The sequence below is a fragment of the Dorea acetigenes genome (assembly GCF_025567385.1).
In the GTDB taxonomy this organism is placed as follows: domain Bacteria; phylum Bacillota; class Clostridia; order Lachnospirales; family Lachnospiraceae; genus Claveliimonas; species Claveliimonas acetigenes.
In genome coordinates, this window is record NZ_JAOQJU010000004.1 from 1 (window position 1) to 56,757 (window position 56,757).

Annotated in this window: 63 protein-coding genes and 3 pseudogenes; 38 read left to right on the forward strand and 28 right to left on the reverse strand. The window is 38.2% G+C overall.

The window, feature by feature from the left end; translation table 11 throughout:
* Positions 1-138: 138 nt before the first annotated feature.
* Positions 139-513: a TnpV protein gene (locus OCV99_RS05520; RefSeq protein ID WP_015535394.1), complete on the reverse strand. Its 375-nt coding sequence runs from the start codon at positions 511-513 to the stop codon at positions 139-141.
* 323 nt (positions 514-836) lie between these two features.
* Here OCV99_RS05520 and OCV99_RS05525 point away from each other — a divergent pair, with 323 nt between their 5' ends.
* Complete coding sequence (locus tag OCV99_RS05525; RefSeq protein ID WP_033126098.1) at positions 837-1,265, forward strand: hypothetical protein; 429 nt, start codon at positions 837-839, stop codon at positions 1,263-1,265.
* Between the two features lie 251 nt (positions 1,266-1,516).
* Here the strand turns inward: OCV99_RS05525 and OCV99_RS05530 are convergent, their stop codons facing one another.
* From OCV99_RS05530 to OCV99_RS05555, 6 genes are read right to left on the reverse strand one after another with little or no spacing between them, the layout of a single operon-like run.
* Positions 1,517-1,666 carry a helix-turn-helix domain-containing protein gene (locus OCV99_RS05530; RefSeq protein ID WP_242856472.1) on the reverse strand — a complete coding sequence of 50 codons (150 nt, stop codon included), beginning with the start codon at positions 1,664-1,666 and terminating at the stop codon, positions 1,517-1,519.
* 4 nt (positions 1,667-1,670) lie between these two features.
* The gene (locus tag OCV99_RS05535; protein ID WP_055057065.1) at positions 1,671-2,084 is read right to left on the reverse strand and encodes a dUTP diphosphatase; all 414 of its coding nucleotides are present in this window, start codon (positions 2,082-2,084) and stop codon (positions 1,671-1,673) included.
* Positions 2,074-2,853, reverse strand: a complete 780-nt coding sequence (locus OCV99_RS05540; protein ID WP_033126099.1) for an FAD-dependent thymidylate synthase — start codon at positions 2,851-2,853, stop codon at positions 2,074-2,076. The genes OCV99_RS05535 and OCV99_RS05540 overlap by 11 nt, the downstream gene beginning before the upstream one ends.
* Positions 2,840-3,166 (reverse strand): hypothetical protein, encoded by a 327-nt coding sequence (locus OCV99_RS05545; protein ID WP_003864545.1) that lies wholly within the window; start codon positions 3,164-3,166, stop codon positions 2,840-2,842. Before OCV99_RS05545 ends, OCV99_RS05540 begins: the two co-directional genes overlap by 14 nt.
* 29 nt (positions 3,167-3,195) lie before the next feature.
* Positions 3,196-4,749, reverse strand: a complete 1,554-nt coding sequence (locus OCV99_RS05550; RefSeq protein ID WP_055221938.1) for a relaxase/mobilization nuclease domain-containing protein — start codon at positions 4,747-4,749, stop codon at positions 3,196-3,198.
* Entirely contained in the window at positions 4,727-5,113 is a 387-nt protein-coding gene (locus OCV99_RS05555) for a plasmid mobilization protein (RefSeq protein WP_055057067.1), read from the reverse strand. The genes OCV99_RS05550 and OCV99_RS05555 overlap by 23 nt, the downstream gene beginning before the upstream one ends.
* 351 nt (positions 5,114-5,464) lie before the next feature.
* On the opposite strand from OCV99_RS05555, the gene OCV99_RS05560 reads away from it, so the two are divergent.
* The 8 genes from OCV99_RS05560 to OCV99_RS05595 all read left to right on the forward strand — a co-directional run bounded on the left by OCV99_RS05560 (position 5,465) and on the right by OCV99_RS05595 (position 11,298).
* Entirely contained in the window at positions 5,465-5,647 is a 183-nt protein-coding gene (locus OCV99_RS05560; RefSeq protein ID WP_052302926.1) for a DUF6061 family protein, read from the forward strand.
* 880 nt (positions 5,648-6,527) lie between these two features.
* Positions 6,528-7,283: a hypothetical protein gene (locus OCV99_RS05565; protein WP_040015611.1), complete on the forward strand. Its 756-nt coding sequence runs from the start codon at positions 6,528-6,530 to the stop codon at positions 7,281-7,283.
* A gap of 642 nt (positions 7,284-7,925) precedes the next feature.
* Positions 7,926-8,339: a hypothetical protein gene (locus tag OCV99_RS05570; RefSeq protein WP_005334777.1), complete on the forward strand. Its 414-nt coding sequence runs from the start codon at positions 7,926-7,928 to the stop codon at positions 8,337-8,339.
* A 205-nt stretch (positions 8,340-8,544) separates the two neighbouring features.
* On the forward strand, positions 8,545-8,703 hold the full coding sequence (locus OCV99_RS05575) for a hypothetical protein (RefSeq protein ID WP_226901469.1): 159 nt from the start codon (positions 8,545-8,547) through the stop codon (positions 8,701-8,703).
* Between the two features lie 31 nt (positions 8,704-8,734).
* Positions 8,735-9,937, forward strand: a complete 1,203-nt coding sequence (locus OCV99_RS05580) for a hypothetical protein (RefSeq protein WP_005334774.1) — start codon at positions 8,735-8,737, stop codon at positions 9,935-9,937.
* 33 nt (positions 9,938-9,970) lie between these two features.
* Positions 9,971-10,168, forward strand: coding sequence for a hypothetical protein (locus OCV99_RS05585; RefSeq protein ID WP_005334773.1), 198 nt, complete (start codon positions 9,971-9,973; stop codon positions 10,166-10,168).
* A gap of 19 nt (positions 10,169-10,187) precedes the next feature.
* Entirely contained in the window at positions 10,188-10,469 is a 282-nt protein-coding gene (locus OCV99_RS05590; protein ID WP_055057068.1) for a hypothetical protein, read from the forward strand.
* Between the two features lie 97 nt (positions 10,470-10,566).
* On the forward strand, positions 10,567-11,298 hold the full coding sequence (locus OCV99_RS05595; protein ID WP_005334769.1) for a hypothetical protein: 732 nt from the start codon (positions 10,567-10,569) through the stop codon (positions 11,296-11,298).
* A gap of 219 nt (positions 11,299-11,517) precedes the next feature.
* On the opposite strand, the gene OCV99_RS05605 is transcribed toward OCV99_RS05595, so the two are convergent.
* The 4 genes and pseudogenes from OCV99_RS05605 to OCV99_RS05620 form a co-directional block, all read right to left on the reverse strand.
* Positions 11,518-12,228 carry a DUF6040 family protein gene (locus OCV99_RS05605; protein WP_008369915.1) on the reverse strand — a complete coding sequence of 237 codons (711 nt, stop codon included), beginning with the start codon at positions 12,226-12,228 and terminating at the stop codon, positions 11,518-11,520.
* A pseudogene (locus OCV99_RS05610) lies at positions 12,206-12,532 on the reverse strand (MobA/MobL family protein); the annotation flags it as partial. The gene OCV99_RS05605 and the pseudogene OCV99_RS05610, both read right to left, overlap by 23 nt.
* Before the next feature lie 135 nt (positions 12,533-12,667).
* Positions 12,668-12,997: a type II toxin-antitoxin system RelE/ParE family toxin gene (locus tag OCV99_RS05615; protein ID WP_005334765.1), complete on the reverse strand. Its 330-nt coding sequence runs from the start codon at positions 12,995-12,997 to the stop codon at positions 12,668-12,670.
* Positions 12,994-13,302 carry a type II toxin-antitoxin system RelB/DinJ family antitoxin gene (locus tag OCV99_RS05620; RefSeq protein ID WP_028087852.1) on the reverse strand — a complete coding sequence of 103 codons (309 nt, stop codon included), beginning with the start codon at positions 13,300-13,302 and terminating at the stop codon, positions 12,994-12,996. The genes OCV99_RS05615 and OCV99_RS05620 overlap by 4 nt, the downstream gene beginning before the upstream one ends.
* A gap of 390 nt (positions 13,303-13,692) precedes the next feature.
* On the opposite strand from OCV99_RS05620, the gene OCV99_RS05625 reads away from it, so the two are divergent.
* From OCV99_RS05625 to OCV99_RS18365, 17 genes and pseudogenes are all read left to right on the forward strand, one after another.
* Positions 13,693-14,247 carry an RNA polymerase sigma factor gene (locus OCV99_RS05625; RefSeq protein WP_005334762.1) on the forward strand — a complete coding sequence of 185 codons (555 nt, stop codon included), beginning with the start codon at positions 13,693-13,695 and terminating at the stop codon, positions 14,245-14,247.
* Positions 14,237-14,992: a hypothetical protein gene (locus tag OCV99_RS05630; protein WP_055057091.1), complete on the forward strand. Its 756-nt coding sequence runs from the start codon at positions 14,237-14,239 to the stop codon at positions 14,990-14,992. Before OCV99_RS05625 ends, OCV99_RS05630 begins: the two co-directional genes overlap by 11 nt.
* On the forward strand, positions 14,983-15,849 hold the full coding sequence (locus tag OCV99_RS05635; protein ID WP_055057092.1) for an ABC transporter ATP-binding protein: 867 nt from the start codon (positions 14,983-14,985) through the stop codon (positions 15,847-15,849). Before OCV99_RS05630 ends, OCV99_RS05635 begins: the two co-directional genes overlap by 10 nt.
* 4 nt (positions 15,850-15,853) lie before the next feature.
* On the forward strand, positions 15,854-17,020 hold the full coding sequence (locus OCV99_RS05640; protein WP_055057093.1) for an ABC transporter permease subunit: 1,167 nt from the start codon (positions 15,854-15,856) through the stop codon (positions 17,018-17,020).
* Between the two features lie 83 nt (positions 17,021-17,103).
* Positions 17,104-17,724, forward strand: a complete 621-nt coding sequence (locus OCV99_RS05645; protein WP_005334860.1) for an NUDIX hydrolase N-terminal domain-containing protein — start codon at positions 17,104-17,106, stop codon at positions 17,722-17,724.
* A 278-nt stretch (positions 17,725-18,002) separates the two neighbouring features.
* Positions 18,003-18,179 carry a helix-turn-helix domain-containing protein gene (locus tag OCV99_RS05650; protein ID WP_003864535.1) on the forward strand — a complete coding sequence of 59 codons (177 nt, stop codon included), beginning with the start codon at positions 18,003-18,005 and terminating at the stop codon, positions 18,177-18,179.
* Positions 18,180-18,299: 120 nt separating this feature from the next.
* Complete coding sequence (locus OCV99_RS05655; RefSeq protein WP_044954635.1) at positions 18,300-19,289, forward strand: helix-turn-helix domain-containing protein; 990 nt, start codon at positions 18,300-18,302, stop codon at positions 19,287-19,289.
* Between the two features lies 1 nt (position 19,290).
* Positions 19,291-20,682 carry a tyrosine-type recombinase/integrase gene (locus OCV99_RS05660; protein ID WP_172675683.1) on the forward strand — a complete coding sequence of 464 codons (1,392 nt, stop codon included), beginning with the start codon at positions 19,291-19,293 and terminating at the stop codon, positions 20,680-20,682.
* A gap of 870 nt (positions 20,683-21,552) precedes the next feature.
* A complete protein-coding gene (locus OCV99_RS18360; RefSeq protein ID WP_262574989.1) occupies positions 21,553-21,678 on the forward strand; it encodes a hypothetical protein in 126 nt (41 codons plus the stop codon).
* 231 nt (positions 21,679-21,909) lie between these two features.
* Positions 21,910-22,134: a helix-turn-helix domain-containing protein gene (locus OCV99_RS05670; protein ID WP_158369009.1), complete on the forward strand. Its 225-nt coding sequence runs from the start codon at positions 21,910-21,912 to the stop codon at positions 22,132-22,134.
* A gap of 39 nt (positions 22,135-22,173) precedes the next feature.
* Positions 22,174-23,457 (forward strand): AAA family ATPase, encoded by a 1,284-nt coding sequence (locus OCV99_RS05675; RefSeq protein ID WP_158369011.1) that lies wholly within the window; start codon positions 22,174-22,176, stop codon positions 23,455-23,457.
* 10 nt (positions 23,458-23,467) lie between these two features.
* Positions 23,468-24,133: an HNH endonuclease family protein gene (locus tag OCV99_RS05680; protein ID WP_158369013.1), complete on the forward strand. Its 666-nt coding sequence runs from the start codon at positions 23,468-23,470 to the stop codon at positions 24,131-24,133.
* A 427-nt stretch (positions 24,134-24,560) separates the two neighbouring features.
* Positions 24,561-24,917, forward strand: coding sequence for an MmcQ/YjbR family DNA-binding protein (locus OCV99_RS05685; protein WP_158369261.1), 357 nt, complete (start codon positions 24,561-24,563; stop codon positions 24,915-24,917).
* Positions 24,914-25,336, forward strand: coding sequence for an N-acetyltransferase (locus OCV99_RS05690; RefSeq protein ID WP_158369015.1), 423 nt, complete (start codon positions 24,914-24,916; stop codon positions 25,334-25,336). Before OCV99_RS05685 ends, OCV99_RS05690 begins: the two co-directional genes overlap by 4 nt.
* 549 nt (positions 25,337-25,885) lie before the next feature.
* Positions 25,886-27,094 carry an RtcB family protein gene (locus OCV99_RS05695; protein WP_158369017.1) on the forward strand — a complete coding sequence of 403 codons (1,209 nt, stop codon included), beginning with the start codon at positions 25,886-25,888 and terminating at the stop codon, positions 27,092-27,094.
* Between the two features lie 87 nt (positions 27,095-27,181).
* A complete protein-coding gene (locus OCV99_RS05700) occupies positions 27,182-27,436 on the forward strand; it encodes a helix-turn-helix domain-containing protein (RefSeq protein ID WP_158369263.1) in 255 nt (84 codons plus the stop codon).
* Positions 27,437-27,774: 338 nt separating this feature from the next.
* A pseudogene (locus OCV99_RS18365) lies at positions 27,775-28,284 on the forward strand (IS3 family transposase); the annotation flags it as partial.
* 181 nt (positions 28,285-28,465) lie between these two features.
* Here OCV99_RS18365 and OCV99_RS18370 read toward each other — a convergent pair.
* The 4 genes and pseudogenes from OCV99_RS18370 to OCV99_RS05710 form a co-directional block, all read right to left on the reverse strand.
* Positions 28,466-28,798, reverse strand: a complete 333-nt coding sequence (locus OCV99_RS18370; RefSeq protein ID WP_416810589.1) for a recombinase family protein — start codon at positions 28,796-28,798, stop codon at positions 28,466-28,468.
* Positions 28,796-29,170 (reverse strand): annotated as a pseudogene (locus OCV99_RS18375) (recombinase family protein); the annotation flags it as partial. The pseudogene OCV99_RS18375 and the gene OCV99_RS18370, both read right to left, overlap by 3 nt.
* Before the next feature lie 205 nt (positions 29,171-29,375).
* Positions 29,376-31,160, reverse strand: a complete 1,785-nt coding sequence (locus OCV99_RS05705; RefSeq protein WP_158369021.1) for an LCP family protein — start codon at positions 31,158-31,160, stop codon at positions 29,376-29,378.
* 111 nt (positions 31,161-31,271) lie between these two features.
* Complete coding sequence (locus OCV99_RS05710; RefSeq protein WP_158369023.1) at positions 31,272-32,441, reverse strand: nucleotide sugar dehydrogenase; 1,170 nt, start codon at positions 32,439-32,441, stop codon at positions 31,272-31,274.
* A 72-nt stretch (positions 32,442-32,513) separates the two neighbouring features.
* Between OCV99_RS05710 and OCV99_RS05715 the strand changes: the two genes are divergently transcribed.
* Genes OCV99_RS05715 through OCV99_RS05730 form a run of 4 tightly spaced genes read left to right on the forward strand, consistent with a single transcriptional unit; the run spans position 32,514 to position 37,482 of the window.
* Entirely contained in the window at positions 32,514-33,302 is a 789-nt protein-coding gene (locus OCV99_RS05715; RefSeq protein ID WP_158369025.1) for a glycosyltransferase family 2 protein, read from the forward strand.
* The gene (locus OCV99_RS05720; RefSeq protein ID WP_158369027.1) at positions 33,299-34,081 is read left to right on the forward strand and encodes a glycosyltransferase family 2 protein; all 783 of its coding nucleotides are present in this window, start codon (positions 33,299-33,301) and stop codon (positions 34,079-34,081) included. The genes OCV99_RS05715 and OCV99_RS05720 overlap by 4 nt, the downstream gene beginning before the upstream one ends.
* Positions 34,068-36,242 (forward strand): glycosyltransferase, encoded by a 2,175-nt coding sequence (locus OCV99_RS05725; protein WP_158369029.1) that lies wholly within the window; start codon positions 34,068-34,070, stop codon positions 36,240-36,242. Before OCV99_RS05720 ends, OCV99_RS05725 begins: the two co-directional genes overlap by 14 nt.
* Positions 36,211-37,482, forward strand: a complete 1,272-nt coding sequence (locus OCV99_RS05730; protein ID WP_158369031.1) for a flippase — start codon at positions 36,211-36,213, stop codon at positions 37,480-37,482. The genes OCV99_RS05725 and OCV99_RS05730 overlap by 32 nt, the downstream gene beginning before the upstream one ends.
* 62 nt (positions 37,483-37,544) lie before the next feature.
* Here the strand turns inward: OCV99_RS05730 and OCV99_RS05735 are convergent, their stop codons facing one another.
* Positions 37,545-37,874 (reverse strand): recombinase family protein, encoded by a 330-nt coding sequence (locus tag OCV99_RS05735; RefSeq protein ID WP_158369033.1) that lies wholly within the window; start codon positions 37,872-37,874, stop codon positions 37,545-37,547.
* 106 nt (positions 37,875-37,980) lie between these two features.
* Here OCV99_RS05735 and glf point away from each other — a divergent pair, with 106 nt between their 5' ends.
* A complete protein-coding gene (glf, locus tag OCV99_RS05740) occupies positions 37,981-39,111 on the forward strand; it encodes a UDP-galactopyranose mutase (protein ID WP_158369035.1) in 1,131 nt (376 codons plus the stop codon).
* Between the two features lie 123 nt (positions 39,112-39,234).
* Here glf and OCV99_RS05745 read toward each other — a convergent pair whose 3' ends face one another.
* From OCV99_RS05745 to OCV99_RS05765, 5 genes are all read right to left on the reverse strand, one after another.
* Positions 39,235-39,636: a hypothetical protein gene (locus tag OCV99_RS05745; protein WP_158369037.1), complete on the reverse strand. Its 402-nt coding sequence runs from the start codon at positions 39,634-39,636 to the stop codon at positions 39,235-39,237.
* Between the two features lie 206 nt (positions 39,637-39,842).
* A complete protein-coding gene (locus OCV99_RS05750) occupies positions 39,843-40,763 on the reverse strand; it encodes a hypothetical protein (protein ID WP_158369039.1) in 921 nt (306 codons plus the stop codon).
* A 12-nt stretch (positions 40,764-40,775) separates the two neighbouring features.
* Positions 40,776-41,399, reverse strand: coding sequence for a response regulator transcription factor (locus tag OCV99_RS05755; RefSeq protein WP_158369041.1), 624 nt, complete (start codon positions 41,397-41,399; stop codon positions 40,776-40,778).
* Positions 41,396-42,427 carry a sensor histidine kinase gene (locus OCV99_RS05760; protein WP_158369043.1) on the reverse strand — a complete coding sequence of 344 codons (1,032 nt, stop codon included), beginning with the start codon at positions 42,425-42,427 and terminating at the stop codon, positions 41,396-41,398. The genes OCV99_RS05755 and OCV99_RS05760 overlap by 4 nt, the downstream gene beginning before the upstream one ends.
* Positions 42,424-44,064: a hypothetical protein gene (locus tag OCV99_RS05765; RefSeq protein ID WP_158369045.1), complete on the reverse strand. Its 1,641-nt coding sequence runs from the start codon at positions 44,062-44,064 to the stop codon at positions 42,424-42,426. The genes OCV99_RS05760 and OCV99_RS05765 overlap by 4 nt, the downstream gene beginning before the upstream one ends.
* 91 nt (positions 44,065-44,155) lie before the next feature.
* Here OCV99_RS05765 and OCV99_RS05770 point away from each other — a divergent pair, with 91 nt between their 5' ends.
* The gene (locus OCV99_RS05770) at positions 44,156-44,557 is read left to right on the forward strand and encodes a hypothetical protein (RefSeq protein WP_158369047.1); all 402 of its coding nucleotides are present in this window, start codon (positions 44,156-44,158) and stop codon (positions 44,555-44,557) included.
* A gap of 46 nt (positions 44,558-44,603) precedes the next feature.
* Here the strand turns inward: OCV99_RS05770 and OCV99_RS05775 are convergent, their stop codons facing one another.
* Both OCV99_RS05775 and OCV99_RS05780 read right to left on the reverse strand, forming a co-directional pair.
* Positions 44,604-45,296 (reverse strand): hypothetical protein, encoded by a 693-nt coding sequence (locus tag OCV99_RS05775; protein WP_158369049.1) that lies wholly within the window; start codon positions 45,294-45,296, stop codon positions 44,604-44,606.
* Between the two features lie 544 nt (positions 45,297-45,840).
* Entirely contained in the window at positions 45,841-46,554 is a 714-nt protein-coding gene (locus OCV99_RS05780) for a hypothetical protein (protein ID WP_158369053.1), read from the reverse strand.
* 141 nt (positions 46,555-46,695) lie between these two features.
* Here OCV99_RS05780 and OCV99_RS05785 point away from each other — a divergent pair, with 141 nt between their 5' ends.
* Positions 46,696-47,067 (forward strand): hypothetical protein, encoded by a 372-nt coding sequence (locus tag OCV99_RS05785; RefSeq protein WP_158369055.1) that lies wholly within the window; start codon positions 46,696-46,698, stop codon positions 47,065-47,067.
* 33 nt (positions 47,068-47,100) lie between these two features.
* Here the strand turns inward: OCV99_RS05785 and OCV99_RS05790 are convergent, their stop codons facing one another.
* Positions 47,101-47,859, reverse strand: coding sequence for a hypothetical protein (locus tag OCV99_RS05790; RefSeq protein WP_158369057.1), 759 nt, complete (start codon positions 47,857-47,859; stop codon positions 47,101-47,103).
* Between the two features lie 196 nt (positions 47,860-48,055).
* Between OCV99_RS05790 and OCV99_RS05795 the strand changes: the two genes are divergently transcribed.
* Complete coding sequence (locus tag OCV99_RS05795) at positions 48,056-49,102, forward strand: hypothetical protein (protein ID WP_158369059.1); 1,047 nt, start codon at positions 48,056-48,058, stop codon at positions 49,100-49,102.
* On the opposite strand, the gene OCV99_RS05800 is transcribed toward OCV99_RS05795, so the two are convergent.
* The 3 genes from OCV99_RS05800 to OCV99_RS05810 form a co-directional block, all read right to left on the reverse strand.
* Positions 49,046-49,297 carry a hypothetical protein gene (locus OCV99_RS05800; RefSeq protein WP_158369061.1) on the reverse strand — a complete coding sequence of 84 codons (252 nt, stop codon included), beginning with the start codon at positions 49,295-49,297 and terminating at the stop codon, positions 49,046-49,048. The two genes, OCV99_RS05795 and OCV99_RS05800, sit on opposite strands and share 57 nt — an antisense overlap.
* Before the next feature lie 80 nt (positions 49,298-49,377).
* Positions 49,378-49,587, reverse strand: a complete 210-nt coding sequence (locus OCV99_RS05805) for a helix-turn-helix domain-containing protein (RefSeq protein WP_158369063.1) — start codon at positions 49,585-49,587, stop codon at positions 49,378-49,380.
* A 187-nt stretch (positions 49,588-49,774) separates the two neighbouring features.
* On the reverse strand, positions 49,775-50,830 hold the full coding sequence (locus tag OCV99_RS05810; RefSeq protein ID WP_158369065.1) for a DNA adenine methylase: 1,056 nt from the start codon (positions 50,828-50,830) through the stop codon (positions 49,775-49,777).
* A gap of 118 nt (positions 50,831-50,948) precedes the next feature.
* On the opposite strand from OCV99_RS05810, the gene OCV99_RS05815 reads away from it, so the two are divergent.
* On the forward strand, positions 50,949-51,680 hold the full coding sequence (locus OCV99_RS05815) for a hypothetical protein (protein WP_158369067.1): 732 nt from the start codon (positions 50,949-50,951) through the stop codon (positions 51,678-51,680).
* A 314-nt stretch (positions 51,681-51,994) separates the two neighbouring features.
* On the opposite strand, the gene OCV99_RS05820 is transcribed toward OCV99_RS05815, so the two are convergent.
* Entirely contained in the window at positions 51,995-53,044 is a 1,050-nt protein-coding gene (locus OCV99_RS05820; RefSeq protein ID WP_158369069.1) for a hypothetical protein, read from the reverse strand.
* 365 nt (positions 53,045-53,409) lie between these two features.
* Between OCV99_RS05820 and OCV99_RS05825 the strand changes: the two genes are divergently transcribed.
* The 3 genes from OCV99_RS05825 to OCV99_RS05835 are packed head-to-tail and all read left to right on the forward strand — an operon-like array spanning position 53,410 to position 56,711.
* Positions 53,410-53,781, forward strand: a complete 372-nt coding sequence (locus OCV99_RS05825; RefSeq protein WP_158369071.1) for a hypothetical protein — start codon at positions 53,410-53,412, stop codon at positions 53,779-53,781.
* Positions 53,782-53,784: 3 nt separating this feature from the next.
* Entirely contained in the window at positions 53,785-55,281 is a 1,497-nt protein-coding gene (locus OCV99_RS05830; RefSeq protein ID WP_158369073.1) for a ThiF family adenylyltransferase, read from the forward strand.
* Positions 55,269-56,711: an AAA family ATPase gene (locus tag OCV99_RS05835; RefSeq protein WP_158369075.1), complete on the forward strand. Its 1,443-nt coding sequence runs from the start codon at positions 55,269-55,271 to the stop codon at positions 56,709-56,711. The genes OCV99_RS05830 and OCV99_RS05835 overlap by 13 nt, the downstream gene beginning before the upstream one ends.
* Positions 56,712-56,757 lie beyond the last annotated feature (46 nt).

The following is a 56,757-nucleotide window of genomic DNA, read 5'->3' on the forward strand; positions in this document are numbered from 1 at the left end:
TTAAGAATACCTTGCCGCATATTTATTAACTCCTTGTATAATACTGAATCTAATTATATTCCTTAACCCTTTATTTGTCAAGCTGACAAACTAAAGCAGAAAAAGCGGCAGGATTTCCCCCTGCCACTAATCATCTGTTTATGCAAAAATAATTTCCTTTTCCACAATCTCCCTCGCACAAGCCCTTATGTTATTCGTTCTTCCAGTCCATTCTAAGGCGTTTTCTTCCTTTAGGCATTCCGTTATGCCCTGTGCTTGCTTCATGCCCTCTATGAGCCGTTCAAAGTGTTCCTGTGCCTGTCTGTCAATGTCGGCAAGGTAAGCATTGAGCCTGCCGCTTGTGAGAAGATTGGTGTATGTAATTTTGCGGTACTCCCGCAGATAGTCCAAGTGCCGCCGTCCGAATAAGTCTATCGACTGTTCCTTTTCGGGTGGTATGGTAAGGCAGGGTAAAATGTATTCGCCTTGCCGTTCGTATCTGCCGCCCATTTCCTCAAAGATTGATTGTACCATTTGTTTTTCCTCCAAATAAGATATTCACTCCATACTCATGTCTGCTATCATTAACACAATTTACGTTTTCTCCTTATCTGGTTTCATACATTATTTAAAATTAAATAAAAAAGTTAATTGGGTAAAATCATGTTTTGCTACATGTGATAAAGATGAATTGTTTTTAGGAAAAAATGTATTAAATGCGAGAATTACACAAGAACAGTTTGTTGAAGAAATGAAAAAAATTAAATAGTATTAAGATAATAAAACGCCCACTTTGTAGGCGTTTTATTTGAAATACAGATTTAATTCAACTATATAATTCTAAGGAACTTAATAAAATGAAGAAAAATAATATAACACTTGTATTTGTTGCTATCGTTTTTTCGATTATTGTTGGAATGATAATTGGAAAAAGCTTATTAAAGTATAAAGAAGGTGAGCCAGATGTAGTTGGCAGTTTTTCTATGAATAGAGATGAAAATTTTACAGTAGTTGCTAACAGAAAAAATATTTCTGATAAAGAAGCATTTGCAAGACTGCTTTTAAAAATGTACAAAGAGAATTCATTTCATTCAATAAAATTTTCTACAGATCATGGATATGCAACCAGCCTTGATATGACCGTATATTCTTGGAAAGAAGATATCGAAAATGGCGAATCCATTATGCAAATAGAATTTAGACCGATTGAATATGGAAAAGATTATGATCTTGTTCATAATCCGGATAAATATGTGCTTCTTATCGATGGAACAGAAATAAAGTGAAATATATAGATATGTAGATAAAGCGCAGAAAAAGAGGATTGCTCAATACAGGTTATTTTCAATTATTACCCCTAAAATGATAAAAGAGAGGCAGCGGATAATCCGTTGCCTCATTACAGTATACGACACTTAATCTAGTTCCGCCCCTAACTCATACCTCCAATACTCCGCCGCCTCATACTCCCTGGGTTCTGAGAGTACCGGTACGGTAAAGAGTTCAACCGGAACACCGAGTGTTGATGCGAAGAGCTTCATAAGATCCTCTTTCGGACATCACTCTCATACTGAGCAATCCGGACATCAGCACAGCTGTCGGGAAATCCAACAGCCATGCCAAGTTCTTTTTGGGTGAGATGATTTTTTTGTCTTAAGTGTTTTAATTTTCTTCCAAATGTAATCATAGTATTATTCTCCTGTGCTTCCGAATGCCCCAGTTCCTCGTTCTTCACCAAGGTCCAGGACAAAATCTGCGATCACGACCGGTGTAATCACCAGCTGACCGACGCGTGTGTCTTTATGAATGGTCTGAGAAGATGTGCTCACGTTGCTTATAATGGCATGGATTTCACCACGATAACCGGAGTCAATCGGTGGAAGTTCACATACCAGTCCTTTTGCTGCCATGCTGCTTCGTGGAAAGACATATCCGGCAAATCCATCTGGGATGATGAGACCGAATCCAAGCGGAATTCTTGCAACCTCGCCTGGTTTTAATACGCAATCATAAGGCATGAATACATCAGCACCGGCATCATTTTCATGTGGCCGGAATGGATGATGATCTGCTTTCAGACCAAAGTCAATCAGTTTAATCTTTATGGCTGCTCATCTCCTTCCGGATCAGCAATGGATAATCTGTTTTTAAGATATCTGCAGGCATCCAAAGTTTTGAAATGGGATTCTGACAGGACATCTGTTTTTCCATGCAGCTTCCTCTCTGACAGAATGGACCGGTCAGATCTGGTGCAAAAAGAATCGGGCTTAATTTGTACAATCTTTGCCAGATATAGAGCATCACAATCCTGGTTTCATCCGTATTCCTTCTGCAGGTTCTCTGACCAATCATATGCTTCCACTGGTAAGGTGTCGCGCTGATGATCAGTACGTTTCGAAGTCCCTGAGGTGTGGCATATCCGGCTGAATCATGATCAATGCCTAAGGCACAAAGCTCTGCATAATGATCCAGATCTGACTGACAGCTTTTCTTGTAAATATCCTGGATTTCTTTATCTGCTTTCATGATTCCATATGGAATAGCAAATGCAGCATGACCGGAATAATTGCTGTACTGCAGAGATGCACTCATGTACTTTACTTCATTCTGATGTCTTGTGATCTGTGCCAGGAAGCGTCTGCTTGCACCAACAACAGCTACGGTAATGACCATGAATTTCTGCACGGTTGGATGCGGAAGCCCTGCAATGTTTTCTACAGTCTTCTGACTGTAGGATTGACGGTAAAGATCCATCAGATCTGCCATGTTCTGGATCGTATGACCGTGTTGTGTGAGTCTGGCAGCAAAGACCATATTCTGTTCTGCTTCCCGGATTCCATAGCAGTTTAAGATAGCTGTTTCAATGTGATCCATAGGCCTGTTCCTCCTTTACCAGAGCTTTTAAAAGGATCAGATAATTGATGCAGTCTGTGATTTTTTCATCCCACTGTTCCATGTCAAAATGTAACAGAGTGGAATAACACATATCGTAAAGGGATACGACATGTTTCGACATCATACCGGCCAGTGCTGCTTTTGGATCGCAGTTTTGTAAGGCGGCAGCAATCTTGAATGCACTGAGGCGGTCAATATTGTCACCGGTATATTCTTTCTTTTTATGTGCCAGAATATCGGCACACTTTCTCATCTGAAGTTCAAATACAATATTAAATTCTTCTTGTGTCATGTGATAGTTCCTCCTTTGTTTTGTGATAGTTATCGTTCGAGATCTTTGTTTTTTGATCTTACTGGTTCTGGTATCTGCATCTGAAGAATGGCATCAACATTCTGATCGGCAGTGTCCAGATCTTTTAATTTTTCTTTCAAGCTGCTTATTGCTTCTTCTTCGGAAGCTATCTGCTGTTGCAGTTTTTCTTTTTGTAAAGTCAGGGTTTTTAGGCTTGTCATCTTTCCATCCTGATAAAAGGATCTCAGCCAATCTCTGGCTTCTTCATATTTCTGAATTTCCTTCGCATGTTCTTTCCGGTACTTTCCTTTGTACTTTGCATTTGAAAATTGGGAATAAACTTCCTTGTTTGCATAGTACTGTCCGGTGTAGCGGATCTGATCATTGAGAGTCCTTAGATTGGACCGATGCTGAGCAAACTGTGTCTGCATTTCTTTCAATTCCTGCTTTGATGCAAGCAGTGTTTTTTTCAAATCTGACTGCGTATCAAATCCATGTTCCTGCACATAGATAATGGTATTTGCCATTTGCTGCAGATTAGAAAGTTTTACCCGATGAGCATAAGCCGGGCTCTGCATTGCTTTCACATTTGTCTGGAGATTTACAACCAGGCACAGGTGAGATCTGACGTAGAGAATGGCCAATGGATCCTTGCGTAAGAAGGTCTGTTCCAGGTGTTCTTTTCCATATCGTGTTCCCAGTGCACGTTCAGAAATCCGCTTCTGTCGATCAGGATGAAGATAGCTGTATCTGCCACGATGCTCAATCACAGAGATCTGAAATAGTTCCAGAAGTTTAGATTGGAATTCATCAAAACTATTGGATGTGGCAGCGCATTCATCAATCGCATTTCGCAAATATTCTTTCTGTGTAAGGAACACGGTGGATGTTGGTTTGAGACCATCTTCGATGATTTTTTGATTGATCTCATCCAGTTTTTGCTGGCCATGTTTCTGTGCCATATATTCTTTCTGAGTGATTTTTCTTTCAGCCGGAGCAAGAAGATCTATCTGGTGAAGTCCTTCCTGTTGGCACCGATCCATGACTGTTTTCTTAAAAGTGTTCATGAATTTATCAGTGGAACGATGCTTGTAACCGGCGGCTTCCTCATGTGGTTTATCCATATAAGGCTGCCTTTCTACTGCAGTCTTCCGCACACTGTTGATGACGATGTGGGTATGGATATTTCCGGACTCATTGTGCCCATCGGTATGAGTAACCACCAGTGCCTGATATCCGGGAAACATCTGCTTTGCAAGTTCCAAACTGATTGCGTGTGCTCTTGGTCCGGTAAGTCCGTTTTCTGTAACATCGCTCGGATCGTAGCTGATAATGTAGTGGTGACTTTTGATATCTTCACGTTTTTTATTTTTGTGAAAATGAGCATTTGTCAGTTCACATTCCTTGTCAAAAGACATCGGATCACAGTTCAGCCCATCCATATAAAACTCTTTTCGCAAGATGCTTCGTCCGGATTCATCTACAATCTTTTTCCCGGTTTTTTCATCATGTTCAAACAGAAGATAATTGATAGCAGCTGAGTAATTTGCATTTCTGCTTTTAATGTGTTTTACGATTGCCATTCATACCACCTGCCAGTTTCAGTACCTCTTTTCTCAATAGGAATAAGTCCGTGATACACTGATGGATTTCGTTTTCTATAGCACGTGACTGACTGCCACCACTGTTAAAATGCTTGGCGATCTGATTGAGATTCGATCCAATCTTTCCATATTCACTGACCAGTTTTCTGAGGTCATTCATGTCTGCAACAACTTCAATCTGATGATTGATTTGATTCTCAAGCAGAAGTTTTCTCAGATATTCTGATCGGCTAATAGATAAACAAGCAGCGCCTTGGTCTAATAAATCCAGTTCGACATCTGTAAGACGTAATCCTATAAAATGTCTGTGATTCAGTTCTTTATCTTTGTTTTTTGTTCTCATACTCCTCCTTCCGCTGAGACTATTCCTCCCGCCGGGAGTCCACGTATTTCAATATCGGCTGTCCCTTCCGATATTAGAAATAGTGCCGTGAACACCTTCAGGTGGAACCAACAGACAAGTGAAACGTCTGTTATTAAGAGGGTATGGGGAGATCCCCATCAAGATAAATCCCATAGGAGAACAGGATGCCAAACGGCAATACTGTTAAACATGGGTGGATCTTGCTCTGTATGTGTACCCCTCTATATAACGAAACGCTGAGAGCCTGTTTTACAGTGGGGGAAAAGAAAAAATATCAAAAAAATGATGATTAATGGTGAGCTTGTGATAGAATGAAAAAAAGAGAAAAGCATAAGTGTTGGATATATGCTTCGCATTGATTGCTGGGGAGCTGAAAAAGATTTAAAAACCACATATGGATCAGAATGTGCGCTTACTTCATTGGCTGTGGATGAGCCTTTAGAATATGCAAGATTATATCTCGATGGCAATTTACAGATGTGGATAGATTCAGAAGATTCACTTGAATTATAGAACAAGAATAACGGGTAGAAAACTTCTGATGCCCATTTTACAAGGGGTTCGAGTTTTTTATGTCTGCTGGCGCTATTTCTCTGCTGGAGTACTATTTTCGGGATAATGGCGAAAGGCTTTAGCGGTATAGTTAGAAGCACCGTTTCCATATTTTGTATTGGTTATGGTTTTTATATAATCGCTGGAATAATAGTCAATTGTAGAGCAAATGAAATAGACACAGGGGATTAAGGAAGAGTTGAAGGCAGATAAACAGATGGAATGGGTAGCAAATAAATACTATACAAGAGTGTGAAAAGGGAATTTTGAATAAGGAGATGATTTGGCAATAAGGTGCAGTAATCTGGTGGAAAGCAAGTCTGAAAATGGCTTGCTTTTTGCTTTACAATGTGGTTAGTTGATGTATATAATTATGATAAAGAGATAAAATTGATTTTTATATTTTGGTTCGATATTGTGATGCAGTTTTTATCCCAAAAAGAGTAAAAATCGAATTATCCGCATAAACACAGGGATTTTAAGCAATATGAAACAAAAAATAAAAGAATTTTACCACTAATTTACTACGAATGAAAGAACCTTGATACGACAGAGAAAACAGCATAAATAAAGGCAAAATTGGCATTTCATACAGAATATGAGATGTCTTTTTTGTTGCTGTAATACAGTATAACTATTCTTTTTCTGCTTGATTATTAATCATTTTTTAGGACATGAATTGTCAAGAGCTTGTTGCGTAGCAATGTTTACACTCTTGATAATTTATGGAATAAAAAATATTCTGACAGATACTAGAAAAGTGATGACTACTCAATTTTCTAATGATATAATATGATAAATAATAATAGATAAACTTGAAGTGATTAAGGAAGTGTATGCCATGAAAAAATTTTTGAAAATAATGTTAATCATAATTGGAGCGATTTCTTTGATTTTTGTAGCTCTGATAGGGATTGGGTTATTTGTTGATGTTGAATATGATGACCATATTGAAAATGGTCGTTATACTTATGTTCCGGAAGAAGAAAATAAAGATAATGAATACGTGGAATTTACGATAAATGATTATGATAAAAATAATGCCAAGCTTGTATATTATGACACGATTGAAGAAGCTATTCAACTTTCCACTTTGAATGCTGAAAATGAGGAACTTTCGGTTCCTGCTGATTTTCTTAATCATGTTGATGAAACCTTGCATATATGGCAAGGCAAAAAATATGATACGATTTTCTATCGGGCTGGAAATGATAACGATGATATTCAAGGCTTAGTAATGGCTCGTTGTAAAAAGCAGATACAGAATGGGCATACACAATACGCATTTATAAATGCTACACCGGTTACAACGAAACGAGATAGAATTTTGTTAGATGATATTACAGAGCTTATTCACTCTTCTTTGAAATTAAGTGATTTCCAACAAGACTTAAACCCCGATTATCCAAGCAAGCGTTTTGTTTACGGCTATGCACATGATAAAGAAATCTATTCATTGGAAGTAGAAGGACAAAAACCGGACGGTGTAATTGAAATCAATGTATATGACAGAGTCATGTATCTATGGTATTACAATGACTTACAAAGTAACAAAAGAGGTGACTGTTTAAGCTATTCGGTAGATGTACCTAAATAAAATGACATTTTTACATAATACTATATTATTAGTTAGGCAGACGGAGTGATCCAGACACGGTGGCAGGAAAATCTTTCAGATTTTTCTGCCATGTCTTGCAAGTGGCTGGTTTACTTCGTCTGTGAGCGAGCCTGTGGCGAGCGAAGATTAAGCCCCCGTTATCTAACAAGGGGGGCACAAAAAACAAAAGACACTATACACTAACAGGCGGAAAACGCTGTATTTACAAGGCAAAACCGCATTTTATAAGATGTGATATAAAAAGTATCTATTTCACAAAAGAAAAACAATAAATTTAAACATTATAATATTTTAATTTTTGTGGTAATGATATGCAAACTTTTTAGGAGGGAAGATATGGATTGTAAAATGACTGATATTATTGCTATTATTTCAAGTATCATTGCTATTGGTTATTCAATTTATTCCATAATTACTAAAAGTTATATTCGTCAATACAACCTTGAAAAATTTGAACATTTTTCTTTAAATCAGAAGAAAGTTTGTATTGTTTTCAATTTTATTATGACACTTATAATTGGGATAAGTGGGGTGTATATATTGCTATTATACTTATTCTAATGGGATTGAAAGCATTTATGTAGCAAATAGCAAAATTTTATAAGTGAAACGAGGTACTCTATGGAAAAAAAGGAACTTATCAAACTATATTTACAAAATGTGGATAAAATGTTTGGATATGCCAACATGAACGCATATATTGATGAGCGATTAAAGAAGTATACGAAATACTGTCAAAGTAAAAAGCCAGAAGAACAGATTATTATATGGCTGAAATTATTGCATGAAAATTTCGGAAAAAAGATTGTTTATTTAGGAAGTTACTTAGCATTACAAGAAAAGGATATGAGCTATTTAAATAATGCGTTCAATTCGGCAGTAACATGGGGACAACTCACAATAACAAACAGCGGTTGCGACCATTCCATTCACGCTTGGAATATTTTACCACATATATTCTGTGCAAACCGCTTTCGTGACATTGAAAAAATATTTCCAAAAGAAAACGGACTTAGTAAGAATGCAGATTTATGAGTGGTTATAAGAAGTATCTGCCAAAAAGAAAACACCGATAAAGCCTGTAAAATAGGGATATATCGGTGTTATAAGAACTTATGAAAAGATAATTAGAAATTTATTTTATGTTTTAATGGACAAAACAATTGTCAAGGATGGATGGCTATATAGAAATGGATTTTTAAGGAAGAACTGTAAAATAAGATTAACGGATATTACCCAGATGAAAAGAAAAAAGAATTTATTTGGAGAAGCTCTTATTTTATATAAAAATCAGAAAAAAATCGCTAAAATTTCTGCCCGAAATAGAAATGTGGACTGGCTGCAAGTAAAGATTGCAGAAATAAAAAAGGATAAGAAGAAATTAGAACGTAAAAAATGAAAAATGTGAATCATATAGGGAGATTGAGTTTATGGATAATGTCATTAGATTAAGTAAATTTGTAAAAAATTTAGGAATAGTAACAACAGTTCTTTTTTTAATAATCGTACTGGTAACATTTGTTACAGGAAATATGGGGGTTGCGATATGTTTTATGCCTTTTGTATTTTTAGGTATTGCTTTAATTTTGGCATACAAGAAACAAATAATTGTAGTAAATGAAGATGAAATTGTATTTAGCTATCTGGTTAAGAAAACTCAGCATATAAAATATAATGATATTCGTTGTATTTTAATGATTCCATTAAATGGTAGAACAGATGTCATATTAATTGATAAGATGTACAATAGACTTGTTACTCTGGAGCAAGTGTATGTAAATTATGATATTTTATATGATACACTTATAAAACATGAAATAGATCTTGTGGATTTTGGTGAGTTAGTTGAACAGAACAAAGATGTATCAAAGTATGTACCTGCTTTAAACTGGATAGAAAAGAATTTCTATAAATCTATATGTAATGAGAATACAACTATCAAAAATATGTCAAAAACAATAGAAAAAGAAAAGCGTAAAAAAACAAAGCAATTTTTAAAAGCTTTAGGTTGGATTCTAATAATTGCTGATGCGGTAGCATTTTTTATTGGTGGCAAAACAATGTTAGTTATATTTATAATGGTTTTGATGATTACATATGCAGTGTATATAAAATATTATCCATATATATTTATAGAAGTCACCACAAAAAAAGGACAAGAACTGGCGTATCAATTACCATTTATGGGTGCAGCAATAGCAATGCTTTTATCCCTGAATACGAGTAAACTCTTTAATTATGAATTTGGAAACTATATGAAGATTACGGCAATTATTACTGCTTTACTTGCACTGCCATTTATTATTAAATCTTTAAAAACAGATGTACCACAGAAATTTGGACGTAAACTTTCAGTTGTATTTGCTGCTTTTATAATCGCATTTACAATTAGCTTCCCAATAAATTTTTTATTTACATTTGATGGGGCAACTCATGAAATTGCAATTGTAACAGACAAAAAGATTAGCAGTGGTAAAACTAGAGATAGAGAGTTATATGTAAGTTGTAATGGTAAAAGAGAAATATATACTGTTTCAAACAGTGAATATGAAAATACATCAATAGGCGATAGTAAAAGAATTTGTAGAAGAAAAAGTGCATTAGGATTGGAATATAGTACGATACATGATTAATATTTATTTAAAGATAAGGAGGGAATATATAAGATGAAAATATTGTTAGCAGTAGTTGGAGGATTATTATTACTGATATTCCCTTTTATAGTTATGAAAAAAGCAAAAGTAACAAAAGAAGAAAATACTGATGAAGCAAGGAAAAAATTTAATGTGTTTCTCATTTGTATGATACCTGTTCCTCTAATAGGCTTCATATTTCTTTTAATAGGGCTTAGAAGTTTTTTATAAAATTAAATAAAGGAGAAAAATGTTAAAAAACAATGATATATCAATACCAGAAGCCTGCTATGCAGATTTATGTAAGGTGGGTTTTTTTGAAAGAAAACAGGTTAAATTAACAATTATATGGAATGAAAAAATAAGCAGAAATAAACAAATACTTACACTTAAGAAGTTATATCCTGAATTAAATAAAGTGTCTACAGTTGAAAGCTATAAAATTACAAAAAAACGAAGAAATGGCAATTTGCAGAGATGGGATGGGGATTTGCTGTTGACTTTTCGCATAAAGCAGAAAAAGCGGGGATAAAAATATTGTTAGAAGAATAACTAAAAATCTTGCTAATGTATAAGTTAAGTAAAAAATAGAATGAAAAATAATCATATAGCAGAGGAGATTGGGTAATATGAAGGAACAAAAGAAATCTTCTTGGGGAGCGGTTCTGGTGTCATTTTTAAAGGAATTTCTATTAAACTCATTCGAAGCCCCAGGTCATCTTTATTATGATGAAAATTTAACTAATGAAGGAAAAAGAAAGAAAAATTATATTTGGAGGGTGCTTCTACTGGTGACTGCGGTAGGAGTAGCTTTGCTTCCTGTTATAGCTTGGAACATGTTTGTTCCAGATGTGCTATGGGCAAAAATAGTTACCGTTGTAGTGTGTGAAGGCTATGTTGTTTTTATAGTAAGTATGGAGATTATCCAAATAAAGGATGAGCTAAAGGAAGATATGTTAAAAATAGGGGGATATAAAATTACTCCCAAAGGAAGTATTTCCCTATTTAAAGAAATTGATTTTAAGATTGCTCAAACAGAGTATTCTTATACAATATTGATTTCTAAGAAACCTTTAAAATGGCTTTATAAGAAGTTTTATGTTACAATCTATGGAAGACATGGAAAAGTAAAAAAGATTGAATTGGTTCGAGCAGACAAAAAGTATTCTACGAAATATGAGACAATGAATGGTACAGTCTTAGAAAAGTTGCAAGAAGAAAATAATAGGTTTTTAAGGAAATGCTTAGGTACTCCCAGTAAAAAGAGTATGACAGGCGTCGAATATTATTATGAGTGGGGACAAATACAATCCTTCTATGATGATCGTTCTTGTCAAACAGGAATTGTAATTATGTTTTAAAATAAGGAATATTGTATCTCTTGCTTCCGTATGCAGAAAGATTACATCGGTACAGAGAAATGTGGTAGTGATACACCAAAGAACACAGGCGAAACCTTATATCTCGGTTCCACAAGTAGCGAATCTTTCAAAAGAGAGAGATGGGTAAAACTTCGCTGTTTATATAATAGTAGGGGACGATGTTTTATCCCCTGCTATTATACGTTTTTTAGCATGTTTTCACCAATATTGCTTGGTACCTAACCGATTTTTCAAATAACATCTGATTCCAAGATATACTCCCTGAGAAAGTACGAAAAGCAATAGAAGATTTACGGAAAGTGCTTTTTTAATTGCTTCTCCAAAATAAATGATGACAGCAGTACTTGTCAGTATCATCAGTAGAGTAATAACATCCCAACAGTTTTTCTTATATAATTCTATAACCTTTATTTCTATCAGTATCGCCAGTATCCCTGTCCCTGCCACACATATTCCGACAACCAATATCAGAAATAACCAATATACCATTCCGGCTATAAAAGGATTTGGAATTTTTGTGCTAATCTGTGCCACAGATTGCCCGGCATCAATTGTCCAACCGATAAAAGTTTGTAGGAATGACGCTGCATCATGGAAGAATGATTTACAATCGGAAAGGAACACATCGGACTGTACTGCCTGAAAAAGAGTGGTTGTCAGCGAATACCATGCAAGAAGGAACAAGGTTGTTTGGAACATTACCGTTTTTGCTTTATACTGTCCGGCAAGTCGCTCTTTTTGTGTTCCGTATTTCGCTTTTTCATTCTGATAGGCTGTCCGGTCACAGGATTCACATTTTTCATAGAGTACCGGCTTTTCTACCGGTATCTCTACGATTTTCTGATGTGTCCGGGCATAATCCCGTTGTTGTGTTAAACAGCGTATTTTATTTTGATATTCCCCGATCATGACGTTTGCGCTTCGCAGCTTCTCTTTCTCGTTCCGCAATGCTCTGTCTGCCAGCTTCAAGTCGTTCTTTAATGCTTGAATATTCCCGGCTCTGTTCTCTTTGTTTAATTTCTCGTTCAAGATCAGAGATTCGTTGAGCTGCGTCTTCAGTTCCACGATAAGCTGGTCTTTCTGTTCCAGTTCTTCTTGTATCTCCTCGGTCAGGAGCAGAAGCTCTTCCAACTGTTCGGCGTTCTTTAATTCTCTGGATTCGTTCATCTATATCACGTCCTTTCTCTATCTGCTGTTCCAGTTCAGCAATTCGTTGTTATCCTCTGCTGATTTGGTCGTTTCAATCAATACGCTACATTCTTCCATCGTAATTCAGCCCTTTCTTTTTAATTTTGAATATGAAAAAAGCAGTCGATCATAAATGAAAGACTGCTTTAAATCATATCCTTTATTGCTTTGTGTGGAGATTTAACTGATTGTCTATGTCCCGTCCGGCATACATTACTCTAAGTATTGTTACAACTTTTTTATCGCTGTCTGGAATATAAAGTACCACATAATTGTCTACTGGTAATACACGAAGTCCACGACTTTTCCACGGTTCTTTTTCATATTTTCGATAACGCTCCGGCATCGTATCCAGACTTAATATCTGTTCTTCCAGACGGTCAAGCTGTCCGCTTGCATTTTCCGGCGATTGTAATTCAAAAGAAATATATTCAAAAATCCCTCTCAAATCACTGTCAGCCTGTTCGGATAATTCTACTTCATATATCATAAGCCATAATCCTTGCGAATGTCAGCAAATGCTTTCTTCGCATTTTTTGTCCGTCCAGCCTGCATATCCGCATATCCTTTCTCCAATTCTTCATTGAACTCTGCTTCTGATAATGTGCTGATATCAACCGGTCTGGCAGATGGTATTTTTACTTCAAACGGAAGTCCTCTCTGTAAGATAATCTGTTTATAAAACATATTGATAGCACTGGAAGCAGGGATACCAAGTGTAGACAGGATACTTTCTGCTTTTTCTTTGACATCTGGTTCAATCCTTGCATATAAATTTGCTGATTTTGTAGCCATATAAAACATCTCCTTTCGTGAGTAGTATTTCCATCTATCTTTATTATATGCAAATGTCCGCACAATAGCAATACTATTTTTATGCTCCAATAATCTTATTGAATAACTGTAACAATACATCTTTTACGCCGGACGCATTGAATACAAGACCAACGGCTACTAAGGCAACTACCAAGAATCCGATAAGTTTGGAAAACTCACGCTTACAGGATAATCGAACTACTGCATACTAACCGCCACAGGGAACTCCTAATCCCTTGCCCATGAGGGGAAGAATAGTTTATCATATTGTAAATAAATATAAAAATAATATAAAAAGTTTTTGTGTTTTTAAATGATTTGTTAAGGTTAGTTGTTTATATATAGAGAAGAATAATTAAGAGAAAAGTGATGGATATGATACAAGACTGGATGATAATAAACAAAATTAAGATGGGAGATCCTGATGCATGGGATATTTTAGTACATAAATATTATGATAGTGTGTATTTTTATTGTGTTCGCAGATGTTATGGAGACTGCGATATAGCTTCTGATTTAACACAGGATATTTTTTTAAAATTGGTAGAAAGTTTACCTAGATACCGATTCATAGGAAAATTTCAAAATTATCTATACACTATGGCTGTCAATACTTGCAATAATTATTTGAAAAAAAGACATATTGAGCAAATAGAACTCACAGATAATTTTACAACTGATTTAGACACTTCATTGATTGATGAAATATTACATGATGAGAGAAAAGAAACGGTTCAAAAAGCACTTGATTTACTTCCTGAAATACAACGAGAGGTTGTGATACTACGGTATTATCACGATTTAAAGGTAAAAGATATTGCGACAATTACTGGCGTGGGGGTATCTACTGTACAGTCACGTATTTATCAAGGCCTTAGAAAATTAGAAAAAGTTTTAGAAAGAGAGGAATTTTATGATGGATAAAAAAGATATTATATCGAAATTGGCTGGTTATAAATTAGAAGGTGATATAGAAGGACGTGAAAAAATCATCGAATTAGGATATGAAATAATGATTAGACTTAGAATGAGTCGACATTCTTACTTTGAGCTATTCCTGTCAACTTTTCGCTTCATACATGTTCATACTTGGATAATTCAATTATTCATTTTTCTATCAGGGATAACTATGGCATTAAATTTTAAAAATTTACAGCCGATAAGTGAAATAATGTTATGCATCACAGGTGTAATATTCATTTCGGCTTTATTTTTTATAGATGAATTATTCAAAAGTTTTACTACAGGAATGTGGGAATTGGAACAGACATTCAAATATGATTTGCGACAACATATTATGATGAAATTATTGATTTTTGGCATTATTGATATGGTAATTGTTATTTTGCTTTCTCTTATGACTAAATCTATAGTATCTTTGCCTTTGTATCAGATATTAGTCTATGTACTTGTTCCATACAATATTGTTTGCATTATTTTATTTTCGCTTATAACTATATGGAGAAAGCAATTACATAATTATTTCCTATGGTGTATATCGGGAAGTATTTGTGTCGCAGTTATTTTAATTGCAAATATCTTTAAAATATATGAAATTCGAATGCTTTATTGGGGAATAGCATATTTCATTACAACGACAATATTAGGGATTATCTTATATTCTCAAACTAAAATAATCAAATGGGAGGTAGCTTCAGTATGGAATTAACTATTAATAATATAACAAAACAATATGGGAATGTAACTGTGCTTGATGATGTGTCGTATCGATTTACTCCTGGAATTTACGGAATATTAGGTGCTAATGGGGCGGGTAAAACAACTTTATTTCGTATTATTTGTGGACTGATGAGAGCAAATTGTGGAAATATACAATATGACCATAAAGATATTGCTCTGCAAGCAGAATATTATCGCTCGATTCTTGGATTCTTACCACAAGATTTTCGATACTATCCTGATTTTACAGGATTAAATTTTATGATGTATATCGCTTCATTGAAAGGCTTAAATGGGAAAATAGCAAAAAAGAGATGTTTAGATTTATTGATTCAGGTTGGCTTAGATGATGTGAAAAATAAAAAAATCAGAAAGTATTCTGGCGGAATGAAACAGAGACTAGGTATCGCTCAAGCAATGATCAATAATCCGGAAATTTTAATATTAGATGAACCTACGGTAGGGCTTGATCCCAAAGAGCGAGTTAAATTTAGAAAACTGATAAGTTCGTTTGCATCAGAAAAAATAGTATTATTGTCTACACATATTGTATCAGATATAGAATATATAGCAGATGAAATCATTATTCTAAAAAAAGGTAGAATTGAAAATACAGGCACAATAACATATTTGTTGAAAGATATTAACAAGTGTGTATGGGAATGCCTGGTTCCAGAAAAAGAAGTAAATCGAATTGAGCAAGTATATACAGTAAGTAATCGTAAATATGGAGAAGACGGAGTTGTTCTTCGACTTATTTCAAGGGAAAAACCTTTTGCAAATGCGAAACAAGTTGATCCGGTTTTAGAAGATTTGTATTTGTTTTATTTTAGAGAGGGGGAATGAGAGTATGACATCGCTAATTAAGTTTGAACTTGGGAAAATATTGAGAAACCGAACTGTATTTGGTGGGATTGTTGTAGGATGCTTAGTCCTTCTGGGGATTTTTTTTGTTGGGTATCACTATTCACAGCTATCAATGAGTGAAGCGAGTAATAAGAAAAAGGGGTTTGAAAAGAGCCTCGATGTAATAATAGATGAAAAATATTCTGGAGAGTTTACAGATGAAAAAGTTAAAATGATTCTGTCTGATTCTATGAATAATTTCCAAGAGAATGAAGAGCAAAAAGTTGTTAATAAGCCTTTTTATCCATTTTATTGGGAAATGGGAGATACTTTTTTTTCAAAAGATGCCGAAAATGTTTATTCAGAAATGATTGAACAGGTTAATAAAGGCCAAAGATTAACAATAGAAGACGTGGATTTATATTCATTGGACGAGGCTGGATTTAAAAAATTTGATACTCCTTTGACATTAGGAAATTATGTTCCATGGACAGATTTATATCGAGTACTTGGATATATATATGCTCTTTTGTCCATAATTACAATATTGGTATCTTCCATAGTGTTTTCAGATGATAATTCTAAAAATATCAATCAGATTCTGTTAGTTACAAAATATGGAAGAAACAAAATGATATTTGCTAAATTGATTGCGACAAGTATTATTACAGTGAGTTTATTTATTATTTTTCAATTGGTCAACATAGGTGTTTTCTCTACAATGTATGATATGAGCGGATGGAATTCAGACATACAAACAAATTTGTCGTTGGGGTTATTTGACTTCCCTTTGCAATATAACCATATTCAAATATACTTTTTAATTCTTGTCATGCAATTAGTTGGTATTGGATTTGTTGAGAGTGTAACATTGTTAATATCAGCTCTTATGCATTCATCTATGTCAGTATTAGCTGTTTCATTAGGGGTATATATATTACCATTATTGCTGGTGCAAATGATAAAAACAGGGGTAGGTAACAAAATTTTGTATTTGTTTCCAATAAATAATTTGAATGTACAAAATATATTAGGTATTCTATATTCAAAAGATGCTTTTTTCTTCCATTCCTTCTTCATTAATATAGGATTTATATTTATTTTTCAGCTCTTAATACGAGTAGGGATGCAACTATATTGCTTTATTTATATTAAACATTGGAAGTTTTAATGATTTTTTCAATGAAAATGCAATTGAAGAAAAAATATGATATCATGTGAGTAACAAATCGGAATTTAAAGGAGCGATAATCTATGAATAAAAACGAACAATGGCTAAAATGGGCAGTAGAATTACAAGCTATTGCTCAGGGTGGTTTGTTTTATGGAAAGGACAAATTTGATATAGAACGATATGAAAGAATCCGAGAAATTTCTGCTGAAATGATAAGCTATAAAACTGAAATATCTACAGAAAAAGTTCAAAATTTATTTTGCAGTGATGTAGGATATCAGACTCCTAAAATAGATACAAGGGCTGCGATTTTTAAAGACGGGAAAATATTATTGGTTCATGAAGCAAATGGTACTTGGTCATTACCGGGAGGTTGGTGTGATGTCGATATTTCCGTAGAGGAGAATACAATAAAGGAGGTCAAAGAGGAATCAGGACTTGATGTTACTGTAAAACGTGTGATTGCTGTTCAAGATAGGGAGAAACATAATCTTCCAATATATGCGTATAAAGTATGTAAGATTTTTATGCAATGTGAAGTGACGGGCGGTCAATTTAAAACGAATATTGAAACAACAGGTTTTGATTATTTTGGAATTGATGAGCTTCCAGAACTTGCAGAAGAAAAGAATAATAAAGAACAAATTGCGATGTGTTTTAATGCAATGCAATCAGAAAAATGGGAAGCTTTATTTGATTGACTTCCGGTTTTCTAAACTGACAACTTCTAGTTTGTTGAATTAAAAATGAAATAAAGTTCCAGTAATCATAGAGTGTATGGATTCAATTCCATATGCTCTTTTTCTTTACTTAATTTCATGAAAAATGTAAAAATCTAATGTTACGAGTTGCATTAAAGAAAACTCGTAAGAAAAAAGTAAAAAAATTTGCTTTTGACCACTGTAAAACATGCTCTGAGCGTTTCGTTATATGAAGGGATAATTTTTCTTTCATATTTCAAAGAAAAGAGGATAAAGAAATGTCAGAAAAAAGATGTTATACAGTTCAAGAGTTACAGGAAATCTTAGGAGTCAGCAGACCTACTATTTATAACCTTTTAAAGAAAAAGGAATTCCGGTGGATCCAGTTGGATGGCGGAAAGTATCGCATCTCTAAGAAGAGTTTCGATGACTGGCTCGATAACTTGGAACAATAAAAAACAGGGTGTTGATCAGGCAGATTTTGTCTGCAATCGACATCCTAAATTTTTATCTGGATTTGAGATATGATATAAGAAAAAAAACTAACACTAAAAAAGACAGGAAGTGAAGAATAAATGGCAACAGCAATTATGAAACAAAAAGAAGTTCCGGAAATGGACGATGTTGAAGAGATCATTTCAAAGATATCAGAAGACAGTCCTTACAAACGGCGTCCGACACAAAAGAGAACCTGGATGACCGTGCCGGAAATGGGAAAGCTGCTGGGATTAAAAAAGACAGATCGATACTGGCTGGTGCATAAAAATGTTTTTGAATCTAAAGAGATTGCTGGAAAGATACGAATCAATATTGCCAGCTTTGAAAAATGGTACGCCAATCAGATTAAATACCATAAAGTTACCGGAGAAGAACCAGGGAAAGAATTGAAATCCTGGTCCTATTCCGTTAAGGAAGTTGCGGATCTGTTGGGTGTTGATGAGTATCTTGTTTATGATTTACTCAAGAAAAATCAAATGGAAGCTGTTATTGTCGATTACTGGAAACGAATACCAAAAGAATCTTTTCAGAACTGGTATAAAAGCCAGTCCCGGTATCGAACAAAGGAAGACAGAAAAAAAGACGCTCTTCTGGAAGATGCAACAATTACGATGCCTGAGATGGCACAGCTGCTTGGAACAACCAGAAGCGCAGTATATACAATTCTTGATAATCCAAAGTATAGTCATTTTTTTGAATTCATTGTGATTGCAGAAAAGAAAAGGATCACAAAAGAGAGTTTTCGAAAATTCCTGGAAGGTCAGGATCGGTATAAGCTGGATCCATCGAATGATTATGAAGAACTTGCACAGGAACAAAATATTGCCCTGGCTAATTTCCGGCGGAAGAAATTATCACAGACCGGAATACGAGGAAGCAATGGAAATATAAAGTATCTTACTTTTGATGAAGCTTCCTATCTGGCAAAGGTCAGCAGAAGCATGATTAACAAGTGGGCGGATAAAGGAAAGTTCACAGTAATAAAAGTTGGCAGTCGAGTTAGGATCCGTCGGGATGAATTTGAGGACTGGATGGAGCAAAGAGATTTGGAAAGGAGTATGCAATAATATGGCATCTATAAGAGAACGAAACGGAAAATTTAATGTAATCTATTCTTATACGAATGAAAAAGGTGAGAGGAAACAGAAGTGGGAAACCTATGAAACGAAAGCCGAAGCAAAGAGAAGAAAAAAAGAAATTGAATATAAAAAAGAGATGGGATCATTTGTCGTCCGTAAATGCAAAACACTGGACGAGCTTATTACAGAATATGTTGCACTTTATGGCAAAGAAAACTGGGCGCTTTCTACATATGAAGGAAATGTCTCTCTTATCAATAACTATATTCTTCCGATCATTGGTGATACGAAACTCTCAGAGATCAATACCCGTTTCATCGAAAGATATTATCAGAGTCTTTTGAAGAGACGTGCAGTTATCAATCCATTGAATAAAACCAGTCGAAATGAATTTGTATCTTCCAGTACGGTCAGGGATATTAATAAGCTGCTTAGAAACTGTTTTGAACAGGCAGTGAAATGGGAGTTGATGGAGAAGAATCCTTGCACCCATGCGACTGTACCAAAACATAAATCACAAAAAAGAGACATCTGGACAGCGGATACATTGATGTATGCGCTCAGTGTCTGTGAAGATGAACGATTAAAGCTCGCAATTAATCTATCTTTCTCATGTTCCCTGCGACTTGGTGAGCTGCTTGGTCTTACCTGGGATTGTGTAGATATTTCTCCTGAGGCAATTGAAGAAAACCGTGCATATGTCTTCATCAACAAAGAATCACAGCGTATAAGAAAAGAATCTTTAAATGCATTGGATGGAAAAGATGTGTTGTTGGTATTTCCGACAAATCATAAGAAGAATTCTACGGTCCGTATTCTGAAAACACCGAAGACAGAAAGTAGTGTACGTAAGATATTCTTACCAAAGAGTGTCGCTAATATGTTGGTAGACTGGAAAGTTGAGCAAGATGAAATGAAAGAAATTCTTGGTGATGAATATATGGACTATAACCTGGTTATGGCAAGTACCTTTGGTCTTCCTCTCGGAGATGGAGCAATCCGTGGTCCTTTAAAGAAACTGATCGAGGACTATAATCTCCCACCGGTTGTATTTCACAGTTTCCGTCATAGCAGCGTTACTTATAAGCTGAAATTGAATGGTGGAGACATCAAGGCGGTACAGGGTGATTCCGGCCATGCTCAAGTCAATATGGTTACGGATGTGTACTCTCATATCCTGGATGATGACCGAAGGAAAAATGCAGAGCTTTTTGAAGAAGCATTTTATGAGAAAAAGAATCTGGATCCACAGATGCATGTACAGCTGGAAAATAATAATGCACCTGTTGCTGATGAAGTCGATCCGGAACTTCTGGCAAAAGTATTGGCAAATCCGGAGATGCGGGCGTTGCTCAATTCACTGGCGAAGACGATGAAGTAATTAGTCTATCTCCATCATATCTATTGGAATCTCCATCATTTGATGATGGAATGATGGAGATTCAGTTACAAAAAAGGTTACAGATATTTTTACTGAATAAAATTTGCCAGTCAAAAACGCATGGACAAACCGTCTCGTATGCGTTATATTATTTATAGACAAGAAAATATCTTGTGCTTTCGATAGGAAGTTTAATTGAATACTGTTTACCATGATCGAACGTACGAAGCATGGTGGTCATATAACAGATGTCGATGGTAATATCAAGGCATTCCCCAATTATTAGCTGGAGCAAACAATCAGCTAACTTTCAGAGCTTTACAGAGCTTGACAGAGGGGGTATTCAGAATAACTCAAATTGAATCGGAAACAGTTTTTAATAGTGTCCCATATGGGTTTACCTTACCTCAGATTGACAGAGAGTGACAATAGGTTGGAGCTCTCCTAAGCGCTAGCTGTGGGTTCGATTCCCGCAGGGGACGGTTGCAAACAAAGCGGTAATGATTAGCAGAAAATGCTATGTCATGAACCGCTTTTTTGTTTTCAATGAGATGAAAAAAAGCAGGACGAGAATGAATTTCCAGCTAATTTGAAGTGATTTTCGTTAGCTGAAACAATAGAATATTTCATTAGCTATAGCTAAGTCAAAGAAACCTCCACTGGAGCTTCCTTTATCTCATAAAGATACAAAAGAAATCCTGGGGGATGAATATCTGGATTATAACCTGGTCATGGCAAGTACTTTTGGACTTCCTTAGGGTGATGGTGCCATCAGAAAGCCATTGAATCAATTGAACAAGGAGCATAATCTCCCACCGGTGGTCTTCCACAGTCTGAGATATAGTAGTGTTACGTATAAGCTGAAACTGAATGACGGAGATATCAAGGCAGTACAGGGCGGTTCCGGATGGCGTGGATGCAGAACTGCTTGCAAAGGTTCTTAATAATCCTGAGATGGTGGCGCTACTCACGTCACTGGCGAAGACGATGAAATAATTATAGTGAAATGTCCATCATTTGATAGCAAAATGAAGGAGATTTTGATAAGAAGTTTATTACGAAGCATTTCAGGAAAGTTCCAGTGGATAAGAGGAGAATGGAAATTGTATAACAGAATTAAAATATTTGCAATCACCAATATTTTCATGGTAATCGAGAAGAGATTGTGTTATACTAATTCAATTAGAGGTAATTGTAATAGATCATTATAATACGGGAGAAAATAACATGGATGTATGCTATAACAAGCTGTTCAAATTATTAATTGACAAAGGAATGAAAAAGACGGAGTTTGCTAAAGAGGTTGGGATTAGTGCTAATACACTTGCAAAATTATCCCATAATGAAAATGTTTCAATGGAAATTATTGTTCGAATTTGTAGGAAAATGAATTGTACAGTTGATGAAATCATGGATATACTTCCAGAGACTATGAATGATTCATTATATTAACAAGGGATTATATATTGATTCCAGGAAAGGAGTTTTCATATGTTTTTAAATTCAATCGTACTTCATAATTTCAGAAGATTTGAAAAATTGAAAGTTTATTTTAGAAATCGTTTATCAGTAATTGTTGGTGGAAATGGGGCAGGAAAATCAACAATTTTGGAAGCAGCAACAATTGCAGCCGGGACGCTGACATCTGCTATGGATGGATTGACAAACTATGGCATTAAGAAAGATGATGCCTACTATAAATATTTTGATATTGGAAGTGTTGTGGATGTTCAACCGCAGTTTCCAGTAGAAATATTTGCAGAAGGTACAGTAAACGAAAAAAATATAAAGTGGGCAAGAACGCTGAATTCTGCAAAAGGACGAGGAAGTCTGGCTAATGCGAAAGAAATCACTGCTATTGCGGCAGAATATCAGGATCGAATGCGAAATGGCGATATTAGTTTAAAACTTCCGATTATTTCTTATTATGGAACAGGGCGTTTATGGGATCAGCATAGAGAAAAAAAGAATGATACATTTGAAAAGAATACCAGAAGCAATGGCTATATTGATAGTCTTGATGGGGCAGCAAATGATAAATTAATGATGAAGTGGTTTCAGAAAATGACAATTCAACAGTACCAGAGAAACCAGTCAATTCCGGAATTTACTGCTGTTTGTCAGGCAATGGAACAATGTTTCCAATCTATTACCGGGTACTCAGATGTAAAAGTGCAATATAATTTGGATACAAAAGAAATTGACGTAATATATAAGGATCTAAATAGTCACTATGCACGTATACCAATGACACAATTAAGTGATGGTTATCGGTGTACGATCAGTTTGATCGCAGATATTGCATACCGTATGGCGATTTTGAATCCTCAGTTACTGAATCATGTTTTAGAAGAAACCGAAGGAATTGTTTTAATTGATGAAGTGGATCTTCATTTGCATCCATCCTGGCAGCAAAGAATTTTAAAAGATCTTCTTTCGATATTCCCTAAAGTTCAATTCATTGTGAGTACGCATGCACCTGCGGTAATAAATTCTGTAGATAGTGACAGTCTGATTATATTAAAAGATGATGAAATTATTACGGCACCGGATGAAACCTATGGAAAAGATGTTAATACCATTCTCAGAGAAGTCATGGAGGTATCTGAAAGACCTCATGATGTCAAACAGTTATTTGGTGAGTTCTATGAATTGCTGGATGCAGATGATTATGCAGGAGCAGAGAAAAAATTGAACCGATTAGAAGAATTATTGGGAAATAATGATGGCGAAGTAAATGCCTGCCGGGTACGATTGGAATTAGAGCAATTATGAGGTGACAACCATGATAGAAATTAAGAAAGGCAGAGAACCAAAAGAATTAGTGGAATATCGCCAATTACCGGATGCTTCATATGAAAATATGGATAGTCATTTGAAAAATATTGTATTAGATCATCTATTACACGAGCAAGGGCATCTTTGTGCGTATTGTATGAGACGTATTCCGGAAAAAAGAAAGTTACCAATTGGTGTTCAAGGTGCAACCATAGAACATTGGTTTCCGAGAAATCCAGATAGTGGCGAAGATTATGGACAGGGATTAGATTATCGAAATATGCTGGCCGTTTGTTCGGGAAATCGTGGTTGTGGTGATGAAAGAAATCTGACATGTGATGCTAAAAGAGGAAACGATAAGTTAACCGTAAATCCCTGTAATTCAAAAACATTACACAGCATTACATATTCACATAATGGAAAGATTAAGTCTACGGATACACGAATTGATGAGGATTTAAATGAGAGATTAAATCTGAATTCAGAAGTTGTTTCATTACCAGAAAATCGTAAACAGGTACTTGATGCTTTGATTATGAATATCAAAGAAAAACATCCGGCCGGTGATATAAAACCATATTGCAGAAGAAAACTGGAACAGATTAAATCAATGGATGATGATAAAATTCCGTTTGTCGGCATATTGATCTGGTGGTTGGAGAAGCATTCTTAATATGGATAGCGTTGCTATATCAGAAAGAAGGAGATATATTTCTGTAGTCGAAACCCCATAGACAAATCGACAATAACATTGTATAGTAATAATAGAAATCTGGTCAATTGAATATTGTTTATCATTCCCGCTTGCGAGGGGATGGTAGCAAATAAAGCGGTAATGATTAGCAGAAAATGCTATATCATGAACCGCTTTTTTTGTTGTTCCTGTGTATGAAAAAATGATCTTGAAGACACTGAGTGATAATCGTGACGGAAGTAATAATGCAGGTATCTAAGGTTTGGAATTATATTTGATTGGAATTAAGTATTTCTAATGAGAAGAATAGTTGGTATAATGGGCAAGGTGATTATAAGTGAATTGAAAAGTGATTTCTACAGAGTGTGGCGAAGTGGCAAAAGAGATTGTAGAAAGAGAGGAAACTATGCAGACAAGGCAGGAGGCAATACAATATTGCCATTCATTTCAAGATGTATATGAAGACTATCCTTTTCATGATGATAATTGGTGTGTTATGCGTCATAAGAAAAATAAGAAGACCTTTGCTCTTATTTATGATAAAGACGGATATGTATGGATAAATGTAAAATGTGACCCGGAATGGAGAGAATTCTGGAGAAATGCTTTTGAATCTGTTGTCCCGGCTTATCACATGAACAAGACACACTGGAATTCTATTATTCTGGATGGATCTATTACGGATAAAGATATCCGGCGAATGATCGGGGAAAGTTATGATTTGACGAAAGGAAAGATTTGTAATTATGGTACAAGAAAATGATTCGAAGATTTGAAACAAGAGATATCGATGAAGTAATGTCCTTATGGCTTCATGCAAATATAGAGAGCCATTCTTTTATAGAAGCAGATTATTGGAAAAAGAATTATGATATGGTCGGAAAACTGATTCCTGAAGCAGAAGTATTTGTGGCAGAAGAAAATGAGGAGCTTCAGGGTTTTATCGGTTTGACAGATACTTATATAGCCGGGATCTTTGTAAAGGCAACGGAACAATCAAAAGGGATCGGAACAGAACTGCTTCGCACCGTTATGAAGCGAAAGGATCATTTGAAACTGAATGTGTATAAGAAAAATATAAGAGCGGTAGTGTTCTATCAGCATCGCGGATTCAAAATTGTGAATCAGGAAATAGATGAAAATACAGCAGAAGAAGAATATACAATGGAATGGCATCGTTAGGTGGGAGCGCAACATATAAATTGGTAGGTGGAATTGCAGAAGGTTATCCGGATGTTCCGGAACTGTTATGAAAAAGAACAGTCGCATATACCAGTAGCTGATTCCGACATTGGAAAGACATTGGAAACAAATCTTATACCACAAGTATAATTTACAATCGTGGAAAAAAGTGTTATCCTATGTTATAGAAAGATTAAAAGCGGTTTCGAAGAAAGAACCGGAAAGGAAAAAGATATGTTCACAATAATCAGTAAGTTTTATCTTAATAGCGAACTTAAATATGAAGCACTGCATGCATATATGCAAGGCTATGATGCTGTGCGCTTGGATCAGATGAAGCATTATTGGGATTTGTGTAGAAAACGCAGGGAGTAATGGAAGAGTTATAAAAGAAGACTCCGTGTAAAATAGATACATAGATTTTCAGGATCGCTTATCTGGTGAAGGTAGGCGATTTTTTTTATTCCGTTAGTTCAGTTGATACCCCGCAGGCGCTCCTTGCGGAATATTGAGTCCAATGTAAATGAAACGAAAGAAGGAAATAATCAAATGTTAGAAATAAAAGGAAAGGTAAACACAGCAATCTGCTATGCGAAAGTTATAGAAGATGAAGCAATCGATCAGATTCGCAGAATGTGTGATTACGATATGACTGCCGGTTCAAGGATACGTATTATGCCAGATGTTCATGCTGGTAAAGGATGTACGATTGGAACGACCATGACAATCGTGGATAAAGCAGTGCCAAATGTGGTTGGTGTAGATATTGGCTGCGGTATGTATACGGTTAATCTTGGAAAAGTTGAGATTGATTTTGAAAAGCTTGATGAAGCATGTCATTTCATTCCATCTGGAATGAATGTTTGGGAGGGACGTCAGGAAAGATTTAATCTGACAGAACTTAGATGCTACAGAAACCTCAAAGATACAAGAAGACTGGAAAGATCCCTGGGTACTTTAGGTGGTGGCAATCATTTTATCGAAGTTGATGAGGCTGAAGACGGTACCAAGTATCTGATCATTCATTCAGGCAGCAGAAACCTGGGTAAGCAGGTAGCTGAGCTTTATCAGAAAATGGCAGTGAATCTTGATCGCGGCTATGGTGAATATTTTGAAAAGAGAGAAGAAATCATCAGAACTTACAAAGAACAGGGAAGAAGGAAAGATATTCAGGAGGCCTTGAAAGAACTTCATTTCCAGGTTTATGAAAGTCAGCCTTCTATGCCGGATGACCTTTGCTATTTGTCAGGAAAGTATCTTGAGGATTATCTTCATGATGTTGTGATTTGTCAGAGTTTTGCTTGTAGAAGCAGAGAGAAGATGTCAGAAATCATTCTTGAAAGAACTGGAATGACAGGAGCAGATGGATTTCACACGATTCATAACTATATTGATACGGATGAAATGATTCTGAGAAAAGGCGCAATTGCAGCACATAAAGGTGAAAAAATTCTGATTCCAATCAATATGAGAGATGGAAGTATTCTTGCGGTAGGAAAAGGAAATCCTGAATGGAATTATTCTGCACCTCATGGAGCAGGAAGAATTATGTCCAGAACCAAAGCAAAAAATGAGCTTAGTCTGGATCAGTACAAAGAAGAAATGATAGGAGTGTACACAACTTCTGTTAATGAAAATACATTAGATGAAGCACCAATGGCATATAAATCACTGGAGGATATTATTGATGTAATCCGTGAATCTGTTGATGTCATTGATGTTATGAAACCTATATATAATTTTAAGGCCTCTGAGTAGTGCAAAGCCTGGAAGAAGCGCAGCGAATCGAGTTTGGGCATTGCAAAGATACCGTTCTTCTCGGAAGGCCGGAAAGAGGTGGACGTTATGTTTATGATGCCAACTATTGATATGGTTGCGACTGGAAAGAATATTGAGAGATTGAGAAAGGCAGCAGGTTTGTCGGTGAGAGATTTACAGGATGTCTTTGGTTTTGCAACTCCGCAGGCAATTTACAAGTGGCAGCGCGGAACTGCAATGCCAACGATTGATAATCTGGTAGTTTTGGCTGCGCTCTTACAAGTAAAGATTGATGATATTCTGGTGGTTGATGCAGCCATTCAGGTACAGATTAGTGCATGAAGAAAAAATAAAGCGGATTCACTGCGGTGAGTTCGCATCTGATCCCCTGTCTTATGACGTCACCCTTGATACAAGAAAAACTTTCGCACGGCTTGCTTTTTCGCTTAACTCTTTTGCGTGATATACGAAAAACGTATGCACCAATTATGTCAGACGTGCCTGTAAGGTATATCTATATGCACCAGTTTTTTCAGCCTATATTTAAAGTGAAACTTTGCACCAATTTTAGACAAAAATCTCACAGCCCTGCCTTGCGGTTGTATGTAGAGTAGAAGCCGTGAGAAAATAAGAAATTGCGCTAATTTTATCATTAATCTAGGAGCGCGGTACTTCTTAGAAATTACGAAGTTATGAAACCAAATCAAGTTTGGCTAACAGACTCGACTCTCGTATATATAAATAAGAGACCCTATTGGGTATGTATATGTATGGACTTATTCTCAAGAAAAGTGCTTTCCATACGCATTAGTCCTAACAATAGTACAAGGCTATCTAAAAGTACACTCGTAGCAGCTATACAAAATAGAGATATAAAGCCTGGCCTTATCCTACACTCTGACCGTGGCTCTAACTTTATTTCCTACACATATAACAAATATCTAAAAGACCATCATATAATTCACTCGTACTCTAGGCCATCCACACCAACAGACAATGCGCCACTCGAATCATTCAACAGGACTCTAAAAGATGCAATTTTATTAAATGAAGCTGGCAAATCATATAGTACGGTTAGAAAACATATTTCCAAGTTTATGGACTATTACAACAACAAAAGACCTCACAGTTCGCTTAACTATTTATCGCCTAACGAATACGAAGACAGATATCAGGCCGGAGCTATATAGATATCTGGAATATAGATTTTTCTAAGATTATAAGAGAGAAAATAGCAACTTGAGTGGTTCAAATATGGTATGTTTTAAGTTTTTACATCCGAAATTTTTAAATAACACAAATAAGCATAAATAAAAAAGCAATCTGCAAAAGTTGGAATTTTCCAAGCATTTAGTGCAGATTGCATGGGGACTAACACCGAATAGCTCTATTGTTTACCATAGATTTATGGGTCAAGAAATTTGGTGTATAAGTCTTCTGAAGCAGGGCATCGCCCATATATTTCTCGTTTGTGAGAATACTATAAACCGTACTCCCATGCCACCTACATCCACCTCCAGGAGCAGTAGCTTTCTTCTTGGTGAGGATAGTAGCAATGCGGTTAATGGTCACACTGTTTAGATATAACCAATAAATTCGTTGCGCCACTCGAGCTTCCTTTGGGATAATTTCAGGCCGTCCATCCCGGCCTTTTCTGTAGCCTAAGAATCTAGCATAGGGCAGGGCGAAATCTCCCTTCTCCATCTTTCGAAGGATACCCCACTTAATATTCTCGGAAAGGTTATGGCTTTCCTCTTGGGCTAGCGAGGCGAGAATAGACAAAAGTATCTCGCACTTTGGGTCGAAAGAGGATAGCAATTCATTCTCGAAAAATACTTCGACGCCAATTCGTTTCAGCTCTCGCACTACGATGAGTAAGTCTACGGTATTCCTAGAAAGTCGGGATATGGATTTTACGAGAACTAAATCAATAAGTCCTGCATACGCATCTGCGAGAAGCTCTCTTAGAACTGGGCGACCTTCGACGTTCGTAGCGGAACGCCCGGACTCTATGTATATACCAACGAAAGACCAATTTGGATTCTTGTGAATCAGATTCTTATAATATGAAGTTTGAGCCTTTAAGTTATCTTAGTCTTCGAAATCTATTCCTGTTTTGATGCCCGTCGTATTCATTGGTGGGATTATGAGGGATAAAAATAAGGGGAGGTAACTCTCCTCTTATTTTTATACATGGTGCATATATACTTAGATATTTCTTAAGCTCTCTGGCCAAACAACCAACATGCTTTTATTTTAAAAGTAGCTTTCATTATTTTTATTATTTTCCTTCAAGTATTATATTAATTTTCTCCTTAGCGGTGTCGACCGTAGTCTGATCCGGAATCATGACAGAGAGCGGCTGGCTACCCATGCTATAGGTTGGGAGCATGGCGCCTTTACCATCCACGCTAATACTTTCGATTTTCAAACCCTTCATAGTATTAAGTTGGAGTTTGGCGAAGCTAGTAATTTCGTCGTAGCTGAGAGATGTGATAAAGGAACCCTCGAGTGAGGCGAGAATGTCAGTGTAACGGATTAGGTATTGCGGCTGAGTTGCCTTTTTAATAATAGCACTAAGAACCTCTTGTTGGTTTTTGACGCGGTGGCGGTCGCCAGTGGCGTATGCGTAGCGTTCGCGAGCATAAGCTAATGCACACTGCCCATTTACGTGTTGGGCGCCCTTATAGATACGACAATTTCTGTTGGCTCTAGCGATAAAATTAGTGTCGCTATTTATATCAATACCACCGAGAGCATCGACGACTTTTTCTACACCCGTAAAGCCAACCTTGGCTGTATAGTTAATAGTGACACCGAAGAGGTCTTGGAGAGTATATTTACTCATATCAATGCCATAAATGCCGGCGTGGGTAAGCTTGTCTTTATTCCCCGTCGTGCCATGGAGCTGAACGTAATAGTCGCGCGGAACGGAGACGAGAAGGATTTTGTTAGTGCTTGGGTTGACAACGGCGAGCATATTAACATCGCTACGGTCAGCATTAGAAAGTTTATTGCGAGAGTCACTACCGCTAATATATACGATGAACGGCTCCTCAGTAACCTTGGCTTTATTAGTATCGGCAGTTTTCTTGTATTTGATTTCGTAAGTATAGATGACTTTAGTAGAGCGGTAGAATTCTTTTTGGTTTTCTTTGAGAGTTTCTAGATAGGTGCTAGCCAGAACGATGCCAGAGACTTTGTTATCCACGAGGTCGACCATGAGATTGGCAAGATCGGATTCTTCCTTGGACTCGTGGGATATTTTCTCTGCTAGAGCACTCTTGGCGAGTTCGAGATTAGGGTTGTTTTGCTGGAAGCCAATAGTCTTGTCCTTAAGGTCTTCGATCTTCCCAAAACCGCTTTCTTTGAGGGCGAGGACGGAGTATTCCTGGGTCTCGTATTCTAGAGCCGTGGTAATATTTTGCAAGAAACCGATAGTCTTGCCAAAATAGTTGGCTCCCAAGATATAGATGGCGGTCAGCATGATAGCGAGGATGCCGAATAGAATGCGTGGGGCTTTGTGAGTTTTCTTGCGAATGAGTTTGAAAGATGTGAGCGCAAGGAGGCCGGCAAGCACTATACCGAGTGCAATATTTTGCCAATCCATAAGTACGTTGGTGTGGACGACAAAGTAGGCGAGAACGCTAGCAGAGATGGCTTCGACTAAAATGATGATAGCGCGAAGAATCTTTGAGAGGAGCTTGTTGCTCTTCTTTTTAGTGGGCTTAACTTTTGGCTTATATTGCTTTTGTTTTTCTTGCTTAACTTTCTGCTCAAGCTCGGCGCTTTCAGCAAGGATATCTCCGTGATATTCTTGCTCTTTGACTTCTAGAGCTTCAAGGCGATCGATCTCTTTGAGAATATTAGTTTCGCCATGAATTTGAACTTTTTTAGCAGGAATGACCGGGGGGTTGGTTGTAGGTTTTTTGTTGGATTTTGCTGCGGCAATCGTAGCTGTAGCGGTTTTCGTGCTAGCTACTTTTTTCTTTGGCGCGGAAAGACCATCGATAGCTTTGGCTTTGCGTGGTGAAGCTTTATGGTTAGTTTTCCTTCTTGTCGCCATTCGTACTCCTTTCTCTATGAGGCATATTTATTATTGATGTTTTATAATTATTTCCGCGATACGAAAATTTGCGAAGCAACTATCATAACCAACAATGAATGTATGTTGATATTAATTTAGGCCAAACAAATCGCGCGTATATACTTTATTGCGTACAGACATCAGCTCATTAGTCATGCGATTTGCGATGATCAGATCACATTCGTCTAAAAATATATTTAGATCATTTTGTACCTTCGCCTCATGGAATACATTATCTCTATATTCTGGTTCGTATATTAGACATTCTAGGTTATTTTTTTCAAGATAATCAAGAATATCTATTATGGCACTTGAACGGAAATTATCCGACTCGGACTTCATTGTCAATCTGTATATGCCCACTTTATGTGGATTTCGCTGAATTATCATATTTACAATATGTTTTTTTCTTGAGCTATTTGCCTCCACGGTGGCTGAAATCATCTTTTGAGATATATTATTAAAATTTGCCAATAGCTGTTTTGTGTCTTTAGGAAGACAATAACCGCCATATCCAAAGGAAGGATTATTGTAGTAATTGCCTATACGCGGATCTAGACATACACTTTCTATTATTTCTTTAGAGTTCAGATTATTTAGTTCCGCATAAGTATCAAGTTCATTAAAATAAGAAATTCGCATCGCAAGGTATGTATTTGAAAAGAGTTTTACTGCTTCTGCTTCGGTGCTTCCGATGAACATGACATCTATTGGCGTTTTCTCGGCAGCGTCCGTCAATAATTTAGCAAAGAGATGAGCAGATTCGCTTTTTGCTCCAATTACGATTCTGGATGGATAAAGGTTATCGTAGAGCGCTTTTCCTTCTCTGAGGAATTCAGGAGAAAAGAATATATTGTCTATACCATATCTGACGCGAATTTTTTCAGTATATCCGATTGGGATGGTAGACTTAATAACAATTGTGGCGTTATTGTCAGGGATAGAAAGAACTTTGTCGATGATATCTTCTACGGCGCTTGTATCGAAGTAGTTATCGTCTTCTATATAATTTGTCGGAGTCGCGATTATGACGTAGTCTGCTTCTCTAAAAGCGTCCCTCCAATCTAAAGTCGCTTTTAACTTTAAGGGTTTATTTTTTAAATAATCCTCAATATATGCATCTTTAATAGGAGATTTCTTTTGATTTATTTTCTCAATTTTATCCGGATCTATATCTACTACGTACGTTTCCGAATCTTGTGATAGCAATACGGCTAGACTGAGTCCAACGTATCCTGCTCCTGCGACTGCAATTTTCATTATTTATCCTGCATTATTTTAAATTATGTTAAAAATATTCTAGCACAATTATCTTTGATATATAATATAGGCATGAATACTACGATTGACGAGCCTCTAGTTAGCGTCATTGTTCCTGCTCACTTTAGTAGCGAAACTATCACAGAAACCCTAGATTCGATAATTGCCCAAGAGTATGATAATTATGAAATCATTGTCGTGAGCGATCACGTTGATATTTCTACGCAAAAAATTTTGGAGAAATATAAAAATAATTGCAACAAATTAAAAATTGTAACTCTTGGTTCTAAATGTGGGGCAGGATATGCGCGGTATATCGGAATTAAAAAGTCTAAAGGTGAATATATAGCCTTTTTAGATTCGGATGATCTCTGGAAAAAAGATAAATTATATAGACAAGTAAAGTTTATGCGAGATAACAATGTTTCGTTTTCCTATTCTGATTATGAGTTAATTAATGAAGACGGAAGCGAAACGGGCAAGATAAGGGTTGCGCCTAGAAAAGTCAGTTATATGCGAATGTTGCGTGGCGACTCTATTGGATGCTTAACGGTAATGGTCGAAAGTAGATTCCTAAAGAGAATACCAGTTGTTTTGCTGCAAAAAAGAAATGACTACGCATTATGGTGTTCGGCGTTAAAAGAGATAAGATTAGCAAAAAAGGTTCCTGGGATACTTGCATCTTACAGAAAAAGTAACCATGGCCTCTCATCTGGAAGCAAATTTTCTTTAATTAAGTACCATTATAAATTGCACCGTAGGCATAATGGTTTTTCGCCAGTTGTGTCCTTTCTTCTGGTAGTTTCTAATGTGTTCGTATATTTGGGAAATATAACAATAAGAACAAGGAAAAGTGCATGAGGTTAGAATTATTAATATCTACTATGAATGCCGACCCGCGTTCATTAGTAAACAAAATGAATGTAAGTTCTGACGCGATAATTATTAACCAAACAGACCACACTAGTTTTGAATCTTTTAGTTTTAAGGGGCACAATATAAGGGTATGGAGTTTTGCGGAAAAAGGCATTGGCATTAGTCGCAACAACGCGCTGATGCGTTCAAATGCAGATGTAGTTCTATTCGCTGATGATGACGCGATATTAGTAGATGATTATGAGCAAAAAATTATTGAAGAGTTCGATAGAAAACCCGAGAGTGACTTTATAATTGTGAACTATGATGTAAAATATACGAATGGCCGCAAAGGCGCAATTAACGCAACGAAACGGAAAAGAGTCCATTGGTGGAATAGTCAAAGGTATGGAACTTGCCGCTTTGCTATTAGAAGAGATAAGGTAATTAAAAAAAATATATTCTTTTCATTATTGTATGGAGCAAGTAAGTATTCTCATGGTGAGGATAGTATCTTTATTATGGATTGCTTAAAAAACCAGCTAAAGGTATATACATCTAATATCAACGTGGGTGTTCTGGATTGCAGCAACTCAAGTTGGTTTAACTCATATGATGAGAAATATTTTTTCGATACAGGAGCCCTCATGTATGCCATAAACCCATTCTTCTATAAACTATTTATTCTAGTTACTTTTTTTAGGCATCGCAAGGTTTATTGCGATAATATTTCGTTTTGGGATTCCGTCTTAATAGCATTCAAAGGAGCTAATGATGCGAAATAGTTTTTTTGCTAAATTTAATATCGCGCATGCTTTAATAATTTTAATTTTTGTTGCTTTTTTGAGTTGCATTTCTACTAATAGTTTTTTCTCATCTACTTTATGGAAAGTTATACATGCTGGGACTTATTTAGTTATTCTAATCACGCTCGCATGTACTTTTGCTCGTAATGAAAAACAATTTATATTGAGTAATATTAAGAAGATACTATTGATTGCTTGCGCACTCATTGTGTTTTTTGCCTTTCTGTCTACGAGATTAGATCTTTTCTCTTCCGTCTTTATTAAAAATGCAATTATTCCACTTTTATTCATCGTTATTTTTATGGGTCTTGGGAAGCATGAAGCTTTGTCTCCTAAAAATGTTCGTTTGGTACTAAAAGTCATTGTATTGCTTGGCATTATATCGTGTATATACAACATAGTTATCAATTGGTCTGAGATGTTGAAGATATTTACCATTACGAATTCTTATCAGGTAAGATTCCAATCATTTTTTGATAATAGAAATAAATTTGGTTCTTTCATGTTTACCTCCATTTTTGCACAGATCATGCTTTTTTATTTAGATAAAGAAAAGAATAAGAGAAAACTCTTTAGATTCTTGGCCTGTCTTATTCTGTTTATACTAAATCTTTTATTGACTTTATCGCGAGGAGCAATCTTAGTGAGTGCACTATTTGCATTCCTGACTTTTTTTGTGCTTTCTTATAGTAGTAAACGGATACGAAAGAAATTTGCAGTCGTATTAGTTCTTCTTTTAGTATTCGCAGCAAGTATATTTATTATTCCGTGGTCAAGAGATTATATACTAGGAAATATTCTGAGGTTAGATAGTTTTAGTACTCATAGAGACGACATTTATGGATACGGTTTAAAATATTTCATAAATAATAATTGGATCATTGGAAGTGGACCCGAAAAGGCTCTAGAGGATTATGAAAATACATATAGTTATTCGGGATTTCATAATTCGTATTTAAGCGTTTTAATAATGTTTGGAATTGTGGGAATAGTCAGTTACGCTATTTTTCTTATTTACTCTTTTGTTAATATTAGGAAATTATCAGTATACGACAATATAATTAGCTCAATATTTCTAGCCTATCTGTCATCTTTAGTGGTCTATGGATTATTTGAGACCAAATTACCGTTTAGCTATTACTACTCGATGAGCTATTCTGTTTGTGCGTTCATTTTGCCTTTATATGTCTTGAATTGGTATAAGGATTTTATCCCAGTAAAAAAACTTCCTTTGGTTTCTGTTATTATTCCAACATACAATAGGCCACATACAATAGAGCGCGCTATTAGGAGTGTATATTCACAGAGCTACGGTAATATAGAAATAATCGTAGTCGATGATAATGCGAAGAATCTCAATGCCCGAAAGAAGACATCAGAGATTATGAAAAAATATCCAAGAGTGAAGTATATCAAAAATCAAAAAAATGTTGGTGGTGCGGAAAGCAGAAATATTGGAATACGTACAGCAAAAGGTAAGTATGTTGCTTTTCTTGATGACGATGATGAGTTTTTGCCTTCTAAGATAAGTAGGCAGGTCGCTCTTATGGAACAAATGAGAAAAAATAAAAACATAGCTTTAGTTTATTGCTATCTTCGACCTATATCAGTCAGCAATAGAAAGAGATTTGTTAAAAAAACTAGAAATAGAAAAAACACATTATATGGCCATATTATGCATTTTACTGCACCAACATCTACCTGGCTGTGCGACAGAAAGATGCTATTAAGAATTGGACTATTTGACGATATTAAAAGTCAGCAAGATTTAATGCTCATGCTGAAAGTACTAGGAAATGGTTATTCTATAGTTGCCGTTCCCGAAGCATTAACGAGATTTTACCTGCATTTGCCCGGAAATGGTATAACGAAAAACGACGATCGTTTTATTGAGCAAATTAAAAGTTATCAGGATGAGTGTAGAAAATATTATAAAAGCTTTTCTAAAAATCAGATTAAACGAATAGAACACAATTTCCTGAATAGAGAATGTAACTGTTATATTAGTAGAGGAGACATGAAAAAAGCTAAGACTATATTAGGCAAGATGTTCAGAATGCGTCTATTTGGCGTCGCAAATTATAAAAACACTATAAAAATAATTTTATATGCTGCAAAAAGTTCGTTCTCTTGTTCATAAGAAAAGTTTTCGCAATAGCTTATGGATTATTAGCGAAAGGATTTTTCAAGCCTTAGTAAGCTTTATTCTAACGATCCTTACCTCAAGGTATCTAGGACCGGCTAATTTTGGAATGCTTGATTATGGCGCAACTATAGTAAGTTTTTTTGCAGTTATTACGAAACTTGGTATTGATAATATACTTGTAAATGAGTTGCTAAAACATCGCAATATCGAAGGGGCGATTTTAGGAACCTCCGCTATTTTGCGTTTGGCTTCTTCGTTTTTATCGATACTCCTTATAATTATTTTAGTTTTAGTATTAGAGAATGATTCTCCTCTCATTATCGTAACTACAGTACTTCAAGCATTTTCTTTAATTTTTCAGGCACTAGCCGTACCAGAATCATGGTTCCAATCTAGGCTGGAATCAAAATACGTTTCTATCGCTAAAGCGATTTCTTATTCTATCGTTTCTTCATATAAAGCTTTTTTACTCATAACTAATAAAGATGTTACTTGGTTTGCTGTATCGAATGTAATTGATTTTGCATTAATCGCAGGCGTGGAACTTGTTTTATATAAGAAAAAAAATGGCCCGAGGCTTAGTTTTGATAAAAAATGGGCTAAAAGGATAATTGATCAAAGTCGACACTTTATTATATCTGGATTGCTTGTATTAATATATACGCAAATCGATAAGATCATGATAGGGAGTATGCTTGGTAGCAGGAGCCTTGGATTGTATTCGGCCGCATTAAAATTATGTACTATATGGTCATTTGTTCCTGAAGCAATAATAAGTTCAGCTAAGACAATTATTTTTTCTCTTAAGCAGTCTAAAAATAATTATCTCATTAGGCTAAAACAAACATATTTTATCGTGTTTTGGGGCTGCTCATTCGTTGCCGCCATTATAACGCTCTGCGGACCATTACTTATAAATGTAGTTTTTGGAGAAGATTATTCAGATGCAGTGACAACCTTGCAGATATTAGTATGGTTTATGCCGCTTTCGCAACTTGGAGCGGCTAGAAACATATGGTTAATTTCAGAGAATCTAAGCAGATATGCAAAGAGGTTTGCTGCGTATGGTGTCGTTGTAAACATTGGAATGAACGCAATACTGATTCCAATTATGGGTATCAATGGGGCAGCATTAGCGACAGTAATTACCGAAGTCATTACATGTTTTATTGCTCCGTTATTCTATAAAGAAACCAGGAAAGGCGCCAGCTTAATCTGTAGTTCTTTATGTTGATTTTAAAGTAAGGCACTTGCTTTTTATTATGACATTAACATAAGTAATGGTATATCGGGCTTCTAATATCTGCGCTTCTCGCCTTTATTGACGACTCTTTTCTTAGTACGAAAATCCTGCGAATAGGTTTTCTGAAGCAGCATATCGCCGGTATACTTTTCGTTATGGAGAATCCGAAAGATACTTCCTTCGCGCCATTCCCCCGTACCGCGAACGGTTGGTATACTCATCTCATTGAGTTTTTTAGAAATGGCAAGTCTCCCCATACCGGACGAATAATCGTCAAAAATCATGCGGACAATCTCTGCTTCTTCAGGAATTATCGTAAGCTGGCCATCCTTCAGATAGTATCCAAGCATACGACCCGCATTCGGCCTTCCTTCCGCGAACATTTTTTGAATTCGCCATTTTTGGTTTTCACTAGCAGAGCGAGCCTCCTCTTCTGCACATACATTGCAAGGAGAGTAAGCGTTTGATTAATAAGACTAAGATATACTTATGAAAGTAGAGGATTATAAATACATCGTAGCGGGGGCGGGAATTTTTGGCGCAATCATTGCAGAGCGCCTAGCAAGCAAGGGTAATCATGTGCTCGTTGTCGAAAAACGCGACCACATTGCCGGCAATATCTATAGCTATACCGATGAGAAAACAGGTATTGAGGTGCACAAATATGGCTCGCATATCTTCCATACCGAACTCGACGAGGTTTGGGATTATATTACAAAGTTCACGGAGTTTAACGACTATACTCATACCGTGAATACGCGCTATAATGGCGAGCTATACCCGATGCCAATTAATCTCGATACGATAAATAAGCTCTACGGGACGAATATGGATGCTGAAGAAGCGGAGAAATTTGTCGCCGAGGAAGCTGCTAAGACTGGCATTACGGATCCAAAAAACTTCGAAGAAAAAGGCCTCTCGCTAGTCGGCGAAAAGCTCTATACTGCATTTCTAAAAGGCTACACCGAGAAACAGTGGAATACTAGCGCCACTAATCTTTCCGCTGAGATTTTGAAGCGCATTCCAGTTCGCTTCTCACACGATAATCGCTACTTTATTACCGCTAAGCATCAGGGCATTCCAAAAGAGGGCTATACTAAGATGGTTGCAAATATTCTCGATAACGATCTAATTGAGGTCTGCACAAATACTTCCTTCCAAGATATTGAGTCGGAGATTTCTGCCGATGCAAAGATTATCTACTGCGGCCAAATTGATCAATTCATGAACTATGAGCTCGGCGTCTTGCCGTGGCGTAGTCTACGCTTTGAGGAAGTTCGCACCGAAGAAACGCTCGGCGAAGCCGTAATCAATGAAGCTGATCCAGCTGTGCCTTATACGCGCTCTCATGACTACAAATATTATCAGATTCATCAATCAGAAGTCGTCAACCAAAAAGCTTGCTATATCTGTCGCGAATATCCAGCCGACTTTGAAAAAGGTGGCGAGGTCTACTATCCAGTCAATAACGACGAGAGCGAGGCGCTCTACCAAAAATACGTTGCCGCTGTCAAAGAGAAATATCCAAACATGATTCTCGGTGGACGCCTCGGCGCTTACCGTTATTGGGACATGGACATTGCAATTAAGAATGCATTAGAATTGGCTGAGAAGCTGTAGAATACCAAGACATCACACGCACAAAATAGCGTCTTACTTCTTCGTTGATACTTAAAGCTAGAGTAGTGAGATGCATCTATACGAAACAAAAAGACCGCCGAATTCAGCTCGACGGTCTAAAAATTATCTTGCATTTATTACATTCACGAAGGCTAAATAGCAAGCAAAATCTCCGATAGCTTTGCGGTTATTCGGATCATCTTCTTCGTAGCCAAGTTCGTCGCGCCATGCGGCGGTTCTGCCTTGTTGTTTTAAATATCGCGCCAGCATATTAAAATGTATTATTACGGAGTTGTGGCAAGAAGTCCTGCCGGAGTCTTGCTCGTTTTTCTCCTCGCGGCTAAGCAGTAGCCAATTTGCCCGGATTGCAGCATAGCGAGTTATAACCTTCATTAACTCATCATATAACTCCAGCGCTTCCACATCTGCGCCAATCTCGGCAAGCATTTCCGTATGAATCATTTGCATTTTTTCAAATGTAATAGCTTTTGGCTGTTTCAAATATTCCTCATAAGTACAAACCATAATAACCCCGCCTTTCCTTTTTTAAAAGTATAGCTTACGGCATATTTTGCAGGAAGTCCAGTGGATTTTAATTTAATATTTCGGCAAAATCAGCCGCTTTTCTACTACCTCGGCCACCAACTGCAAGGTGTTCTGAGCCTGTCTTATGTAGGCTGCAGAGCCACGCATCGTCCGTTACGCGGTCGCACACAGAAACGAAAAACTCCCTAGAATACGCTATTTCGCGTATCTGTCTTTCCTATTATTGGCAAGCGTGTTGATACGCGAATGGAAGGAGTTCCCCCCCCGTTAATCCCGGCGATGCTTTTGGCGATAAAAGCTTCTGTTTCCGCGACTGTCAGCTCCATGAATTTTTTCAAGCCGACTTTTGGTTGGTCATATCTATCGTAAAGGTTAGAATCGCTACGACTATCCGAATGAAGCAAAAGCGGAAACAGCATTCCATCCTGGAACAGGGCGAAACTCACTTGACAGTTATAGCCCAGTGAATTGCTGGTATCAAATAACAGATATACGAACTTCTGCTCCCCATGGAGGGCGCCCTTAATAATATCCATAGCTTCCCGCATTTTGTCCTTACAGGCTTTAACCGCTTTTTCACGCCTCTTATTTGTGCGAATCGTGCCGATTAATCCTTCTTTTCTCAGATACTTGGTCTCAATTTCAACATTATAGTATGTACAATGAACGCTCCCATCTGCCCAATAGAATTTACCAAGATGATGTCTTATGTAATTTTTTACAGTACAGTGCACCCCGTAGCCGTAATCGGGCTTCTTTGTGTTGGATATTGGTAAGCCATCTGCATCAAACACGGTTAGCTCGTCAAAAGAGTACAAATCAAGAGGCTTCCTGTCCGTACCGTCCACAAAGGAGTTCCACTTATCTTCGTGAACCAGTTTTGCTGCTTCACAAAACAGTGCCTGCTTTTGCGGATTTAATTCAACAGGAAGCGTATCCTGATAGTAATCATCTCCTGTATCCTCATTTGATAGAAGCCGAAGGTATTTTGTGTTAAGTTCCACTTCTCTATGGTGCTTTTTCTCTTGTTCGGCATTTCTTGCAGTCGCTACTTCTGCGTTTACTTTTGCGGACTCTTGTTCATAAAGTGCTGTTAATCTGCTCATTCTGTGTCCTCCTTAATACTTCGGTAGAATCAACCGCTTTTCTACCACCTCGGCCACCAGCTGCAAGGTGTTCTGGTAGCCTGTTTTCTGTAAAATGTTCTTGATGTGATACTTGACTGTATTTGGCGTAATATCCAGATCTGCTGCGATTTCTTCGTATTTCCTGCCTTGTGCCAGCTCTCGGATGATATCAAATTCCCGACTGGTAAACTCAGCGCTGTTGCTGTACCCGATACGAATTATCGGTGTATCCTCGGGGTAAACATATTCGCCGTTCATCACCCGGTCGCAAACCTCCATCAAGGCAGTGCTGCCATATTCCTTATACCAAAAGCCGTTACAACCACACGCTTTCGCTTTCTGAATAAAGGAATGCTCCGGCATGGAAGTCATAATGACAATCTTGATTTTAGGATTGTACTGCTTGATCTTTGCCGCAGCTTTCAAGCCGGATTCTTCGTCGGCAGTACAGACATCCATCAGGATCAGATCGACACGCCCGCGCAGACAGGCAATTTCTGCATTCGCCGCGTTTTCTATGGAGGCATACAGGACATATTTTCCGGATTTGGCAATCTGGCTCTCGATGGCGTCCCGGGTAATCCTGGAATCTTCTACTACTAAAACTTGTATCATTTCCGTCCTCCTTTCTGGACTTCGTCAAAATCAAAGGGAATATCCACAAGCAGGGAAACACTGTTGTCGCAGAGTACCTTCAGGGTAGCTCCTTCCTGCTCCAGCCGCTGACGCAATGCGCTGAGGCCATTACCCTCGGTAATACTTGAAACAGATACGCCGCCGTTGTCGGATATCTCTATATGATACCTTTGCTTGTCTTGTTTTATCTTTACCGTCAGTTCCGTAGCATCCGTATGGCGTACCGCATTGGTGAGTGCCTCTCGAACGGCGGCATATAGTAATTGCAATGCCTTGCGGCTTTTGGGCTGTTCTCCAAGGAAGGTAACCTTACAGCCAATCAGCTCCGCAACCTGCATCAGTTCAGACTGCAGAGAGGAATCGGGCACCGTCCATACTGTAGAGATATTGGAAAAATCATGAATGGAGCTGTTCCAATTTTCCCTCAGTACATCAGCGTTCTCAGCCAGACGGTCTTCCGTAATCGCCTTAGTGGTGGCCAGCAAACAATGCCCCAGCTCATCATGGATATGCATTTTCGCGGCAAGAATCTCTTTATTCAAATTGACTTCAACGATACTGTCCAGCAAGGCTTTCTGACGCTTTTGCATATCCTGCAGCCGAATGGTGTTCTCGTACAGTTCTTCGCTGAGTCGGTAGAGTTCTGTAATTTCCGCCGCCTCGATCTGAACGGTATTGGAATCAAGAAATCTCAGTTCAAAACGCCAGACCGAGCTGTCGGAGAAGCGGAAGAACAACTGTTGGTGGGTGCTTCCATTTTCATTGTCCGGATCTTTCGGTAACCAGGACTGATTCAGTTTTTCCGCCTTGCCGTTATTGGCAAAGTTTGCGAGTTCCTCCCATGCCACCTTTGCATTCAAAATCGTGTGTCCGGTCAGTTCAAGCATCAGCTGATTCATTTTCTCATTAACAAGAATGACCCGCCCGTCCAGCGCAGAGAAACAGATGCCGCCGGGATAAGAGTCAATTGCCTTTTTGATCATTTTGGCTGATGTTTTCTTTTTCATGACTGCATCACCTCTCCCTCCTGCAAGAGCAAAAGCCGATAGCCTGCCGGAATTTTCTCTGTCTGAAGGCTATATCCGCCTTCTAAAGAACGGGAAACAAACTCGTGATCTGTACCGGTAATCTCAAAGCAAACCGTATCGCTGATTTGGATTGCCACAGAAGTCAGACGAAAATCTGCCTCCTCTAAAATCTCTTCCAAAGTTTTCGTGATGAGAAGAATCAGCTCTGGTCCTAAATTCGATATGGGACAAAAATCCAGGCTTGTTCGGATGCCGATATTCTTCATACATTTGGCCATGTCCTGTAAGCTGATGGCTAAATCACTTATCGGAATCATCTGTTGTTCCTGGTAAGTGAGCTGTAAGTTGCAGAACCGCTTGATGTAGGTACCGATGAGGCAAATGCAGTTCCAGTCATCCGTCGAAAGGGATTCATTTGATAAAAGCGCTGTTAACAGAACAAGCTGCCCGGCCACCTCCGAGGATAAGCTGTCGTAAATATCATTGCGTGCCTGAATACTTGTCTCATCCGATTGAATTCGAATTTCCTGTGCCAGCAGATCTTGTTCTTCTTCCAATTCCGCATTCAGTCTCTGAAGCTCTCGTAAAGCCTGATTGATCTGCGAGAGATCGGTTTGCCAGACCATATACCCGCCCGGGATTTGGTGCAGGTTCATGGTAATATCTTCCGTAGCAGAAAAATGCTGATTTTGCTTTAAAGCTTCCAGCATAGCAGGCGTGATATCCGCCGCGTTTTCCGATACTGCAATCCGCTCACCGGTCGGTGAAAGAATCTGCATCGCCACTGTAGAACGCCGGAATACTTCACTGTACTGCGTGTTGACGGGAATCAGCCCCGTCAAAATATAGAGCTGCCAACAAAGCACGATGATGAAAATCAATCCCGCCGAATATTCCACAAGCTCAAACCGCACCACGTAGGCCGTCGCAGCATAAGGAATACTGAACAGAAAGAGTAAAATCGGCTCGTAGAAGGGAACCAGCTTTCGGTAAAACGGATCTGACTTTGCCGTGCCGTTACGTTGATAAATCACATACACCTGATACGCAATGATACTAAGCGCCCATATGTGAATCATATATGTGCCGATGTATGGATGGAAATACAAATTTGGCTGGGGTTCCTCCGGCACAATGTAATAGAAAAAGTGATGCAAATCGTTGGTTAGTGCCAGCATGCTCAGAAAATATGCCGGGATTAGGAGCAGATACCACTTTTTGCTGATCTGGTAATCCTCCGGCTTGCCGAGATAGAATGCGCTGTAAAACCCGAACAGTGGTATGAAGACAGCCGCGATATTGATAAAGTATCCGGTAAAGCGCATCCATGGAATATTGACATAGAGGAAAGCATCCTGAACGAAGCGGACCGTTAAAAACAGGATACTGACGATATTTTGTGCAGTCAGGTGGCCGCGCATGGATTTCTGCATGATTTTTGTTGTAATGGTATGTTGCCAGCCAAAGAGGAGTAGCATATAGACCGCCCAGACAAGATATGGCCGCAGAAAATCTTCCGACCAATACCGTATGCTAAGCTGCCGGTATGCAGAAACAGTAAACAACAGCACTGCCGCTGCAAAAAGCCGAATGACGGATTTCTTACGCTCACTCATAGATAGCCATAGCCCCCTTTGCAAAAAGATGATTCTAGCTGATTGGTGCAGTTAGAACATGATAAGGATATTATAGCATGTATTGTCAGAGTTGCCCCACACAAAAGGGTGGGAATTTAGGATTTTTGCGTATCAGCGCTTTATCGAGGATCGGCGCCTCCTCGAAAATATGGGTCTAGTCGAAAAATCATCCGTCACTGCATTCCTCGAGGACTACTACGAAAAACATCCACTAGATAATTCATTCGAAGGAATCTTAGCTCGAAAAACTGGCCTAACGAAAGAGAATGTAATTGCAACAATTGATACGATTAATTATCTAACCTTTATCGCAAATTATAATCCAGATGGATATTATCCCCTAAATTACCAAGCTCCAGAGGAAGAGAAGTTACAGATTGAAAATAATAACTATATCGATAGCGAAAGCTATATTTCTAATAAACCATTCTATCTTCTCGACACGAAAAGGCGCTACGATATAACGGCATAAAAAAATACGGAGACCTCGTTGAGGCCTCCGATATTTTTTCTAGGTTCTACTGGTAAATTCGCAAATTACCACGTACCGCATTCGGAAAAACATCGCCCAGATATGACTCTTTAATATCATCTTGACACTGCTCTAAGAAATAAGCTGAAGCAATAATGATATCAATTGGCGTTCTTGACGCATCCGCATCATCAGTTGCAAAACTATCCTGCTGGCATCGAACAATAACAGTAATAGCATTGCCTTCTTTATAGATATTTAATTTATTAAAATATCCAAGCTCAATAAAATCCTCACTATTCTTATTCATAGGAGAAGTCACGAAGGCCGTAAAACGATCCTCGTCTACGTAGCGGAAAAAGCCTGACGACCTTGATGGAACAGCCATACTATCATCTCTCTCGTATCCGAGATCCTCAAACATCTCTGTCCTGTGCCAGACATCGCCATCAATGTAGTCCCAGATATTCGTCTCGCAAAGAAGCTCGACTCCGTCGACCTCATAGACATAATACCCGTCTCTCATCTCAGGCTTACGATTGTTCGCCTCGTCTTCGCTTGCGCCGATTCCGTCCGGCTCAGTCTCAACCTCGCCATTAGAACCATTGTCAACCGTAGTACCGTTTGGGCTTTCAGAACCGGTTGCTCCCGCGTTCTGCTCGCCTTGCTGCCCGCAGCCCGTAAGAGCCAGGGCGATCACCATGAGCACTGCTAAAATCCCTAATAAACTTTTCTTCATGTGTCTATACCTCCTATGTAAGTCAGTAAACGTTCAAATTTCAGAATTTACGCCATATCTGCATTATGCGGCATCGATTCTCATCTAATATTATATTTGCAGAGCAAAGCTTTGTCCCCACACAAAAGGGTAGGAATTTAGGATTTTTTGCATATCAGCGTCTCCTCGAGAATATGGGGCTCGTCGAGAAATCCTCCGTTACAGCTTATCTAGAAGAATACTATGAGAAACACCCATTAGATAATTCTTATGAAGGTGTACTCGCTCGCCGCTCCGGCTTAACAAAAGAAAATGTAATTGCGCTACTAAACTACGCTGAAGATTTAGTATTTCTAGCAAACTATAATTCGGCGAACTATAATCCGTTACATACTAATGAACTATCTATAAGAAATACTAAGCATGTGAAAATTAGCAACAAAAAGGTTAGCGATAATTTCACAATAGCAACGATTCAAAGCGCATTTGACAAAAGCTATCGTCAACGAAATTACGCTGTTTAAGAAAAATATGCCGCACTATCAAGTGCGGCATATTGCCAGAATTAAGGAACGCATACGCTACCAGTTCCCGTCTCGAATGCAGGATTGACATTATTTCGATAGTAATCTAGAAGATATGCATAAGCGACAATTTGCTCAAAAGAAACATACGTATCGCTCTTACCTATTAGATACGGATCGCTGGAAACCGAACACGCAGAGACTGTAAGGCTGGAAAACTTTACGCTTTCATTATTTGACTCATAGCAAGTTACGCCTTGATCGTACAGTCTAGACTCGCCACTAGATAAGTCATACTCATCGCCAGTTCGTGTTCCGCCAATAAGCGTATAGCTACCGTCATTGCGCGTAAATTTAGCAGCGCCATAACCAGCTGGCATAGCCTCCCAACCAAGATCAGCCAACATTTGCTTGTAATCTACGTGGTCATACGGCGTATCGTCTGTAATATAATCCCAGACATTTATGCAAGTCTTAACTTCGGTCTGAACATTGTCAACGGTAATTGTATAGATATAATTACCGTCAGTATCCTGCACGGGTTTTCGATTGTCCACCTGACCAACGTCAGGCCCCTCTGGCTCAGCCGTAACCTCGCCTTCGTTCTTGCCGCCATCGACGGCGGTAGTGCCGTTTTGGCTTTCAGAACCGGTTGCTCCCGCGTTCTGCTCGCCACTTTGTTGCCCGCAGCCCGTAAGAGCCAGGGCGAACACCATGAGCACTGCTAAAATCCCTAATAATTTTTTCTTCTGCATATGGTTGTCTCCTCCTGTACTTAAGCTGATAAATATCCGCATTTCAGAATTTCTGCCATATCGGCAATGCGTGACGTTTGTTCTTGTTCAATATTATATTTGCAGAACAGGACTTTGTCCCCACACAAAAGGGTAGGTGTAGTGTTTTTTCCTAAATATCAGCGCTTTACCGAAGATCAGCGTCTTCTTGAGAATATGGGCCTAGTCGAAAAATCATCTGTCACTGCTTATCTAGAAGAGTATTATGAAAAGCACCCGCTAGATAACTCATATGAGGGCATCCTCGCTCGTCGCTCCGGTTTAACTAAAGAACAGGTCGTAGCCTATCTAGATAAGCTAGATTATCTTGCAAAGGTCGTCGATTACGACCCGGCCAATAAAGCTCCAATACTCAAACAAGAGGCACAGAAGCTATATCGATTCCATGTAAACTCAGAAGATAACGCCGAATATATACTTGGCGTAAATAACTATTATATCGAAGATCGTAAGATTAAAAACTTCGCAGTGTAGAAAAATACCCAGCCAAATTGGCTGGGTATTTAATTATTCGGGAATTAGGGGCATATTATTCCCAGATAGCGCTCTCCAAGATTCAAAATCGCTCTCCATAATTTCTTCATCGGTGCGTCCAAGGTGCAATTGTTCCATCATGTATGCCGAGAAACAAATCTGCTCTAGGCTAATCTGATATGTAGTTTTCGACGATAAACAATAGATCATTTCATCGTACTTATTGCAAAGAACCGATCCAGTTAAGTCAATGGCCGTCTTTTCGTATGGAGTCTTATGATTCGATCCGAGATCTAGCGCAAAATCCAAGCGAGACTGATTTGGGTCAACTCTTGCTCCCATATGGTAAGTCGCCGCGAAGTCTGAGGGGTAAAGTCCGATTGACTCAGCCATATCTTCAAAACGCCAGACATAGTAAGTGCCACGGAGCCCCTCTTTTGCATCGACAAAATCCCAGACGTTAGTTTTGCATAGAAGCTCCTTGTCGCCAACCTTATAATGGTAATAACCGTCGCTGTCTTTTTCGACAGTCTTAATATAGGCTGCATCACGATCCTGATACCAGTGCATGAGCTCGATGACATCACTTCCATCCGGTTTCTCGCCAATGTCTACCGTAGGTTCTTCATCTACGACAGATTCTTTTTTGGGTTCGCTCACACTCGTACCATTTCCGTCTCCGGAACCGGTTGCTCCCGCGTTCTGCTCGCCTTGCTGCCCGCAGCCCGTAAGAGCCAGGGCGATAACCATGAGCATTGCTGTCACTATCCCTAAAATTCTTTTCTTCTTCATGATATCATCCCTCCTATACGCATATTATATTTGCATAGTAGGCCTTTGTCCCCACACAAACGGGTAGTGTACGGAATGTTTTCAAATTATTTTCTGAAAACTACCTGATTGTGTGGGGTGCTTTTTTGTGGCTTCGAGTATAATAAGCGTAATCTCATGTTGAGACGTTATACTTGGCAATTAGGAGGAAAACAAAATGAGAAAAATCGCGTTATTACTTGTTTTATGTATGCTGTTTGGTCTTTGCGCCTGTTCCAGTCAACCGGAGGATTTAAATGAACCCTCAAACCCACAGGAAGCAGAAACCTCACAGGAAACAGAAGGCAGTGAAGAATTTGATCCGGATTTCATGCTGGATATGCAGACATTGGAACTGATCATGCCGGATGGAGAGGAGAACCGGATCCATCAGATCGACGTAGCAGATTCAACCAATTTCTATTTACGGGAAGAAAACGGAGAAGAATCGTTATATGAATGCCATGTGAGCAGTGAGACTTTTTACATGATTGATAATTCGACCGGTACATATTTTGAAGGGACCTATTCTGTTTCTGAAAACACCATAACAGTTTCTGTAACGGATTACGACTATGGTGTGCAGCCGGTGGATATAGCATGGCAGGAAAAGACGTACACCATTACAGATGGAGATGGGTATGTTATCCAAACAAATTTGAAAATCAGTCCATGGATTAAACAGAGCAATGCCGAATTACTGGATGGTGCCTGGAATGAAATCTCCAACGAAGAATTTCCAAGTCTAAGCAGAATGGGAATCAGTGAAGGACATCTATCAAAAACCTATGGATTGGATGTAAACTGGTCAGAAATCGTTTATGCAGTAGGAACCCTTGAAGCATTCAATATGACGGATGGATTTGATATTACCAGTTCTAATTCGCATGATACATTTTTTATTCTTGGTGGGGCAAGACCGGAAATGATGATGTACGTAGCGTATGGCAATCAAGGAGAATTGTTTTACAATGTCAATAATACGGGAACTGCTGTTTTTTCAAAAAGCAGTTTGCTTGGCATTGGAGCCTCAATGGAAACAAATCATTGGGGGCCGGTTCCATTTGTGATTGCTTATGCACTAGAAAAGACACCTAACTATCCCGACGGCAATCCTGCTCCCAAAGATTGCGTTTTTGCATTTGGCGGAACTGGAGGACGATTTGTTTCATTCGACCAAAAAGTTATTAGTGAAGATGAGTTTCATCTGGATATTACATGGTAACACGAGATAAAATAACTGCTTATAATAATTCAGCCGGAGCTTCAATAGAGGCTCTGGCTGAATTATGTTTGCGTTTAATTCGCTTTCGATTTCTCCGAGGGCAATAAGCACCTCATCATCATCTTTATGTTCTTCACGGATGGTTTCAAGGAATGCCCGCAAGCGCTGACGTTTCTCTTGCGATAAGTTAGCCATCGTTCTCATCCTCCTTATTTTTGCGCAATCTATTTATTAAATCTTAATATGTAATTTATTTTATTGATAATGTGTTTTTATTACATATTATTATCTATAAACTCCATAATTTCATCTATTGTAACATTGAGTGCTTTACATATTCGCCCTAAAACGTCGGTTGTAACATTATCGCCATGCGTGAGTTTATTCATCGTATAATGACTCACTCCAGCCATTTCTTCGAGATCTTTCTTCTTCAGATCTCGATCAATAAGAAGTTTCCATAGCTTTTTATAGCTTACATTCATAGTCTCAACCTCGCTTACATTTATCAGTAAGTTGCTACAGCTTATTATATCACATAAAGTCCGAAATTTCAAATAAATGTTAGCGTTCAAAAACATAATAGCACGCTATTAAAGCACAATGCGAAGTTGAACAATTAAGAAATATCTAATACCCAGCAAGCCATTAATCGCTAAAAATGATGGTGGGCTAGTTTTGCTCATCACAAATTACATAATGTAGATATTCGACAGTACTATTAGCTGAATATTCCCTCATACCATCTGCTTTAAAACGATGATAATCTTTAGTGACATAGCCATATTTACCGCGCTTTGACATTATTGCTCTAATTTCATCAATAGGCAGCAAGCCCTCATTATTGTAGCTAAGAAAAATGTATTTTGCCTTTGCGTGCGTAATGAGGTCGTCAAATACATCTTTAACTTTCGCACGAGCACAATATTTCGATTTCTGACTGCTATATTCACGCAATCCGGTCTTTCCATGAATTTCTGGTGTATCATAACGCGCTATTGTTTCAAGCAAATGATAATTAGTAGCATATTGTCTTTGATTATAGGGAGGATCGAGATATAGAACATCCACAGGATTATTAGCGGCAACTACATTAGCGTCATCATTAAAAACTATACTACTAGCTTTCCCAGGCAATAGCTCAACAGGCACGAGTTTCATTCTTTTAGTAGCGCTCTCTTTCAAATTTTTCAAAAACGCTCCATAAACACTTGCTGTATTCGCAACCTTGTCTATGCTTTCTAATAGTGTGCATAATAAATAATAGTATTCATCTTCGGTTATTTTATTATTCTTCATCCAAGATTCAATCTTTGTACGTATTGCATCGCAAAGCTTTCCATTTTCATCCGAATAATATAAACGCTCTCCTGAACCACCTAAACAGTAATTATTATATATGAAACCGGGTTCGCCTTCTAAGCCAGATAAATAATCGCATATAGTAATAATTGGATTATCCGATATCATAATTCCTGGGACATCTAAATCGGTCAGAGAAGAGAACATAAGAGGATGATTATTTCCAATATAATGCCTGTTCAGTACATAACTATAATATTGCAAATCGTTGGCGATTATTTTTTTCCCTTTTTTCTTGAAGTAGCGGCCAACGATTCCTGTTCCCGCAAATAAATCACAGACGCTTGAATACGTTCCATTTGTTACATCGTCGACAGTATCTCCGATAAAGTTTAGTAGAGATAGCTTGCTTCCGATGTAATTCATGTCTAGATTTTAGCATGTATTCGCTGGAATAGTCTAAAATCAGTTTATATTCCGATATGATTTATCTAAAACGCTCACGATTTCATAATCATTCAAGCTTTGATACAATTATGTAATCGTGAACAATGAACAAATCGGTATATCTGCTGAAATTGCAATTGCCGACTTTTTCAATGTTCCAATTTCAAGCGATTATAGACTGAGAGGAATTCCATGTGTGGCGGACACATTCTCCGAAATAATTAAAACAGTATTTTACGACAATAATATTCCGAAACCTGTTAAGCATGTTGCCGAACACCAAAGTGATGTTGATTTCTTGCTCGACTATGGCAAAACGTTATCAGTTAAAACAAACAAGCAAGGATTAGGTAAAGCTGCCCCTCAAAAAGTTGGTCAGGCAAGTTCGAAAACTTGGTTCTCACTAATGGCATCGAAATTGAACATTACTAAGATTCCAAGTACATACCAAGAAAAAGTTGTAATCTTTAAAGAGCTGGTCTATTCAAGAATTGACGAATTGCTTAAAATCTACTGGGAAAATATGTTTGAATGTGATTATTTTATCCAGTTTTACAATGTGGTTGATGCAAATGATAATCTTACATTAAGTCCAAAGGCGATTATCATGAAAAAGCACAAAAGCCCGTATTGGGACAGAAGTAAAATACGGTTTACAAAATCGTCAATTGCTGAATGGAATGAAAGTAATACTGTAAAATATGGGCATCAAGGAATCTCCATTGGTGAATTCCAAGTACATAATAATAGAGATAACTTTAAATTTCGTTTTAATATGGCGGGCATCGAAAGAATCCTTAAAAGCGGAGAACTGCACATCGATAACTAGTAAAGAAGCTGTTACTTCTTCTGAAATACTGAATGTACATATGCAAAGTAAAGTCACTACATAATATGGCTTTGCCTCTGCGAAAAATCTAGTTAAATGACAATTATTTCCTTGTTTGGAAATATAAAATGATTTTCAATGAACAGAGTGCTATCTTAGCCTTAAATGGTGAGACTGACTATGAAAATATAATGGGTATAACCACAAAGTTATCGAAGACTTTGCATGTTACCTAATGCTTGTAAAAAGTATAAATACGCGATTGATTTAGAAAAAGTAATCCGCCAAGACATTAAAAGTCTTGGCAGATTTTTTTATTCTTGTTGTGGAGTCCATTTATAATCTTTCAGAACTTCAGCATTTTCGCAAATCATTCTTCCTTGCTCGTCGACTCTCATTGAATATCGAATTGGTTCTCCACTGGATGTGTCCACGTATTGTGCCTCGATAACGGAAGGCGGAAATATAATATAAGGTGCTGGAGGTACACGAAACTTTGCGAATAGACTATTATACCCCTCCTGAGAAGCCATTGGTGGAATTCTATTGGACTCAATTCCAATAGCAAATATTTGTAATAATGAAGCGTAATGCATGAACTCATCTGAAAAAATGTCTTGTAGTGGTGCTATCGCAGCCATAAGTTCCACAAAATCGTCATCCGTATATTTCGTATGATTTACCGTATCTAACGCAAGTTTATCACCGACACGTGTTTTCTGCTTTTCGAGTTCGGTAAACATGTCATAAACAAGCGCTTTTAGAAATTCCGATTCTTGTTTATCTCTTTTGAGTTCTTTAATCACAAAGGCAACCCTTGGCGATAAATTTGGCGTACCTCTAATAAGTGTATCTCTTAATATTGCAAACTTCAGTGCAGTGGCTAGGAATAAACATAGACCTTCCACTTTCCCTTTTCCAATTGATATTTCTGAACTTCTTGCCAAACACTCTAAAGTTGTAGACACTTCCTCCGGGATAAATACATCGGTTTGAATAATATTCCATATTGCCATAGAAAGGTCAAAGTACTCATGAGGCGATATCACTTCGGGTATTATTTTTATGAATCGCTCTACTGCAATACCTACTGCACCATCTTTTTTAAATGCAGCTACTACGGCTTTTGGTACTGGACGCTCACCTTTTCTGAATTTTGATAGTGCCGTCTTATCAATTGCCTCATTGAATACGAGATGCTTCTCTTTTTCGTCCTTTGTCATAGCTGCTGGCAAGAGAATATATCTGTCTATGTTTTCGCGAGTAGGTTTAACTTTTCCTCCATATTCTAATTCAGTGTCGATATCTCCACTACAAAATTTCACAAATTCATTTTCAAATGCCACATAGTTTAATTCTTGCATCTCTAAGGCTCCTTTCATGTCAACTCAAACGTCAACTCTACGTCAACCTCACTGTCAGCTACATTTAGATTTGCCTGCAATATAATAGCCTCAAGAAAAGCGAGAGGCATCAAATGCGAGATTTAACCACTCTCCAGATTCTTATATTATACAATACTTCTCGCTTTTCTTCAATCCATTACAAGGAGGTGAAATTATATGAAGAAGGTGACTCTTCTTCCTGCGGGCATCTTTAATGGTGGTCGTGAGGGTCAGGAATTACCGAGTGGCGTTTTCTGCTGATCTCGGACAAACCAAGTGCAGGCGGAGCCTCAGCCGATGAGGCTCCTGCCTCTCTTCATCAAAACGATTGGAGGCGATATTAAATGGAGCGTGACTATATCCGCTTAAACTACTGGACGTCAGACCGCTCCTTAGTTGTGGACTATGTATTCTGGGATCTTGGCGAACGTGGATGGCGAATATATATTATTTCGCACATAGATTACCAAGGCCGTGATTGTTCCTCTCATGCGGCGCATTGGCTTCAGGATAACGACAGTTCGTATCCTTACATCTGTTGGAATGGCAACATTGCAACACTGGAACAGGCCAAAAGTGTCGCTTCGCTTTGGGCGGAATGTACCACTGAGTATATTCGCAGCTACAAGAGCTTCGATAATATTGCCAGCCAGCTAAAAGATCAATTTAGCTGGGAAGATGATTATTATTATCAATACACAAATTTACGGAGGTAAAAAATGACAAACAAAAAAGAACCTAAAACCTACATTATCACCGAGGAAGTTCTCTCTCGAATCCGCGAGACTGTCGGATCTCAAATCCCAGAGACCGGAGGTATCCTTGGCAGCTCCGACGGAAAACATGTTGACCACTTTTACTTTGATGTAACTGCCAGCGTGACCGGAGCCACTTATGAACCTGACTGCGACAAGCTTAATCTCATCATCCAGAAATGGTACGAGAAGGGCATCGAGTTCGTGGGCTTCAGCCATTCCCACCCTCGAGGAGCCGTTAAGCCGTCCGATCCGGACAATCTTTATACTATAAAGATTATGAAAGCGTTTGAGATGGAGTGGTTTGTATCACTGATCGTGCAAGTGCACAGATCTCTTAAAGGCGAAAAGGCAAAACTCTTTGCCTATGGTTACTACCTTGCAGATCCTTGCTGTTATTTTGAATTTGGACGGATTGACGAGAAAAACCCTAGCTTTGAATTTCCTGCTATCAATCTTGAGGAAGATCAAGACCGCTCTTATCGGGAAATGCTGGCAAAGAAGTATCTGTTTTCTAAAGCCGAACTTAGCGAGCGAAACAGGGAACTCTTTCCGGAAGAGATACTCGCATGTAAAACACTTGCTGTCTTTGGCACAGGTGGCTCTATTGGATTTGTTCTTGACATGGCACGTTCCGGCGTTACGAACTTTATTCTCGTAGATGGGGATAAGTTCGAGCCTCATAACATGAGTAATCAGCGAGTGATCTACGGCGACATCGGAAAAAGCAAGGTTGAAGCGCTAAAGGAACAAATTCTGAACATTAACATGGATGCAGAAGTCAAAACCTTTTGTGACTTCCTCGACGATACCGTGACAGACAATAATTTTGAGGAAATGCTAGGTACTAGGCTTCTCGTCTCTCCAAAAGATATCCTCATCTGCGCATGTACGGACAGCTTTGAAGCTCAGGCCAGACTGGCTGCACTGGCTATGAAATATGGAACGCCCTTCATGGGTCCGCAGATTTATGCTGGAGGGGTCGGTGCGGAAATTGTATTCAGCTATCCCGGCGTAACGCCTAGCTGTCCTCGTTGCGTGTTGAAATCTCGTTACGATGCATATAAGAACGGCTATAAAAATACCGTCACCTCAGAATGTACTCCTATTTCCGCTATCACGCACGCCAATGCGCTGGAAGGACAGATTGCGCTGATGCTTCTGCTATACCACGAGGGTGACAACAGATACGCGACCATGCTGGACAAGGTTTCCAACCGCAACTTGGCACTAATCAAGATGTCTCCGGACGCAGAAAATGTGCTTGGCATTAATCTGTTCCACGATGCTGTGGATGATGCATATTCCTTTTTCGGTGAGGTAGTCTGGATTCCCCAAGTCCCTGTCAGCGAGGCAAATGGTTTTGATGAGGATTGTCCTCTTTGCCACGGCAGTGGTGACTTGACGACCCTTATAGGAAAAATCACAGATACGCGGAGGTGTATGGAATGGAAAGAATAAACTTATCTGTACTTAGCGGAGTATCCCATGAAGGGATGCTCCAGCTCAAAAGCTATGTAGATATGACCGGCTCAGACCCGCAGCATCAGTCCTACGATTATGAGTGCTTGTTTCCTGAAACTTGTAACCCACGAGAAATTTGCCTGAGCTTTATTAAGTTGGCTGATAAATATATCTTTCGAGTAAATCCCCACTTTAGATACGACGGCAGCAATTCCGTTATGGGGATACTCGCAGATACTGGCGCAGTCTCTTTTTCTTCCTGGCAGGACGCCGAACATGCTCTCCGGAACTTATCCGAAGAAGGCATAAAACCTACAACCAGTAATGCCACTCCCGATACTTTGACCAACTGGGATGAAATATCTGTGCCGGAGGCGTCAGAGTCAAAGACACCGAGCTTTGAGCATTTAAAAGAACGTCTGCAAAAGATGGTTATAGGTCAAGATGATTCCACCGAAGCTATCGCCTATGTAGTCGCACAGCACCTTGCCAAGAAGAATCCCACAAAGCCTGTCTCCATCCTGGCATCCGGGCCACCAGGTGTCGGTAAATCTGAAACTGCAAAAGCGCTGGCGAAGATTCTCTCCCAAGACTGCGGGCAGGAATATGCCGTGTCATGGACAGATCTCAATAACTTTACCGAAGCTTTTTCGGTCTACCGTCTGATTGGTGCTCCTGCCGGATATGTCGGTTACGAGGACGAAGCTGTTTTTGAAGTGGTCGAGAGGAATCCCTACACGATATTTATCTTCGATGAGCTGGATAAGGCGCATCCCGAGGTGTTAAAAACCTTTATGGCCATTTTGGACGAAGGCCGTTGCGCATCCCGAAAAGCACTCAGCGATGGTTCAAGGGAGTTCGACTTTAAACATTGCATTTTCTTCTTTACTTCCAATTATGATCTCAGCTCCAGTCAGCCCGCTAAACGTAGGATTGGCTTTACTGTATCGGATGACGTTGAGGATATTCATCTGGAGGAAAATGAAGTAAGTGTTAGCTACCGGGATGAACAGGCATCTTCTATATCAGACGAATCCTTGCCTATGCGTATCTATCGGGAGAATGAGGCGGCACGAAAAGCATTTGTTGGCGTAGGGGTACTTAGAGAGATTGCCTCCAGATTTCAGTGCTTTGTTAATTTTAAGCCCCTTTCCGCCAAGGCAAAAACGCGTATTCTGGCAAAACAGATCATTGAGATGGGCTTCGAGTATTCTCACGCCATCTCCTACGTTTCGCCTGGCATCATGCAAGGCCTTATTGATGCAGCTATGTCTGGAGATAGCCTGACGGTGCGTTCCTTTAAGTCGGTTATTGAAGGTTACTTAGCTCCTGTATTCGCAAGAGCAGAAGTCGTAGAAAACCGAACCTATCGGCTGGAGGGTACTCTGGAAGAACCGCAGATGATTGCTGAAAATCGCGCGAGATAATACCGTAGAACAACATATTTCAAGCACTTGCGCAAATATTACAACA

Coding starts and splice junctions, on each gene's coding strand:
- OCV99_RS05635 (WP_055057092.1), top strand. CDS start 14,983: ATGGAATTAACTATTAATAATATAACAAAACAATATGGGAATGTAACT.
- OCV99_RS05790 (WP_158369057.1), bottom strand. CDS start 47,859: ATGAAGAAGAAAAGAATTTTAGGGATAGTGACAGCAATGCTCATGGTT.
- OCV99_RS18360 (WP_262574989.1), top strand. CDS start 21,553: ATGACGGAGATATCAAGGCAGTACAGGGCGGTTCCGGATGGCGTGGAT.
- OCV99_RS05565 (WP_040015611.1), top strand. CDS start 6,528: ATGAAAAAATTTTTGAAAATAATGTTAATCATAATTGGAGCGATTTCT.
- OCV99_RS18370 (WP_416810589.1), bottom strand. CDS start 28,798: ATGGAGAAGGGAGATTTCGCCCTGCCCTATGCTAGATTCTTAGGCTAC.
- OCV99_RS05730 (WP_158369031.1), top strand. CDS start 36,211: ATGCTGCAAAAAGTTCGTTCTCTTGTTCATAAGAAAAGTTTTCGCAAT.
- OCV99_RS05825 (WP_158369071.1), top strand. CDS start 53,410: ATGGAGCGTGACTATATCCGCTTAAACTACTGGACGTCAGACCGCTCC.
- OCV99_RS05820 (WP_158369069.1), bottom strand. CDS start 53,044: ATGCAAGAATTAAACTATGTGGCATTTGAAAATGAATTTGTGAAATTT.
- OCV99_RS05540 (WP_033126099.1), bottom strand. CDS start 2,853: ATGGATCACATTGAAACAGCTATCTTAAACTGCTATGGAATCCGGGAA.
- OCV99_RS05520 (WP_015535394.1), bottom strand. CDS start 513: ATGGTACAATCAATCTTTGAGGAAATGGGCGGCAGATACGAACGGCAA.
- OCV99_RS05735 (WP_158369033.1), bottom strand. CDS start 37,874: ATGTTCGCGGAAGGAAGGCCGAATGCGGGTCGTATGCTTGGATACTAT.
- OCV99_RS05725 (WP_158369029.1), top strand. CDS start 34,068: ATGATGCGAAATAGTTTTTTTGCTAAATTTAATATCGCGCATGCTTTA.
- OCV99_RS05555 (WP_055057067.1), bottom strand. CDS start 5,113: ATGAGAACAAAAAACAAAGATAAAGAACTGAATCACAGACATTTTATA.
- OCV99_RS05720 (WP_158369027.1), top strand. CDS start 33,299: ATGAGGTTAGAATTATTAATATCTACTATGAATGCCGACCCGCGTTCA.
- OCV99_RS05755 (WP_158369041.1), bottom strand. CDS start 41,399: ATGATACAAGTTTTAGTAGTAGAAGATTCCAGGATTACCCGGGACGCC.
- OCV99_RS05580 (WP_005334774.1), top strand. CDS start 8,735: ATGGATAATGTCATTAGATTAAGTAAATTTGTAAAAAATTTAGGAATA.
- OCV99_RS05550 (WP_055221938.1), bottom strand. CDS start 4,749: ATGGCAATCGTAAAACACATTAAAAGCAGAAATGCAAATTACTCAGCT.
- OCV99_RS05655 (WP_044954635.1), top strand. CDS start 18,300: ATGGCAACAGCAATTATGAAACAAAAAGAAGTTCCGGAAATGGACGAT.
- OCV99_RS05830 (WP_158369073.1), top strand. CDS start 53,785: ATGACAAACAAAAAAGAACCTAAAACCTACATTATCACCGAGGAAGTT.
- OCV99_RS05625 (WP_005334762.1), top strand. CDS start 13,693: ATGGATATGATACAAGACTGGATGATAATAAACAAAATTAAGATGGGA.
- glf (WP_158369035.1), top strand. CDS start 37,981: ATGAAAGTAGAGGATTATAAATACATCGTAGCGGGGGCGGGAATTTTT.
- OCV99_RS05630 (WP_055057091.1), top strand. CDS start 14,237: ATGATGGATAAAAAAGATATTATATCGAAATTGGCTGGTTATAAATTA.
- OCV99_RS05660 (WP_172675683.1), top strand. CDS start 19,291: ATGGCATCTATAAGAGAACGAAACGGAAAATTTAATGTAATCTATTCT.
- OCV99_RS05795 (WP_158369059.1), top strand. CDS start 48,056: ATGAGAAAAATCGCGTTATTACTTGTTTTATGTATGCTGTTTGGTCTT.
- OCV99_RS05605 (WP_008369915.1), bottom strand. CDS start 12,228: ATGATCGGGGAATATCAAAATAAAATACGCTGTTTAACACAACAACGG.
- OCV99_RS05640 (WP_055057093.1), top strand. CDS start 15,854: ATGACATCGCTAATTAAGTTTGAACTTGGGAAAATATTGAGAAACCGA.
- OCV99_RS05670 (WP_158369009.1), top strand. CDS start 21,910: ATGGATGTATGCTATAACAAGCTGTTCAAATTATTAATTGACAAAGGA.
- OCV99_RS05545 (WP_003864545.1), bottom strand. CDS start 3,166: ATGACACAAGAAGAATTTAATATTGTATTTGAACTTCAGATGAGAAAG.
- OCV99_RS05585 (WP_005334773.1), top strand. CDS start 9,971: ATGAAAATATTGTTAGCAGTAGTTGGAGGATTATTATTACTGATATTC.
- OCV99_RS05705 (WP_158369021.1), bottom strand. CDS start 31,160: ATGGCGACAAGAAGGAAAACTAACCATAAAGCTTCACCACGCAAAGCC.
- OCV99_RS05695 (WP_158369017.1), top strand. CDS start 25,886: ATGTTAGAAATAAAAGGAAAGGTAAACACAGCAATCTGCTATGCGAAA.
- OCV99_RS05595 (WP_005334769.1), top strand. CDS start 10,567: ATGAAGGAACAAAAGAAATCTTCTTGGGGAGCGGTTCTGGTGTCATTT.
- OCV99_RS05765 (WP_158369045.1), bottom strand. CDS start 44,064: ATGAGTGAGCGTAAGAAATCCGTCATTCGGCTTTTTGCAGCGGCAGTG.
- OCV99_RS05690 (WP_158369015.1), top strand. CDS start 24,914: ATGATTCGAAGATTTGAAACAAGAGATATCGATGAAGTAATGTCCTTA.
- OCV99_RS05570 (WP_005334777.1), top strand. CDS start 7,926: ATGGAAAAAAAGGAACTTATCAAACTATATTTACAAAATGTGGATAAA.
- OCV99_RS05575 (WP_226901469.1), top strand. CDS start 8,545: ATGAAAAGAAAAAAGAATTTATTTGGAGAAGCTCTTATTTTATATAAA.
- OCV99_RS05590 (WP_055057068.1), top strand. CDS start 10,188: ATGTTAAAAAACAATGATATATCAATACCAGAAGCCTGCTATGCAGAT.
- OCV99_RS05745 (WP_158369037.1), bottom strand. CDS start 39,636: ATGGTTTGTACTTATGAGGAATATTTGAAACAGCCAAAAGCTATTACA.
- OCV99_RS05710 (WP_158369023.1), bottom strand. CDS start 32,441: ATGAAAATTGCAGTCGCAGGAGCAGGATACGTTGGACTCAGTCTAGCC.
- OCV99_RS05680 (WP_158369013.1), top strand. CDS start 23,468: ATGATAGAAATTAAGAAAGGCAGAGAACCAAAAGAATTAGTGGAATAT.
- OCV99_RS05530 (WP_242856472.1), bottom strand. CDS start 1,666: ATGATTACATTTGGAAGAAAATTAAAACACTTAAGACAAAAAAATCAT.
- OCV99_RS05615 (WP_005334765.1), bottom strand. CDS start 12,997: ATGATATATGAAGTAGAATTATCCGAACAGGCTGACAGTGATTTGAGA.
- OCV99_RS05775 (WP_158369049.1), bottom strand. CDS start 45,296: ATGAAGAAAAGTTTATTAGGGATTTTAGCAGTGCTCATGGTGATCGCC.
- OCV99_RS05700 (WP_158369263.1), top strand. CDS start 27,182: ATGTTTATGATGCCAACTATTGATATGGTTGCGACTGGAAAGAATATT.
- OCV99_RS05715 (WP_158369025.1), top strand. CDS start 32,514: ATGAATACTACGATTGACGAGCCTCTAGTTAGCGTCATTGTTCCTGCT.
- OCV99_RS05650 (WP_003864535.1), top strand. CDS start 18,003: ATGTCAGAAAAAAGATGTTATACAGTTCAAGAGTTACAGGAAATCTTA.
- OCV99_RS05620 (WP_028087852.1), bottom strand. CDS start 13,302: ATGGCTACAAAATCAGCAAATTTATATGCAAGGATTGAACCAGATGTC.
- OCV99_RS05780 (WP_158369053.1), bottom strand. CDS start 46,554: ATGCAGAAGAAAAAATTATTAGGGATTTTAGCAGTGCTCATGGTGTTC.
- OCV99_RS05810 (WP_158369065.1), bottom strand. CDS start 50,830: ATGAATTACATCGGAAGCAAGCTATCTCTACTAAACTTTATCGGAGAT.
- OCV99_RS05800 (WP_158369061.1), bottom strand. CDS start 49,297: ATGGCTAACTTATCGCAAGAGAAACGTCAGCGCTTGCGGGCATTCCTT.
- OCV99_RS05645 (WP_005334860.1), top strand. CDS start 17,104: ATGAATAAAAACGAACAATGGCTAAAATGGGCAGTAGAATTACAAGCT.
- OCV99_RS05835 (WP_158369075.1), top strand. CDS start 55,269: ATGGAAAGAATAAACTTATCTGTACTTAGCGGAGTATCCCATGAAGGG.
- OCV99_RS05675 (WP_158369011.1), top strand. CDS start 22,174: ATGTTTTTAAATTCAATCGTACTTCATAATTTCAGAAGATTTGAAAAA.
- OCV99_RS05750 (WP_158369039.1), bottom strand. CDS start 40,763: ATGAGCAGATTAACAGCACTTTATGAACAAGAGTCCGCAAAAGTAAAC.
- OCV99_RS05685 (WP_158369261.1), top strand. CDS start 24,561: ATGCAGACAAGGCAGGAGGCAATACAATATTGCCATTCATTTCAAGAT.
- OCV99_RS05805 (WP_158369063.1), bottom strand. CDS start 49,587: ATGAATGTAAGCTATAAAAAGCTATGGAAACTTCTTATTGATCGAGAT.
- OCV99_RS05760 (WP_158369043.1), bottom strand. CDS start 42,427: ATGAAAAAGAAAACATCAGCCAAAATGATCAAAAAGGCAATTGACTCT.
- OCV99_RS05525 (WP_033126098.1), top strand. CDS start 837: ATGAAGAAAAATAATATAACACTTGTATTTGTTGCTATCGTTTTTTCG.